Origin of the sequence: Nocardioides sp. dk884 (assembly GCF_009557055.1) — a bacterium.
In the GTDB taxonomy this organism is placed as follows: domain Bacteria; phylum Actinomycetota; class Actinomycetes; order Propionibacteriales; family Nocardioidaceae; genus Nocardioides.
On record NZ_CP045649.1, the window covers coordinates 2835651 to 2891660 of the forward strand.

Below are 56010 nucleotides of genomic sequence, written 5' to 3' on the forward strand. Positions count from 1 at the left end.
GCTGCCGACCGAAGTTGGGCGTGCGAGAAGGGATCAGCCTAGCGAGCGCGAGCGCGCCTCGTTGAGCGCGGCCCCGGGCTCCACGACCTCGTAGGCACCGGGCTCGTCCAGGGCACGGCCGAGCACCGGGACCGCCCGCAGCTTCACGTCGTACGACGACAGCGCCCGGCGATAGGCGCCGGGCCCCTCCCAGGTGGTGGTCAGCACCCACAGGGCGGGGTCGTCCACGTTGCGGCCGACGGCCCCGGACACGAAGCCGGGACGCTCGGCGAGCGCGGCGCGCGCGTCCTCGAGGGCGACGCGGAACGCGTCCTGCTCCGACGGCGCGATCCGGAAACGGTTGACGACCAGCACGCCTCGACCCTAGTGGGCGTGCGAGACGTGGGGACCGACACGTCACCCACCTTTTGACAACGATTCTCACCTGTTTGAGAATCGTTCTCATGAGTTCTGCGTCCCGTCGTCTCCGCACGCCCGCCCTCGCCGTGCTGGCCCTCGCCACGACGGTGACGCTGGCCGGGTGCAGCGCGCTCAGCGACGACGCGGGCGCGCAGGACGACGGCGACGGCAAGGTCAGCGTGGCCGCGGGCTTCTACCCCCTGCAGTACGTCGCGGAGCGGGTCGGCGGCGACCTGGTCGAGGTCGAGGCCGCCTCCGCACCCGGCAAGGACCCGCACGACGCCGAGCTCACCGTCCAGGAGACCGCGACGATCGCCTCCGCCGACCTGGTCGTGCTGCTGGAGGGCTTCCAGCCGGCCGTGGACGAGGCGACCGAGCAGAACGGCACCGGCGAGGTGCTGGACGCCGCCGACGTCGTCGAGCTGCTGCCCGCCGAGGAGGGCGACCACGACCACGGCTCCGACGAGGACGACCACGATCACGCGGACGACCACGCGGGTGACCATGCGGATGACCACGCCGGCCACGACCACGGCGACGACGACCCGCACTTCTGGCTGGATCCGCTGCGGATGGCCGAGCTCGGCGTCGCCATGGCCGACGCACTCAGCGAGGTCGACCCCGACCACGCCGACGAGTACGCCGCGAACGCCGCCCGGCTGAGCACCGACCTCGAGGAGCTCGACGAGGAGTTCCGCACGGGCCTGGCGCAGTGCGAGCTCGACACGGTCGTGGTCGCCCATGATGCCTTCGGCTACCTCGAGGACCGCTACGGGCTGCACTTCGACCCGGTCGCAGGGCTGACCCCCGACGCCGAGCCGACCCCCGCGGACCTGCAGGAGCTGCAGGAGCTGATCCGCGAGGAGGGCATCACCACGGTCTTCTCCGAGCGCCTCGCCTCGCAGCAGTTCACCGGCGCACTCGCCGACGACCTCGGGCTGAAGACCGCGGTGCTCGACCCACTCGAGGGGCTGAGCGACGAGACCGCCGACGAGGACTACCTCTCGCTGATGCGCGCCAACCTCGCCGCCCTGCAGGAGGCCAACTCATGCAGGTGAGACCGATCCACCTCACCGGCGGCTCGGTGGCCATCGCCGGACGCCCCATCCTGCGGGGCATCGACCTCGCGGTCTCCGCCGGCGAGTTCGTCGCGCTGATGGGCGCCAACGGCTCCGGCAAGTCGACCCTGGTGCGGGCCCTGACCGGGCTGCGTCCCCTCGGCCACGGCGAGCTGCGCCTGTTCGGCACCCCCTTCGCGCAGTTCCACGACTGGCAGCGCATCGGGTTCGTCCCGCAGCGCCCGGGCGCCGCCGCCGGCGTCCCGGCCTCGGTGTGGGAGGTCGTCGCCGCCGGCCGGCTCACCCGGCGTCGGCTGCTGCGCCCCATGTCGCGCGCGGACCGCGACGCGGTGCAGGAGGCCCTCGAGGTCGTCGGCCTCGCCGACCGGGCCCGCGACGGGGTCTCGACCCTGTCCGGCGGACAGCAGCAGCGGGTGCTGATCGCCCGTGCGCTGGCCGGGCAGCCGGACCTGTTCTTCCTCGACGAGCCGACCGCCGGCGTCGACCTGGCCAACCAGCGCGCCCTGGCCGCCTCCCTCGGCGAGCTCAAGGCGCGGGGCGCGACGGTCGTACTGGTGGCCCATGAGCTCGGCCCCCTGGCCCCGCTGGTGGATCGCTCGGTGGTCATGCGCGACGGCCGGATCGTCTACGACGGCCCGCCACTGGGTGACCACGCGGGCCCCGCCGACCTCGACCTCCTGCACGGGCACCACCACGCCCATGACCCTCACGACGCGCCCCCGCACCGTGACCACGCGCCCCACGTCGCGGCTCCCCTCGACGGCGGTACGACGAAGGACCACCCGTGATCGAGCTGCTCGGACTCCCCTTCATGCAGCGTGCCCTGCTGGCCGCGCTGTTCACCGGTCTCGCCGCGCCCGCGATCGGGACCTACCTCGTGCAGCGCCGCCTCTCCCTGATGGGCGACGGCATCGGTCACGTCGCGGTCACCGGCGTCGCGCTCGGCCTGCTCACCGGGACCTCCCCCACCTGGACGGCCGTCGTCGTCGCGGTGCTCGGCGCGGTGCTGATCGAGGTGATCCGCGAGCGCGGCCACACCAACGGCGACGTCGCCCTGGCCCTGCTCTTCTACGGCGGCCTCGCCGGCGGCGTGCTGATCGCCGGGCTCGGCGGGCTGAGCCAGTCCCGGCTCAACCAGTACCTCTTCGGCTCGATCACCACGATCTCGGCCGGCGACGTCGTGGTGACGATGGTGCTGGCGGCCGCGGTCGTGATCTTGTGCGTGGGCCTGTCCCCGCAGCTGTTCGCGGTGGCCCAGGACCAGGAGTTCGCGCGCGTGGCCGGCCTGCAGGTGCGCTTCTACAACGTGCTCGTCGCGGTGCTCGCCGCCGTCACCGTCACCGTCGCGATGCGCACCGTCGGGCTGCTGCTGGTCTCGGCGCTCATGGTGGTGCCGGTGGCCACCGCCCAGCAGGTGACCCGATCGTTCCGTACGACGCTCGCCGCGGCGATGGCGCTGGGCATGATCGCCTCGGTCGGCGGGCTGCTGCTCTCGGCCTGGGCGTCGTTCCACGCGACGGTCGCCCCCGGTCCCACGATCGTGCTGCTCGCGCTGGCCTGCTTCTTGATCACCTGGCCGGTCGGGGTCTGGCTGCGTCACCGAGCCCGGCTGCGCCGCCCGTTCCCCACCGAGGCGGAGCCCGACCACGAGGTCTGTGTGGAGGAGCACGCCGAGCACCGGCACGGTCCCGAGTGCGGCCACGTCGCGGTGCCCCACGGCGACCACGTCGACTACGTGCACGATGGCCACCGCCACGCCCCGCACGGCGAGCACTACGACGAGCACTGAGCGCGCCGTACGACGACCCCAGCGCGACCCAGCACGAGCAGCCCGACCCATCCCAGCAGACCGGAGGCACCGGCCATGACCCCTCTCGAGAGCAGCCCCCTGCGGCCCACCCGCCAGCGCATCGCGGTCGTCGAGGCGATGGCGTCGGTCGACGACTTCCGCTCGGCCAAGGAGATCCACGAGCTGCTCGGCAAGCGGGGCGACCCGGTCGGCCTGGCGACCGTCTACCGCACGCTCCAACGCCTGGCCGAGGCCGGCGAGCTCGACGTGCTGCGCACGGAGGACGGCGAGGCGCTCTACCGGCGCTGCTCCGACAGCCACCACCACCACCTGGTGTGCCGCGCGTGCGGGCTCACCGTGGAGGTCGAGGGCCCGGCGGTGGAGCGCTGGACCCACACGATCGCCGCCGAGCACGCCTTCTCCGACGTCAGCCACTCCCTGGAGATCTTCGGGACCTGCTCCTCCTGCGCGTGAGCGCCCCGGCGGGGTGGGTCAGCTCCCCGCGCCCACGTCGTTCGGCCGGGCGCCGCCGTACCTGCGATCGCGCTGGGCATAGGTCTCCACGGCCGCCCAGAGGTGGCGCCGGTCGACGTCGGGCCACAGCACGTCGGTGAACACGAACTCGCTGTAGGCGGCCTGCCAGAGCATGAAGTTGGACAGCCGCTGCTCCCCCGAGGTGCGCCAGACCAGGTCGGCGTCGGGCAGCTCGGGCACGTAGAGGTGACGGGCGAAGACCTTCTCGTCGACCTTGTCGGGGTTGAGCCGGCCGGCCGCGACCTCGCGCGCGATCGAGCGCGCCGCGTCGGCCACCTCGGCACGCCCGCCGTAGTTGACGCACATCGTCAAGGTGAGCACGTCGTTGCCGGCGGTCAGCTCCTCGGCGACCTGGAGCTCCTTGATCACCGACTTCCACAGCCGCGGGGCGCGCCCCGCCCAGCGCACCCGCACGCCGAGCTCGTGCATCTCGTCGCGTCGGCGGCGGATGACGTCGCGGTTGAAGCCCATCAGGAACCGCACCTCGTCGGGCGAGCGCGACCAGTTCTCGGTCGAGAAGGCGTAGGCGGAGATCGCCTTCACCCCCACCTCGATCGCGCCCTCGACGACGTCGAAGAGCGAGCTCTCGCCCTGCTCGTGGCCGCGGGTGCGCGGCAGGCCGCGCTCCTTGGCCCAGCGCCCGTTGCCGTCCATCACGATGGCGACGTGCTCGGGGACGAACTCCCGCGGGATCGCGGGAGGGGTGGCTCCGGAGGGGTGCGGGGTCGGTCGGCGGACGGCTCGCTTCACCCCCGGAGAGTACTAGCGAGGGTGCTCAGCGCTCGACGTAGGCCAGCGACCGGAGGCCACGCTCGAGATGCCAGGAGAGGTACGCCGCGACCAGCGAGCTGGCCTCCTTGAGGTGGCGCGGCTGCGCGGCCTCGACGACCGGCCAGTCCCCGGCGAGCAGTGCCCCGAGCACCTCGATGGTCTCCGGCGCCGGCGAGGCCGATCCCGGGAGCCGGCAGGTGCTGCACAGCACCCCGCCCATCGAGGGGTTGAACCAGCGGTGCGGGCCCTCCAGCCCGCAGCGCGAGCAGTGCTCGAAGGAGGGGGCGTAGCCCGCCACCGCGAGCGAGCGCAGCAGGTAGGAGTCCAGCACCTGCCCGGCGGCGCGCTGGCCCGAGGCCATCGCCCGCAGTCCGCCGACGAGCAGCAGGAACTGCTGCACCGAGGGCTGGCGCTCCTCCGCCGCGAGCCGCTCGGCGGTCTCCAGCATCGCGGTGCCGGCGGTGTAGCGGTCGTAGTCCAGTCCCAGGCCGGCGTGGAACGGCGTGAGGGTCTCGGCCTGGGTGATCGTGTCGAGGTTGCGGCCCTCGGCGAGCTGGAGGTCGACGTGGGTGAACGGCTCCAGACGCGAGCCGAACCGCGAGGTGGTGCGACGCACGCCCTTGGCGACAGCACGCACCCGCCCGTGGTGGCGGGTCAGCAGAGTGATGATGCGATCGGCCTCACCCAGCTTGTGGGTGCGCAGGACGATCGCCTCGTCGCGGTAGAGCGGCACCCCACCATTGTCTCCCAGCCACCCAGCCGGTCAGCCCCCGGCACGCCGCCGGGCCGGGCGCTGCCAGGCACGCAGGGCCAGCGCCACCGCCGCCTCGTCCAGCCGCCGCGGGGTCGCGCGCCACTCCCACGGGGTGCGCGCCAGCAGCAGTGTCGCGTCGGGCAGCTCCTCGGCCAGCAGCTCGGCGTCGGCCGCGCGGTGCAGCAGGTCGCCGCGATGGCCCACGACGAGGGCCGGGACGGTGATCGCGCGTCGCTGCGCGGCCGGCGGGGCGAGCGCGCCGAAGAGCAACCCGTGCATCATCGCCGCGACCGCGTCCGCGCGCTGGTCGAGCGCGTCGAGGCCGATGCCGGCCCAGAACGGCACGAGCCCGCGCGGCACCGGTCGGGTCAGGCGGCGCACGCCGGCGACGGCCCAGGGCAGGTGGCGCGCCACCACCAGCAGCTGACCGGCCGCGAGCAGCCCGACCTCCATCGAGCTGTGCAGGACCGGGGCCTCCAGCAGCAGGCCGCGCACCCGGTCGGGGGCGCGCGCGGCGACCTCGAGGGCGACGTTGGCGCCCAGCGAGGTGCCGCCGACGACGGCCTGATCGGCGCCGACGTGGTCGAGCAGCGCCAGCACCTGCGCGGCCCAGGCGCTCGGCGCGTGGACCTGCGGGTCCGCGGGCCGGTCGGAGCGCCCGTGGCCGAGCGGGTCGAGGGTGAGCACGTGCAGCCCCTGCACGGCGAGGGTGCGGGCGAGACGCTGGTGCATGCGCCGCGGGACCAGCGGCGCCGGGAGCAGCACCACCCAGGCCGGGCCCGCGCCGTACTCGGTGTATTCGAGGCGGTCGCGGTTGCCGGCGTGCTCGACGAAGAGCTGCCCGATGCGCTCCGAGACCATCATGGCGGCAATCTAGCCGTCGGCGCCCCGTCCGGGGCGCCGACGGGCTCGATCAGGCGGCGCGGTTGACGGCGCTGATGACGGCCTTCAGCGAGGCGGTGACGATGTTGGCGTCGACGCCGACGCCCCACAGCACCTTGTCACCCACGGCGCACTCCACGTACGCCGCGGCGAGGGCGTCGCCCCCGGCGGACAGCGCGTGCTCGGCGTAGTCGAGCACCCGGACGTCGCCGCGCTCGGCGTACGCCGGGTTGCCGGCGGCCTGCTCCTCGGCGACGAGCGCGTTGAGGGCCTCGACGAACGCCGCGATCGGGCCGTTGCCGGAGCCGGCGAGCGTGCGCAGCTCGCCGTCGACGTGCACGTTGACGGTGAGGGCGTCCTTCTCCCCGGCGGCCGAGGAGGTGTGCACCGAGTCCAGTGCCAGCGGGGTCACGCGGTCGAGGTACTCGGCGCGGAAGATGTCCCAGATCGCGTCCGGGGTCATCTCGCCGCCCTCGGCGTCGGCGCGGCCCTGCACGACGCGGCTGAACTCGATCTGCGCGCGACGCGGCAGGTCCAGCTTGTGCTCGGCCTTCAAGACGTAGGCGACGCCGCCCTTGCCGGACTGGCTGTTGACCCGGATGACCGCCTCGTAGGTGCGCCCGACGTCCTTGGGGTCGATCGGGAGGTACGGGGCCTCCCACTCGATGTCGCGCACGGAGATGCCGCGCTCGGCGGCGCGCCGCTCGAGGTCCTCCAGGCCCTTCTTGATCGCGTCCTGGTGGGAGCCGGAGAACGCCGTGTAGACCAGGTCGCCGGCGTACGGGTGGCGCGGGTGCACCGGCAGCTGGGTGCAGTACTCGACCGTGCGGCGCACCTCGTCGATGCCGCCCTCGATGGCGAAGTTGATCTGCGGGTCGATGCCCTGGCTGAACAGGTTCATGCCCAGCGTCACCAGGTCGACGTTGCCGGTGCGCTCGCCGTGGCCGAACAGGCAGCCCTCGACGCGGTCGGCGCCGGCCATCAGGCCCAGCTCGGTGGCGGCGACGGCGGTGCCCCGGTCGTTGTGCGGGTGCAGGCTGATCGCGCTGACCTCGCGGCGGGTCAGCCCGCGCGAGAAGTACTCGATCTGGTCGGCATAGGTGTTCGGCGTCGACATCTCGACGGTGGCCGGCAGGTTGAGGATGATCTCGCGGCCCGGCTCGGGCTGCCAGACGTCCGAGACCGCCTCGCAGACCTCGAGGGCGAAGTCGGTGTCGGACTGGGTGAAGATCTCCGGGGAGTACTGGTAGCCGAACTCCTCGAAGGCCGCGCCGAGGTGCTGCTCGGCGTACTTGATCACCAGCTCGGTGCCGTGGGTGGCGATCTGCTTGCACTCGGACGGGGTGACACCGAAGACGACGCGCTGGAACAGCGGCGCCGTGGCGTTGTACATGTGCACGGTGGCGCGGGGCGCGCCCACCAGGGACTGCACGGTGCGCTCGATCAGGTCCTCGCGGGCCTGGGTGAGCACCGAGATCCGCACGTCGCCGGGGATCCGGTCCTCCTCGACCAGCTGGCGCACGAAGTCGAAGTCGGTCTGGCTCGCGCTCGGGAACCCGACCTCGATCTCCTTGTAGCCCATCTTCACCAGCAGGTCGAACATGGTGAGCTTGCGGGCCGGCGTCATCGGGTCGATCAGCGCCTGGTTGCCGTCGCGCAGGTCGGTGGAGAGCCACCGCGGCGCGTGGGTGATCTTGCGCGTGGGCCAGGTGCGGTCCGGGACGTCGACGGGTACGAACGGGCGGTACCGGTCGACCGGCATCCCGCTGGGCGCCTGGAAGTTGGTGGTGTTGCTCAGGGCAACGGGCTGCTGCTCAGGGATGCTCATGTGAAGGTGTCCTCGCTGGGTGGTCAGTGACGCCGGGGCAGCACGCACTCCGCAACGAGGGGTCCGGCCTTCAGACCTCGCTGCGGCAGCGAAGAAGGAGCTGGCGCGTCATGACGGCCTCACTGTAGCGGAGTGCGGCGCCGTCGGCGTGAGGCATCCGTCACCTGGTGGTCCGGAGCCCGGGTTCGCGAGGTGACGGCAGTTTCACCCCTGGAGGTGATGCTCGTCGGGGCGTCCAGACGTTCCCGGCCGACTAGTTTTCCGGTATGCCCCCCGCTGAACCCGCCGGGCTCCCCCGGCCGGCGCTACGACTCGGCGTACTGGACGAGACCGAGCTCGTCGTCACCGGCCTCGACGGCATGCTCCGCCCCCACCGGGGACGCGTCGAGCTGTCAGTGCTGGAGGCCCCCGAGTCCACCGCCGGGCTCGACGTCGTGCTCTGCGACCCCTTTCGGGGCGGCGGGGACCCGCACGACCACGTCGCCCGGGTCGCCGCCCTCGGGCCGGCCCGCGTGCTCGTCTACACCTGGAACACCCGGGCCGCGAACACCCGCACGTTCGTGGCGGCCGGCGCCCACGCCGTCCTCGACAAGGCGGTGCCGGCCACCGAGCTCATCTCGGTGGTCGAGGCCGTGGGCCGCGGCGAGCCGGTGCTGTCCGCGCCCCCGACGGGGACGATCCCGCTGAGCCTGCGCGAGTCCGAGGTGCTGACGCTGCTGTGCCGCGGTCAGTCGAACCAGGAGATCGCCGATGCCCTCTATGTCTCGATCAACTCGGTGAAGACCTACGTGCGCCAGATCTACCGCAAGCTCGGCGTGACCCGGCGCACCCAGGCCGTGGCCTGGGCGAACCGGCACGGGCACCCCTGCTGAGCTCGGGCGCCGTGTCGGTGACGGGCGCGCGGGGTACCTGCGACAGGGTCACAGTCCCCTGCCGGAAGGTTCCTGGTGAAGGTCAACAGCAAGATCGGTGTCATCTGGGCGGCCGTCGTGTTCGTGGTGATCGGTCTGGTCCTCGTCCTCGTGGCCACCCTCAACGGTGGCGACGACAACGACCAGGAGAAGCAGCCGGCGAGCATCGGCGTCGTCGCGCCGGCGGTCGACGCGGGATCCGTGTGACGGACCTCTCGGTGCGACTGGCAGACTCCGGTTCCGACCCGGGCCGACGCGAGATGGCCCCCGGAACTGGAGCGCTGCCATGACCGATGACGTGAGCCTGGCCCCCACTGAGGAGGTCACGGACTTCGGCGAGCTGCGCATCCGCTTCGACGAGCGGGTGCTGCGGCCGCGAGCGTGGACCACCGAGCAGTCGGCGTGGGGCGCAGAGCTGCTCCAGCACGGGCCTGATGGGCCGGTGCTCGAGCTGTGCACGGGCGCCGGCCAGATCGGGCTGCTCACACTGGCGCGCGCGCCTCGCCCCCTGATCGCCGTCGACCTCAACCCGGTCGCGTGCGACTTCGCGCGACGCAACGCCGCCGACGCCGGACTGGGCGACCTGGTCGAGGTGCGCGAGGGGCCGGTCGATGGCGTCCTGCGCCCCGAGGAGCGCTTCGCGCTGGTGCAGGCAGACCCCCCGTGGGTACGCCGTACCGACACCGACCGCTACCCCGAGGACCCGGTGCTGGCGATCGACGGCGGGGACGACGGGCTCGCCCTGGCGCGCACCTGTGCCGCCACCGCAGCCGCGCACCTCCTCGACGGCGGGTCGCTGCTGCTCCAGCTCGGCACGTCCGAGCAGGCCGCCACCCTGGACGCAGCGCTCGAGCCCGACTCCGGGCTCGACCTGGTCGAGGTCCGTGAGTTCGAGCGCGGCGTGGTCGCCCACTTCCTGCGCACCCGCTGAGGGAACCGGCCGCGGCGCCGCCGGCGTCGCGGCCGGCTGACTGCACGTAACCGCGCAACTGCTGGGAAAAGCACCCGCGCCGGCCCCTGGCCGGTGCTTATCCGCGCAATTGCGCAGTTATGACCGGGCCAGGGGCTCAGGCCCCGCGGGTCACGGCCGCAGCTTGGGCGGCAGCACCTTGTGGGTGCCGTCGCACCACGGCTGGACCGAGGACTTGCCGCAGCGGCACACCGCCGAGACCGGACGGTGGGTGCGGTGCACCTCGCCGTCGGCGTCCTCGACGAGGTGGTCGCCGCGCAGCAGCAGCGGGCCGCCGGGGCAGAGCACGACGTCCGGGCGGCCGGGCTCCGTCGGCGCGCTCATGCCGCCGGCTCCCACAGGCCCAGCACGTGCGTGGCGAAACGGTCCTCGAGGTCGAGGCAGGTGAAGGCGCCGAAGAACACGTCGGGAGCCAGGGCGGGCTCCTGCTCGGCCAGCACCCCGCAGATCTCGCGGGCCGCCAGCTGCTCGTGCACGGCATCGGCCTCGACGTGCTCGGTGTAGTACGCCGCCAGCTCGGGCGCCAGCCCGAGACGGTCCAGGCCCTGCGCCATCTTGCGCGAGGGCAGCGAACTGGTCGCCTCGAAGGCGGCGAGGTGGCCCAGCGCGGCACCGCGCAGCCGTCGGCTCAGCCCGAACAGGCTCATCGCGTTGTTCTGCTCCAGCGCCTCCAGCGGCGCCTCGTCGACATAGGCGCCGTACTCCGAGCGCAGGCCGACGGCGTCCATGCCGCGCTCCCACAGCCGGTGGTGCAGGCGCTCGGGGTCGCCGTTGCCGTACTCGTCGAACTGCAGCTCCATCAGCGCGGCCTTCGGCTTCGCGCCCAGGCGCGGCACCACCCAGGCGGTGGGGTCGGCCTCCTTGAGGTGATACACCGAGCGCCACCGCAGCAGGTCGAGGACCTGATCGGCGTCCGCCGTGGTCTGCACCGCGCGCGCCAGCGACGGCCCGTCGTGGCCCTCGATGTAGTCGAACAGCTCGGTGCCGATCTCCGCGGCCGTACGACCGGCCATGACGTACGGCTCCCAGCGCTCGCGCAGGCGGCGCTCGAGGTCCGCGGCCAGCCGGTGCCGCACGGTCAGCAGCGCCGGGTGCCACTCCAGCTCGTCGTCCACGTCGTCGAAGCCGCGGTAGTGCAGCTCGAACAGCGCCCACAGCGCGATCGCGGCGTCCTCCGCGGACTCCGGGGCCTCCTCGACGACCCGCGGGTCGCCGGAACGCATCGTCTCGAACAGGGCGGCGCTCAGGGCGCCGCGAGCCTTCGGCGTCAGCACCGGCCGGCCTCGCCGGCGCGGGTGTCCGCGCACGTCAACGTCTTGTCCATCCTCTGGTGGTACCCGACCGGAGCGATCGGTACTCCGGGTGTTCGCCGGCGCCAAGAGGGGTACTCCGGGTGACCCCAGAACCGCCACGATCGAAGCGAGGACCGATGGATCCCAAGCAGACTGCGAAGGCCGCCAAGGACAAGATCGAGGAGGCTGCCGACGCCGTCGTGGACAAGGCCGCCGCCATGATGGGTCCGACCGTGCCCGGAGCGCCCGGCCCGGTGCCCGCCCCCATGGACGAGCCGACCACCCCGAAGGAGCCGCTGCCGCCCAAGCCCGACCAGGGCGCGCCCGCGACCGGTACGGCGACCGGCGCCCAGACCGGCGCGCCGCCCACCGCGCGTGCGCAGCAGTCGGCGTACCTGACCAACTCCACCGGCACCCGCCTGCGCGACACCGACCACTCGCTGAAGGCCGGCGAGCGCGGCCCGACGCTCCTGCAGGACCACCACCTGCGCGAGAAGGTCACGCACTTCGACCACGAGCGCATCCCCGAGCGCGTCGTGCACGCCCGCGGTGCCGGCGCCCACGGTGTCTTCGAGGGCTACGGATCGGCCGAGTCGGTAACGATGGCCGGACTCTTCGCCAAGGGCAAGGAGACCCCCGTCTTCGTGCGCTTCTCGACGGTCCTCGGCTCGCGCGGCTCCTCCGACACGGTGCGCGACACCCGCGGGTTCGCCACGAAGTTCTACACCGACGAGGGCAACTTCGACCTGGTCGCGAACAACATCCCGGTCTTCTTCATCCAGGACGGCATCAAGTTCCCCGACGTCATCCACGCCGCCAAGCCGCACCCCGACCGTGAGATCCCGCAGGCGCAGAGCGCCCACGACACCTTCTGGGACTTCGTGTCGCTGCACACCGAGGCCCAGCACCACACGATGTGGAACATGTCCGACCGGGGCATCCCGCGCTCCTACCGGATGATGGAGGGCTTCGGCGTCCACACGTTCCGTCTGGTCAATGCCGAGGGCAAGTCGTCCCTGGCGAAGTTCCACTGGAAGCCCAAGCTCGGTGTGCACTCCCTGACCTGGGAGGAGGCCCAGCTGATCAACGGCATCGACCCCGACTTCCACCGTCGTGACCTCTACGACGCCATCGAGGCAGGGGCGTTCCCCGAGTGGGAGCTCGGCATCCAGGTCTTCCCCGACGAGCCCGACCAGATGTTCGCCGGCATCGACCTGCTCGACCCGACCAAGATCGTGCCGGAGGAGCTCGCGCCGGTGCAGCCGATCGGCAAGCTGACGCTCAACGCGAACCCGACGAACTTCTTCGCCGAGGTCGAGCAGATCGCCTACCACGTCGGCCACCTGGTGCCCGGCATCGACGTCACCGACGACCCGCTGCTGCAGACGCGACTGTTCTCCTACGTCGACACCCAGCTGTCCCGGCTCGGCGGGCCGAACTACAACCAGATCCCGATCAACCGCCCGCACGTGCCGACCAACGACATGTTCCGCGACGGCTTCCACCAGCACGCCGTGCACAGCGGCGTGGCGCCGTACAAGCCGAACTCGCTGGACGGCGGCTGCCCGTTCGCGGCCGGCGCCGACCTGACCGACGAGCAGACGCGGGCCTTCGTCGAGGTTGCCGCCAAGGTCGCCGAGGCGACCAAGGTGCGCGACCTCCCGGCGTCCTTCGACGACCACTACAGCCAGACGCGCCAGTTCTGGCTGAGCATGACCCCGGTCGAGAAGGAGCACATCATCCGGGCCTACACCTTCGAGCTCGGCAAGTGCTACGAGCAGACGGTCAAGGAGCGCCAGCTGCAGTGCCTGGCCAACATCGACCCGGTGCTGTGCCAGGAGGTGGCCACCGGGCTGGGCCTGCCCGCGCCCGAGCCGACGATCCCCCTGGTGGACCTCGACCCGAGCCCGGCACTGTCGCAGATCAAGGGCCCCTTCCCGCCCGACGGCCGGATGGTCGGCATCGTGGTCGACCCCGACGGTGACCTCTCCGGCGTCGACGCGCTGCGGCGCACGATCCACGACGCCGGCATGGTGGCGCTGCTCATCGGCCCGCACGGCGGCACCATCGACGGAATGCCGGTGCAGCGGACGTTCGCGACCGGCCGCTCCGTGGAGCTCGACGTGCTGCTGCTCGCCGGCAGCCCCGTCCCGGCGCCCGACGCGCTCGCGAACCGCGACGCGAAGGCGGGTGCCCCGGGGGCCGCGGGCGTGGACCCCCGGGTCTCGCTGATGATCCAGGAGTGCTACCGCCACGCGAAGGTGATCGGCGCCTGGGGCGACGGCGTCACCGCCCTCACCGCCGCCGGCGTCTCCGACGACGACGCGGGCGTCATCAGCGGTGACTCTGCGGCCGCGGTCTTCGGCCTGGTCCAGGAGGAGATGGGCTTCCACCGCGTGTGGAACCGCTTCGCCACGACGGTGTGAGCCTGCACCGCCCCGCACGACCGTGCGCCTGAGCGCACGCACGACCGCTCGCTGAGCGGCAGCACACCCAGTGGTGCCCACGCAGAGATCTGCGTGGGCACCACTGGCGTCCACGCACCTTCGCGGTTCCGTGCCCCCTGGGGCTCATGGCGCATGACACCCGCCGCGTCCGGGCACCCCTCGCGCATGAGCACGACTGCGGATCCCGCTCGCCCCTCCCCCGACCACGACCCCGAAGACGGCGGCAAGGTCGACTCCCCCACCGACCTGCACAAGCGGTCCTGGATCTACGTCCTGCGCAAGGTGCAGCGCGAGTTCAGCAAGGACCAGTGCACCGACCTCGCCGCCGCACTGACCTACTACGCCGTCCTCGCGATGTTCCCGGCCGCGATCGCCCTCACCTCGATCCTCGGCCTCGTCGGCCAGGGCACCGAGGCGGTCGACGAGGTCCTGAAGATCCTGCGCGACCTCGGCGCCGACGGCGCGGTCGACACGATCGGCCCGACGCTGAAGGAGCTCAGCCGCTCCCAGGGCGCGGGCCTCGCCCTGGTCCTCGGTCTCGCCGGCGCCCTCTGGTCGGCGAGCGGGTACGTCGGCGCGTTCGGCCGGGCGATGAACCGCATGTATGAGATCGACGAGGGCCGCCCGATCTGGAAGCTGCGCCCGGTCATGCTTGTGGTGACCGCGGTCGTGGTGGTCCTGGCCGCCATCGTCCTGCTGGCCCTGGTGCTCACCGGCCCGGTCGCCGAGACCGTCGGCGACGCGGTCGGCCTCGGCTCGACAGCCGTGCTGGTCTGGCAGATCGCCAAGTGGCCCTTCGTCCTGGGCGCGGTCGTGGTGATCGTGGCCCTGCTGTACTACGCCACCCCCAACGTCAAGCAGCCGAAGTTCCGTTGGGTCAGCGTCGGGGCCGTGCTCGCGATCCTGACCTGGATCCTGCTGTCGGCGGCGTTCGGCTTCTACGTCGCGAACTTCTCCTCCTACAGCAAGACCTACGGCGCGCTGGCCGGCGTCATCGTGTTCCTTCTGTGGCTGTGGCTCACCAACATCGCCCTCCTCTTCGGCGCCGAGCTCGACGCTGAGCTCGAGCGGGGCCGCGAGCTCCAGTCCGGGATCGAGGCCGAGCGGACCATCCAGCTGCCGCCGCGCGACACCCGCAACATCGAGAAGAACCAGGAGAAGGAGGCCGCGGACATCGAGCGCGGCCGCGCCCTGCGCGAGCAGGCCCAGCGCAGCGAGCAGTCCGCGCCGGCCACCCACGCCGAGCACACCCCGGACTGACCGGTCGACCACCCGACCACCCGACCGTCCCGACGCAGGTCTCGACGAAGGAGAAGCACGTGGCCCTCACCTCGATCTGGCAGGACCGCAACCCGCGACCCGTGAGCGCGGCCACCGATCCGCCGGTGCTCGACGGCGAGCACGACGTGGTCGTGATCGGAGGGGGCCTCACCGGCGTGACGACCGCGCTGCTCCTCGCCCGGGCCGGGCGCTCGGTCCTGCTCGTGGAGGCCGAGCGGCTCGGCGCCGTCACCACCGGGCGCAGCACGGCGAAGGTGAGCCTGCTCCAGGGCACCCAGTACTCCCGCATCGCCCACCGCCACGCAGAGTCGGTGCTGCGCGACTATGCGGAGGCCAACCGTGAGGCCCAGGCCTGGCTGGTGCGTTTCTGCCAGGACCACGGCGTACCCGTGCAGACCCGTCCGGCGTACACCTACGCCCACGGCGCCCGCGGCGAGCAGTCGCTCCGCGCGGAGCTCCAGGCCACCCGGCGCGCCGGGCTGGAGACCGAGTGGGTCGAGGAGGTGCCGCTCCCCTACCGCACCCGCGGCGCCGTCCGGCTCGCCGACCAGGCACAGGTCGACCCGTGCGAGCTGCTCGACGCGCTGGCCGCGCAGGCCGTCGCCCACGGCGTCCGCATCGTCGAGGGCGTGCGGGTGCGTCGGGTCACCGGTGGCGCCCCGGTGCGGGTGGTCTCCGACCACGGCACCGCCTCCGCGGACCGCGTCGTGGTCGCCACCAACATGCCGATCCTGGACCGCGGCGCCTTCTTCGCCCGGATGCACCCGAGCCGGTCCTACGGCCTCGCGCTGCGCACCCCAGGTCCGGCGGTCGACGGCATGTACCTCTCGGCGGACTCCCCGTCACGCTCGCTGCGTGACGCCCCCGGCTCGGACGGCGGCGCCGTGCTGCTGGTCGGGGGCAACGGGCACAAGGTCGGCGGCCCGGTCTCCGAGCAGCGCCAGATCGACGGGTTGCGAGAGTGGACGGCGCAGTGGTTCCCCGAGGCTGAGGAGACCCATGCCTGGTCGGCGCAGGACTATGTCCCTCACCACGCCCTGCCGTTCGCCGGCCCGATCCTGCCGCGCAGCGAGGAGATCCTCGTCGCGGGCGGCTACTCGAAGTGGGGCATGACCAACGGCGTCGCCGCCGCACTGGCGCTCTCCGGTCGGATCCTGGGCGGCCACATGGTCTGGGCCGGCATCCTCGAGCCGTGGCGCTTCCGGGAGGTCACCGGCCTGCTGGACTCCGCGCGGATCAATGGCGAGGTCGGCCTCGAGATGGCCGGAGGCTGGCTGCGGCCGGCCCTGCACCCGGGAACCGGTACCGCGCCGTCGGAGGGCGAGGGCGTCGTTCGCCTGGACCGCCCGGGCGCACCGAGCGCGGTCTCGATGGTCGACGGCACCGAACGCCGGGTCTCCGCGGTGTGCAGCCACCTCAAGGGGATCGTCCGGTGGAACGATGCGGAGAAGAGCTGGGACTGCCCCCTGCACGGGTCGCGCTTCGGCCCGGACGGCGAGGTGCTCGAGGGACCGGCCACCTGCGGACTCGGGCGGCGCTGAGCGGAGCCTCACCCGGACGGAGGGTTCTGCGGCCGCGGAGTTTAATCAGACCTCCCCCGGGGCACAAGTACATCAGTCACACGCTCGCCCCCGCCGGACTCACGCAGCTCCGACGGGGGCGTCGTGTTCTCCGGACGCGTTCCGCCCCGGGCGCCGCCACTCAGTCGATCGAGCGCACGACACGCGCCGGGTTGCCGACAGCCACCACCCGAGCGGGCAGGTCACGGGTGACCACCGCCCCGGCACCGACGACCGTGTCCGCCCCGATGGTGACCCCCGGGCAGACCACGACCCCGCCGCCGAGCCAGACGTTGTCGCCGATCACGATCGGCAGGGCGGCCTCCCACTTCGCCCGGCGCAGATCCGGGTCGACCGGGTGCGTGGGCGTGAGCAGCTGCACGTTCGGCCCGATCATCACGTCCGCGCCGATGGTGATCGGGGCGACGTCGAGGGCCATCAGGCCGAAGTTCGCAAACGTGCGCGGCCCGACGGTGACCCGGGTGCCGTAGTCGACGTGCAGCGGCGGGCGCAGCTCGACCTCCTCGCCGATCGATCCGAGCAGCTGCTCCAGCAGCCGCCGGCGCAGCGGACGCTGCCGGCTCGTCGTCGCGTTGTACGCCGCCACCAGGTCATGCGCCCGGTCGGCCTCCTCGGCGAGCTCGGGGTCGTCGGCGATGTAGAGGTCGCCGGCGACCATCCGTTCCCGCATCGAGCGCGGGTCCTCGCCCCTCGGGAGGCCGGTGGGGTCCACCGCAGGTCCCGAGCGATCCGCGCTCACGTGGCGATGAACAGGATCTGCTCGCGGTCGTAGTCCATCCCCGGATGCGCCGCCGCGAGATGCTCCTGGGTGCGCGCGACGAGCTCGTCCTCGTCGGCGCCGGTCACCGTCGTGCCGCACGGGCAGGTCAGTCGTGTCTTCATGCGGGGACCCTACGGCGCGAGGTGCCCCGCTGTCTCGCGTGCCAGCTCCGCCCAAACGACCTTGCCGTCGTCGGAGCGGTCGATCCCCCACGAGGCGGACATGGCGGCGACCAGCAGCATGCCGCGGCCGCCCTCGCGGGTGGCGCTGTGCGGCTGGGGCTCCGGCGTGCCGCGCCCACCGTCGCCGACCTCGATGCGCACCGTGGTCGGGTTCAGCCGGAGGCGGACGCAGAAGGAGGACTGGGCGTGGTTGAGCGCATTGGTGGCCAGCTCGGAGACCACGAGGCAGGCCTCGTCGTGGAGGTGCTCGAGGTCCCAGGTGGCCAGCGTGCTGCGCACCAGCGACCGCGCCTCGCGCACGCTGGAGAGATCCTGGGGCAGGTCCACCTCCGCCGTCGCCGACGGCGAGGCCGGCGTGGGTCGAGCGGCGGCCACCAGGAGGTCGACGAGGTAGTCGACGTCCTCGTTCTTCACGACGTAGCCCGCGGTGTGCTGCTCATACCACGCGGCGTCGGCCGCGTGCGGGTCCGCACCCGAGAACACCACGACCTGCACGTCCGGCGCCGCCTCGCGGGCCTGGGTGAGCACCGCACGCCCCGCCAGGTCGGGGAGTCCGAGGTCGAGGACCACGACGTCGGGCTGCAGCCGGCGTACCAGGGCGACCGCCTCCTCGCCGCTGCCGGTCTCCGCGAGGACCTCGAAGCCACCGCGGAGCCGCAGCGCGAGACGCACCACCCGGCGCGTGTCGACGGCGTCGTCGACCAGAACGACCCGGATCGGTGTGTCCGGTCGGTCAGTGCTCATCGTGCCGCTCCCTCGGCCGACCCGGCAGTCACCGCGTCGTAGCGGGGCAGCTCGAGCACGAACGCGCCGTCCTCGCTGCGATAGCTCGCCTCGCCACCGTGCGCGCGGGCGAGCTCGCGCACGATGTGCAGACCCAGGCCGGTCCCCTTCGCCGAGCCAGTGGCGAACCGGCCGAACAGGCGCGGCACCATCTCGGGGTCCACGCCGTCACCGGCGTCGGTGACCGCGATCTCGACGGTCGCGAGGCGGGGGGTGACCTGCACCCGCACCGGTGCGCGGCCATGGCGCAGCGCATTGGTGACGAGGTTGTCCATGGCCTGCGTCAGCCTTCCCGGATCGGCGAGAACAACGGCGTCCTCGCCTTCGAGGACCACCTCGGCCTGAGGATCCCGCTTCGCGCGTCCCGCCGCAAGTCCCTTGAGATGACGCAGCACCTCCACCCGCTGCGGTCGCAGGTCGAGGGAGTGGGCCTGGGCGCGCGAGACCGTCAGCAGGTCGGTGAGCAGGCGGTCCAGCTGGGCGGCGCCGTCGACCATGCCCTGCAGCAGCGCGCCCCGCTCGTCGTCGAGCAGCTCGGCCCAGTGGCGCTGCAACATGTCCGCCGACATCCCCATGGTGCCGAGCGGGCCGCGCAGCTCGTGCGCGGTGACGGCGAGGAAACGGGCCTGCTCGTCGGCCACCTTCTTCAGCCGCTCGTTGGCCTCCGCGAGAGCGCGTGCCGAGCGCTCCTGGTTCTCCAAGAAGGCGTGCCGCTCGGTGACGTCCCGGGTCACCTTGGCGAAGCCGACCAGCCGGCCGGTCTCGTCGTGCACCGCGGTGATCGTGACCTGGGCCCAGAAGCGGCTGCCGTCCTTGCGCACCCGCCAGCCCTCCTCCTCGTAGCGCCCGTCCCGGACGGCGAGCTCCAGCTCGCGTTCGGGGTGCCCGGAGCGCTGGACCTCGGGCGGATAGAACACCCGGAAGTGCTGCCCGACGATCTCCTCGGCGGTGTAGCCCTTGGTGCGCGCGGCGCCAGCGTTCCAGCTGTCGATGTGGCCGTCGGGGTCCAGCATGAAGATCGCGTAGTCCTGCACCGTCTCGACCAGGAGGCGGAAGCGCTGCTCGCTGCTGCGCAGCGCCTCGTCCGCCTCGCGCTGGCGGGTCATGTCCTGCACCTGCACGAGCACGTAGAGCGGACGGTTCCGCGCGTCGCGCACCGGGGTGAGGGTGGCCTGCAGGCGCCGCGAGGGGGTGCAGGCGAGGCCGTGACCGAGCTCGACGACGTCCTCGCCACCCTCCACCACGCGACCCAGCGCGCGCTCGAGGCCGCGGTCGCCGAGGTCGGTCAGGTCGGCATAGGGCAGGCCCACGAGCACGGACGGGTCCCGGTCCAGGAGGTGGGAGAGGCTGGCGTTGGCGCGCACGATCCGCCCGGAGAGCGTGAGCGTGGCCATGCCGATCGCGGCGTCGTCGAAGACCTCCCGGAAGCGCTCGACGTGTTGTTCGAGGAGCGGCTCCACGTGCGGGTGCTCCGGACGCTCGACACCCGCTGCGCCCGCCGCACCGCGTCGCAGCACCGCCGTCAGCTCGGCGGGCAGCGTGTCGAGGCTCGAGCACTTCTGCAGGTACGCCGCGGCGCCCAGGTCGAGGGCGCGGTCGGCCAGGCCCTGTTCCTCGAAGCCGGAGAACATCACGACCACGGTGGCGGGCGAGGCGTCCCGGACCAACGGCAGCGCCTCGAGCCCGTCCATGCCCGGCATCGAGACGTCCATCAGCAGCAGGTCGGGAGCGTGCACCCGGACCAGCTCGACCGCCTCGGCGCCGCTGGCCCCCTCCCCGACGACCTCCAGCTGGTCGGAGACCCGCAGGCGGGCACGGACCAGCGCGCGCAGCTCCGCCGCGTCGTCGACGACCACGACCGTCGGTCGCGGGGGCGCGGCGGAGGGCGCAGTCAGCATGGCGTGAAAGGTACCCGCTGGCGGACCCGAGCCACCCTCCCCCGACGAGGGGAGATCCATCACGTTCGAAACCGGGTTGGTTGGAGTTTCAACTCGGTTCGGCGGGGATAGGAACTCTTCATGAGTACCGGAGCGATGCACCGACAGGCGCCGGACCACGTCCGGCGCGAACGAACCGCCACCCTCCTCGCCCAGGCCGCCGAGTGCGGCCCCGGGGAGCGTGAGGAGCTGCTGAACGAGGTCGTCGTTCTCAACATCCAGGTCGCCCACGCCGTGGCGCGACGCTTCCGCAACCGCGGGGTCCCCCTGGAGGACCTCGAGCAGGTCGCCTGCTGCGCGCTGGTGCGCGCCGCCGCGAAGTTCGACGTCTCCCAGGACCGCGACTTCCTCTCCTACGCGGTGCCCACCATGAGCGGTGAGCTGAAGCGCTACTTCCGCGACCACGGCTGGACCGTGCGGCCGCCGCGCCGCATCCAGGAGATCCACTCCAAGGTGATCGCCATGCACCGCTCGGGCATGGAGGACGGGCGTCCCGCCACCGCCGACGACATCGCCGCGGCGCTGGACATCCCCGTGACCGACGTGCGGGAGGCACTGGAGACCCAGGGCTGCTTCCAGCCGGCGTCGCTGGACTACACCCTGCACGAGGACGGCGACATGACCGTCGGCGACCTGCTCAGCAGCGACGACGAGAGCGAGCGCGAGGCCCTCGAGGCACGGGTGATGCTCCAGCCGGTCGTGCGCCGCCTGTCCGAGCGCGACCGCCGGATCCTGCACCTGCGCTTCGCCGAGGACTGCACCCAGGCCCAGATCGGCGAGGAGCTCGGCGTCACCCAGATGCAGGTCTCCCGCCTGCTCAGCCGCATCCTCGACGGCCTGCGCGAGGACCTCGCCGTCGACGAGCTGGCCCAGGGGCGCTGAGCGCCCTCCCGCCCCCTACCCCGCACCGCGCGCGCAGCGCCGGCCCTCTCCGGGCCGGCGCTGCGGTCGTCTCTGGACCTACCTCTGGGGCCTGTCTCGGGGGCCCGTCTGTGCGCGCCCGCGGCCTCCACGCCACTAGCCTCAGGGCATGCCGCGCCTGCTGGTCGTCCACCACGCCCCGACCCCGTCGGTCCGTCGCCTCGCGGACGCGGTGATCGCGGGCTCACGCGACGAGGCGATCACCGGGGTCGAGGTGATCGTGCGCCCGGCGCTCACGGCCAGCGCGCAGGACGTGCTCGACGCCGACGGCTACCTGCTCGGCACGCCCGCCAACTTCGGCTACATGTCGGGGGCGCTCAAGCACTTCTTCGACTCGACCTTCCACCGCGTCGGCGGGGCCCTCGGCGAGGACGGCTCGGCGGCCGAAGCGGGCCCGGGGCGCCGGCCCTACGGCCTGTGGGTGCACGGGCGCTACGACACGACCGGCGCGGTGCGGTCCGTGGAGACGATCGTGGGCGCCCTGCCGTGGGTCCGCTCGGCGCCTGTTCTCGAGGTGCTGGGCGAGATCACCGAGGAGCACCTCGAGGCGGCGTACGACCTCGGAGGCACGATCGCCGCCCTGCTCAGCCCGGCCTGAGGGCCGAGGAGAGGGCGGCGAGCGGTTCGGACAGGGGTCAGGCCACCACGAAGGGGCCGGACGGCGAGGAGTCGTCGCCGTCGAGAGAGGTGAGGTAGGGCAGGGCGCAGACGAGCAGCACCCGCTGGGCGATGGTGCCGGGCTCGGCAACGAGGGTCAGGGTGGTGCCGTTCTGCTCCGCCGAGCGCAGTGCGGTGACGAGCACACTCACCGCGACGCTCGGGAGGTAGTCCGCGTCGCTGAGATCGATGCGCAGGGGGGTCGTGTAGTCCTCGGTGTGCTCTCGGATCGCGTTGCGCAGTGCGATCACGGCGTACTCGTCCACCGAGCCGCTCACGGTCAGCACGCCGGGGGTCTTGGTTACCGAGAAGGGCCGTTCTTCCATGCCTTGACCCTAGGGGGTCCTGGGCGCGAAAGTCACCCGGGGGCCTCATCCTCTCGGGCGAAATTCAGCCGTTTCGCGCTGGATGGCCCACCACCTCTCAGCCCGCAGGATCTTCTCCTCTCTGCCGCTGGTCCGCGCCGGCGTCCGTGACGTAGGGCAGGCGCACCAGGTCCAGGACGTGCTGGGCCGGTGAGCCCATGGGCGCGACCAGTCGGACCCGCCCGCTGTCCCCGTCGTCGGCGGGCGCGAGCACCTCGAAGAGCGTCTGCACGCCTGCGCTGGCGAGCAGCGTCACGCCGGACAGGTCGATCCAGACCTCGCGGGTCCCACCGCGGGTGGCATGCGCGAGACGACGCCGGAACTCGTCGATGGAGCGCTGGTCCACGGCGCCGCGCAGCACGACGTGGTCCTCGGCGGCCTCCATGACCATCGGCTCGTGTCCCCGGTGCTGGCCGGGGGCAGCCGAGGAGGTCAGCAGGCCGGCTTCGGTGCTGGGCCAGTAGCGCAGCCACACGGTCGTGCCCTGCTCGTCATGGCTGACGTGCAGCTCGTCGGCGAAACCGCGGGCCATCGCCAGTCCGCGCCCGCGGCCGCCCTCGGCGCCGGGCACGCGCCACTGCCCGTGGTCCCGCACGCTGATCTCGATCGTGCCGCCGGGCTGCAGCACGCCGCGCACGATCACGAGTGCCTCGGCGCGACTCACGTCCGGCTGGTAGGCGTGCTCGACCGCGTTGCTGACCAACTCACCCACGGCGTGCTGGAGCGCGAGCTCGTCGAGCTGGCCCACCCGCACGGCGGCGAGCCACTCCGAGAGGCTGTGCCGCACCACCCGCAGCGTGTCGGGGAAGGCCGGCAGCACCAGCTCGAGGGGCTTCGGGACCTCGACCACCTGCGCCGCCAGCAGCGTGACGTCGTCCTCCATGCCGCCGCTGCGGGTGAGGTCCTCCGCCGTACGCCGGGCCACCCGCTCGGCCAGGGTCACCCCCTCCGTCGCCGGATCCTCGGTGACCACGCTGTGGACCAGCTGGGCGAGGTCCAAGGTGTTCTGGCTCGTGGAACGCCCCGGGCGCTCGACGAGCCCGTCGCTGTAGAGCAGGACCAGGTCGCCCTCGGCGAGTGGGTGCTCCTGGAGCACGAACGGCCAGCCGGCGCCGAGCGGCGCGGCGCCCGATCCCGGCAGGTAGGTGGTCTCCCCCGAGGCGGAGGCGACGAGCGGCGGCGGGTGACCGGCGGTGCAGTAGTGGAGCGTGCGGCGATCGGCGCTCACGACGGCCACGCAGAGAGTGGCCGAGCGCGCTGCGGCCACTCGGCGCGCCCGCCGGTCCAGCACCTCGAGCGCGGCGACGACATCGCCGTCGAGGCGGACCCGCTCCTCGAAGAGGGTGCGCAGCTCGCCCATCACCACGGCGGCCTGCACCCCGTGGCCGACCACGTCTCCGACGACCATGACGGTGCAGCCGTCGGGCAGGGCCAGCACGTCGAACCAGTCTCCGCCGGCGGAGGCGCCGTCCTCGGCCAGCAGGTAGCGCGCCGCGAGGGACAGGCCCGGCACGATCGGCAGCCCGTCAGGCAGCAACGCGTCCTGCAAGGTGACCAGGACGGCCGTGGCTGCCTCGGTGCGCCCCTGCGCCTCCTTGGAACGCGCTGCGGCGGCCGAGGCGGCGCGGCGATGGGCAGCCTCGGTGCGGTCGTCGCCCTGGGCGATGACGCCGCGGACACGCCCGTCCTCATCGAGCCAGGGGCTGAGCACACAACGGTAGAAGGCATCCGTCGTCGCGCCGGGCACACGCCACTCCTCGGCGACGAAGGGCACCCCGCTGGCGACGACCTCGCGGGCCCGCGCCACGATCGGCTCGCCCGCCGGTCCCGGGAACACGTCGGCGGCCGGCCGGCCACGCAGGTCGCCGAACGCCGCCCGGGAACCGGCGTTCATCGCGGTCACCACCAGGTCGGGGCCCTCCGCGACCGCCAACAACCCGGGGGCGTGCTCGAACGCCGCGAGTGCTGCCTCGGACGGACCGTCGTGTGCCACGTTGTTGACCTCTCCGTGGTGGTTCATGGGTGGACGTGCGTCTCGCCGGCCGTTGCTCCAGGAGCGGGCCGTCGCCGCGACCCGCGCCCCGACGGCGCACCCCGGTTGCCGGGCCGTCGTGGCTGTGTCGCTGCGAGCATGATCCCCCTCGGCCGTCAGGTCGTCGTACATCGCCTCCGTGATGGAGCCAACAGGTGCCTGGACACGGCGGTACCCGAGGGCCACCGTCGATAACCGGGGCGCTGGCGTCGCGGCCGCCCTGGTCACCCGACCGGGCGGTCGGTGTCCGAGCGGGCACCGACCGTCGCTGGGGGCTTGCGCCCTGTCCGGGCACGGGTAGCGTGGCGAGTGCGAGCACGGGCCGCAACCCGCTGAAGAAGCCGGCGGGGAGCCAGCGCACGACGGATGGAGCGCGCCATGTCACCTGAGCACGTCGAGATCACCGAGCCGGCCACGATCGCGCCCTCCCCGGTCGCGCTCCCCACCCAGGTCCGCGACGGCGACCGGGGCAAGACTCGCCAGCAACGCTCCGAGCTGACCCGCGACCTCCTCGACCGCGCGGCAGCTGCGACCGACCCGACCACGCGCGCGGCGCTGCTCGAGGAGGTCGTCCTGGTCAACCGCGGGGTCGCCGAGGCGGTGGCCGCGCGCTACCGCAATCGCGGGATCGCCCAGGACGACCTGGTCCAGGTCGCCTACGAGGGGCTCACCAAGGCGGTCAAACGCTTCGATCCGGAGCTGCGCAACGATCTGCTGACCTATGCGGTGCCGACGATCCGCGGCGAGGTGCAGCGCTACTTCCGCGACCAGGGCTGGACGGTGCGTCCGCCGCGGCGCATCCAGGAGCTGCAGTGGCGGGTCAACCGCTGCCTGGACAACCTGGGCCACGAGCTGGGCCGCGAGCCGAGCGACGAGGAGGTCATGAGCCGTCTCGACCTCGACGCCACGGAGTACCGCGAGGTCGTGGAAGCGTTCGGGTGCTTCCAGCCCACCTCGCTGGACAACCCGGTCAGCGTCGACGGCGCGACCACGCTGGGTGAGCTCATCGCCGATGAGGACCACGCTCGGCGCGCCAGCGAGGCCCGGGTGGTCCTCGCCCCGGTCGTGCGCCAGCTCTCCGAGCGCGACCGGCGGATCCTGTACCTGCGCTTCTTCGAGGACCGGACCCAAGAACAGATCGGCAACGAGCTGGGGGTGACCCAGATGCAGGTCTCCCGCCTGCTCTCACGGATCCTGCGTCGTCTGCGCGAACAGGTGGAGGACACGACGACGTGAGTCCCCTGGGGACGCTGCCGAGACCGCGGAGATGAGCGGCGTACGTCGCGGAGCTGTCGGCCGACCTGTTCAGCGCCCCCTGAGGGCTGAGCGTCCAGCGGGTGGTCGACCGTGCCGCCGCTGGGGGCAGCCGACGGCGACGACCGCGAGCAGCGGGCGAGCCGCTAGGATCGGGCGCCGACCCCCTCACGGGACAGACCGTGATGAACCGTCGCCGATCCTCCCGGGAGGACCACCTTGCTCCGCCGTGCCCGACACCTGTCCGGTCGCACCGTGACCCTCGCGGCCCTCCTCGCCGTACTGGCGTCCGGGTGCAGCGACGAGGAGGCGCAGGGCAAGGACCCGGACCCCGCTCAGGTGGACGGCGTCGAGATCCCCGCGATCAGCGCCTGCCGGATCCTCACTCCCGAGGACGTCGCCGAACCGAGCAATGCCACCCGCACCGTGGACTGCGCCGAGGGGGTGCACACCGCCCAGACGTTCGCGGCCGGTGCGCTCCCCGAGCGGCTGACCGAGGTCGACCGGGACGACGAGGCGCTCGGCGACTTCGCCTACCACACCTGCTCGACGGCGTTCATGTCCCACCTGGGCGCCGACGAGAGCCTGGTGATGCGCAGCATGCTCAGCTGGGCCTGGTTCCGCCCCTCCCAGGAGGCGTGGGACGAGGGTGCCCGCTGGTTCCGCTGCGACGTCGTCGGCGGCGGTGAGCAGTCGAGCGAGTACCTCACCCTTCCCGAGAAGACCCGCGGCCTGCTCGCCGGCACCCCGGCGGACCGCTGGATGGCCTGCGTCGAGGGTCCCACCGTCGAGGACGCACCACGGGTGCCGTGCTCGCAGCAGCACGACTGGCGCGCGGTGAGCGCGATCAAGGTCGGCGAGCCGGAGGACCCCTACCCGGGTGATCGGGTCGTCGAGGTCACCACCCGCGACTACTGCTCGCGCTGGGTCGCTGCCTGGCTGGAGTACCCGGTCAGCTACGACTACGCCTACACCTGGTTCCACGAGGCGGAGTGGGAGGCCGGCAACCGGAGGTCGGTGTGCTGGGCGCGCACCGAGCGGTGACCCGGCCGGGCACGGCCACGTGCCTCGTCTCGGCGCTGGTCGGGACCCTGCTGCTCGCCGGGTGCTCCGGCGGCTCCGAGGGCCCCGAGAGCTCACCCCCCGCGTCTGCGATCCCCACCGCCGTCCCGACCGCCCAGGCGGTCCCCGCGCCGAAGGTCGGCAGCTGCCACCGGCTCACCTATGCCGAGGCGATCGCCCCCACCGCGCCTGAGGGCTCGGTGCCGTGCGCGCAGCCGCACACCTCCGTCACGTACGCCGCCGGCTCGCTGGACGACGTGGTCCGCGGCCACCTCGTGGCCGTGGACTCCGCTCGCGTGCAGGAGCAGGTGGCCAGCACCTGCCCCCGGGCGCTCCAGGGGTTCCTCGGCGGGACCCCCGCCGACCTGCGGCTGAGCATGTTGCGCCCGATCTGGTTCACCCCCACCGTCGAGCAGTCCGACGAGGGGGCGCGCTGGTACCGCTGCGACGTCATCGCCGTCACGGCGGGTGATCGCCTGACTCCTCTGGGCCGCGACCTGCGCGGCGTCCTGGGCCGCGAGAGCGACCGCGAGCGCTACGCGATGTGCGGGACCGCCGCCCCGGACGCGGCGTCCTTCCGACGCGTGCAGTGCTCCGAGCCGCACGCGTGGCGCGCGATCGCGGTGGTCGACCTCCCCGACGGCGCCTACCCGGGCACCGAGACCGTGCGCGCGGCCGGCCAGGCGCCGTGCGAGGACGCCGGCCGCGAGGCGGCCGCCGACCCGCTGAGCTTCAGCTGGGGCTATGAGTGGCCGACCCGCGAGCAGTGGGCGGCGGGCCAGACCTACGGCCGCTGCTGGGCGCCGGACTGAGAGCTCCCGGCACGCGGCGTACCGGCGCCGCTCAGAAGCCGAGCTTGCGCAGCTGGCGCGGGTCGCGCTGCCAGTCCTTGGCGATCTTGACGTGGAGGTCGAGGTAGACCGGGGTGCCCAGCAGCGCCTCGATCTGGCGCCGGGAGTCGGTCCCGATCTTGCGCAGGCGGGCCCCCTTGTGACCGATGATGATCCCCTTCTGGGAGTCACGCTCGACGTAGACGTTGGCGTGGATGTCGAGCAGCGGACGGTCCTCGGGACGGTCCTCGCGCAGCCGCATCTCCTCGACGACCACGGCGATGGAGTGCGGCAGCTCGTCGCGGACGTCCTCGAGAGCGGCCTCGCGGATCAGCTCCGCGACCAGGATCTCCTCCGGGGCGTCGCTCAGGTCGCCGTCCGGGTAGAGCTGCGGGCCCTCGGGCAGCAGCTGGATGAGCAGGTCCGCCAGCAGGTCGACCTGGTTGCCGGCGCTCGCCGAGACCGGCACGACCTCGGCCCACTCCACCCCGACCTCGCGGCCGAGCGCGGCGATGTCCAGCAGGTGCTGGCCGATCTGCTCGGGGGTGGCCAGGTCGGTCTTGGTCGCGATCGCGACCTTCTTGGTGCGCTTGACCTTCGCCATCTCGTTGACGATGAACCGGTCGCCGGGACCGATCTTCTCGTTGGCGGGGAAGCAGGCCGCGACCACGTCGACCTCGGCCAGGGTGGTCTTCACCAGATCGTTGAGGCGCTCGCCCAGCAGCGTGCGCGGGCGGTGCAGGCCGGGGGTGTCGACCAGCACGAGCTGGGCGTGCGGGCGGTGCACGATGCCGCGCACGACCGTGCGGGTGGTCTGCGGCTTGGAGCTGGTGATCACGACCTTCGCCCCGACCAGGGCGTTGGTGAGCGTGGACTTGCCGGCATTGGGCCGGCCCACGAACGACGCGAATCCACTGCGGTGCGCCTGCTCGGTCATCGGGGGGCCTCCTGCTGGGCGTCCGTCGGGAGGTCCCGGTCGGCCGCGTCCTGCTGGGCGTCGTAGTCGGCCCAGATCTGCTGTTCGTTCTTGCCCGCCGCCCGGCCGGCCCGCCACACGGGCCCGGGGTCGACGGCGCGCGGTTGTCGGCGTGCCACGCCGCGCCAGTAGCCCATCACGTCGTACGCCGTGCTCGGCAGCTGCCGCTCACGCATCAGGTGCTTGCGGATCGCGCGCATCTGCGCGGACTCCCCCGCCATCCAGAAGTAGCCCTCGCCCGCGGGCCAGTCGATGCCCTCGACGACCTCGGCGAGCGCGCTCTGCCCGTCGCCGGGCTGCTCGAGCCAGGTCACCTCGGGGCCGGCGGGCAGATAGTCGGCGAGCTCGGCCGGAGCGCCGGCCGGCACCTCGGCCCAGATCCGGGTCGGGACCTCGACGCTCTCGGCGATGCGGGCCATCGCGGGCATCGCGGTCAGGTCGCCCACGAGCAACAGCCACTCCGCGCCCGCGGGCATCGCGAAGGAGCCCTTGGCCTCGGTGACGGTGACCTGCTCGCCGACCACCTCGCCGGGGCCGGTGCGGCGTGCCCACTCGGTGACCAGGCCGACGTCGTGGACCACGACGTCGAGGACGAGCTGGGCGCCGTCGAAGGAGCGCACGGTGTAGTAGCGGCTCTGGAACTGCCCGGGGATGATCAGGCCCACCCACTCGTCGGGGATGGCGGTGGAGGCGAAGCCGGCGAGACCGGGACCGCCGAGGACGAGCCGCACGAGGTGCTCCGAGAGCTGCTCGCGGGCGACGACCTCCGCGGTGTACTGCTGGGCTCGGGTGCTCACCCCCCGAGGTTACCGGTGCCGACTCTCAGAACGTGTGCCGGAGCGGGTACCCGCTGCCCCCCCGGTCGTCGGTGTGGGTCGCGAGCACGTGGTGCAGCTGGATCTCGTTGCGCTCGAAGGCCAGCCGGCTGCCGGCCATGTAGAGCCCCCAGACCCGGGCGGTCCCGACGCCGACCTCGGCGACGCACTCCTCCCAGTGCTCGACCAGGTTGGCGCACCAGGCCGCGAGGGTGCGCGCGTAGTGGGCCCGGAAGTTCTCGTGGTGCTGCACCTCCAACCCGGCGTCCTCGACCGCGGCGACGATGGTGCCGGAGCCCGCGAGCTCGCCGTCGGGGAAGACGTAGCGGTCGATGAAGGCCCCGGCCGTGGCCCGGCCGGAGTTGTCCTGGCGGGTGATGCAGTGGTTGAGCAGCCGCCCGCCCGGGCGCAGCCGGTCCCTGACCCAGCCGAAGTACGCCGGGTAGTTGCGCACCCCGATGTGCTCGGTGAGCCCGATCGAGGAGATCGCGTCGAAGTCGCGCTCGGTGACCAGCCGGTAGTCCAGGTGCCGCACCTCCGCGAGCCCCTCGAGGCCCTCCTCGCGGATCCGCTCCTGCGCCCACTCGGCCTGGGCTCTCGACAAGGTGACGCCGAGCGCGCGCACACCGTGCTCACGGGCCGCGTGGAGCACCATGCCGCCCCAGCCGCAGCCGAGGTCGAGCAACCGCTGGCCGGGGCGCAGGTCGAGCTTGCGGGCGACGAGGTCGTACTTGTTCTCCTGCGCCTGCTCGAGGGTGGCCGTCTGGTCCGGGTAGACCGCGCAGGTGTAGGTCATCGACGGCCCCAGGACATGGCGGTAGAAGACGTTGGAGACGTCGTAGTGGTGCTGGATCGCCTCCGCGTCGCGGCCCAGCGAGTGGCGCAGGCCCTCCACCGTGCGGCGCCAGCGCGGCAGGTGCTCCTGTGGGGGTGGGGCCGGCGGCACCAGCGGCACCACGCCGAGCCGGCGCAGCAGGTGCACCACCTCCGCCGGTGCGGGGGGACGCAGCTGCAGCCCGGTGCGCAGCCGGGCGAGTGCCGCGTAGGGGTCGCCGGGGTGGACGCCGTGCAGCGCGAGGTCGCCCGCCACGTAGGCGCGCGCCATCCCGAGATCGCCGGGCGCGGTGAGCAGGTAGCGCAGGCCGCGCTCGGTCAGCAGCTCCAGGCGGATGTCCGCGTCGGCCGGGCCCGCGCCGCTGCCGTCGTAGGCCTCGAAGCGCACGGGCAGGTCACCGCGCACGAGCGTGCTGAGCGCGTCCCCGATGGAGATCGTCGGTCGGGAGAGAAGCGTCATCTCTTCTGCACCGCCTTGTCGTAGAGGTCCGTGAGCCGGTGATCGGGGTCGTGGCGGTCCTTGACGGAGGCCAGCTGGGGCCCGGCGTAGAGCCGGTCGAAGGTCTCGCGGTCGTAGTAGGAGTCGGAGTAGAGCGACTTGTGACCGCCGAGCTCGTGGACGCGGGCCTCGATGGCCCGGTTCAGCGGCGCGTCCACGGCGTCGGGACCGACCGGGACCGTGCCCCAGAACCCGACGTTGACGTAGGGCAGGCCGGGCACGAGCGGGTAGGTGGGCCAGGCGCTGTGCGCCACCAGCGGGCACAGCCACACCGGGCGCATCCCGACCTCGCGGTCGAACCAGTCGAGGAACTCCGCGAGCCGGTCGAGCGGCACCTCGACGTCTTGGACCACACGCTCGCGCAGCGGCCGGCCCGCGCGCCGGTCGAGACGGTCGACGACCCCGAAACGGTGGTCCAGACCCACCAACCGGTGGTAGACCTCCGAGCGGCGCCAGCGCCGTGGCCACAGCCGGCGTACGACGGGGTGCTGCACGCCGAAGGCACCCGAGCACCAGAACCAGTCGGTGTCCCAGCGCCACAGGTAGTCGTGGATGGTCAGCAGGTCGGTGCGGCGCTCACGGATGCTGCGGTAGTAGATCTGCGAGCCGGTGTAGTCGCTGGTCTCCCCCGGCTCCGCACGCCAGGTGGCGAGGGTGAGGTAGAGCTCGCTCGGGCTGAAGGCGACGCCGTCGAGGCCGTCGACGCGGATGCCGTCGTGCTCACGCGTGGCGATGATCGACTCGACGCTCTTCGCGAGCGACCCGGCGTCCTCGAAGCGCACGTGGCGCAGGTCGACGAAGGGCCCGACCGGCTCCAGCGCGATCCGCAGCCGGGTGGCATAGCCCAGCGACCCGTAGCTGTTGGGGAAGGTGTCGAAGAGCTCCTCCCCCGGCCGGGTCGTGACCACCACGCCGGAGCCGGTGAAGACGTCCATCTCCAGCACCGACTCGTGCGGCAGGCCGTTGCGGAAGCTCGTGGACTCGATGCCCAGCCCGCTCACGGCGCCACCGAGGGTGATCGTGCGCAGCTGCGGGACCACCAGCGGCGCCAGCCCGTGCGGCAGCGTCGTCTCGACGAGGTGCTCGTAGGTGCACATCCCCTGCACCTCGGCGGTGCGGGTCTGCGGGTCGACCGCGAGCACCCCGGTCAGCCCGGACACGTCGAGCCCCGGCGCCTGGGCGACGGCCCGGGGACGGAAGAGGTTGGACGTCGTCTTGGCCAGGCGCACCGGTTGACCCGCCGGCACGGCGGCGTAGGAGCGCCGCAGGCGCCCGACGGCCTGCTCGTGCTGCTGCCACGCGCTCGCACGCACCATCCACCGCACGGTAGCGGCCCGGGGACGACCCGTCGACACCCTCAGCGACCCAACCGCGCGCGAGCACGGGCCCGTGGGGTCCGCCACCACGGCGCATGAGGGCCCGACGGGTCGGAGACCGGACCCAGATGTTCCGTGCCCCCTCCCTCCCCCCGGCGCCGCAGCTGAGCACCATCTCGCCGTGGCGCAGATGGCTCGCCGAGCGGCCACGCGCCGTGCTCGCGGTCAAGACGGCACTCGCCGCCGCCCTGGCCTGGCTCGCGGTCCGGGAGATCGGCGGGTTCCTCGCCGAGTACCCGTGGTACGCCCCGCTCGGCGCGGTCGTGGCGGTCACCAACACCGTGGCCGACTCCGCGCGGGACGCCGCCCGGGCGGTGTGTGCGGTCCTGCTGGGAGCGGGTCTGGCGTTCGGGGTGCGCCTGCTCGACCTGCCCTCCCCGGTGGGGCTGGCCGTCGTCGTCGGTGTCGGCACCGTGCTGGGCGGGCTGCGGTTCCTGCACGACCTGGGCAGCTGGGTGCCGGTCTCGGGGCTGTTCGTGCTGCTGGTCGGTGGCAGCGACCCGGTGCACTACCCCGCGGCGTACCTCGGTCTCACGGCGTTCGGCGCGCTGGTCGGCGTCGCCGTGAACCTCGCCTTCCCACCCTTGCCGGTCCTGCGCACGAGCAGCGCCGAGAGCCGCCTGCGCGCGCTCCTGGCCGAGCAGCTCGACGCGCTCGCCGACGGGCTGATGAGCGAGCAGGTGCTCAGCACCGAGGAGTGGCGCGCGCGGCACCACGACCTCCTCCCCCGCATCCGCGAGCTCGAGGGCGTGCTGGCCGAGCTCAACGACGCGCGCCGCGCCAACTGGCGCGTGGCCCGCTGGCGCGAGGTGACCGACCGCCAGCACGAGCAGGCCCGCGCGCTGCACCAGCTCTCCCTGCTCGTGGAGGACGTCAGCTCGCTCATCGTGCACCGCGCCCACCTGCTGCGCATCGACGCCGACGACGGCGGCTCGCTGATGGCCCACGCCGGCGAGACGCTGGAGGCGATGGCCGACCTGCTGCGCGCGCTGGAGGGCCCCACGGCCCACGAGGAGGACCTGGTCCGGGCCGACGAGGCGGTGCAGCGCCTGGCCACCGCTATCCGGGAGAACAACGCCGGGTCACGCCAGGACGGCTTCGTGGCCGCCTCGATCGTGACCTCGGTACGCCGGGCGCTCGCCTCGCTGACCCCGGAGGAGCTGGCCGACCGGATCCCGTCCCACTGGTGAGCGAGCGCTCCCGCAGGACTCAGGCGGGCTCGGCAGCCAGCGGCGTGGCGGCGGTCTCCTGCACCTGGCCACGCGCGTCCGCGCGGTGCACGGGCAGGCCCGCGCCGGCGAAGTCGCCGAGCGCCGCGAGGTCGCCCGCCGCGATCTGCGGGGCGTCGCTCAGCACGACCGCGGCCTCCAGGCCGCGCGAGCCGGAGGCGACCGCCATCGCGATGCACACGCCGACGGCCGACACCTTCAGCGAGGGCAGGTCGACGGTGGCGGCGGCGTAGGTGCGCCCGTCGCTGTCACGCACCGCCGCACCCTCGGCCGCGCCGGTGCGCGCACGGGTCGCCCGGGCCAGGGTCAGGAGCTTCTTGTCCTCGGTGGTCAGCTCACTCACGCGTCGCCTCCTGCTTGTCGTGCGGGGTGTGGTCCCTGTGGTCGGGCCGGTTGTCGGACCTGGTGTCGTGCCTGTACTCGCGCCGGCCGTCGTAGGCGGAGTCGCCGTCGCGGGCGGTCTGGTCGACGACGCTGATGCGGACGGTGCCGATCTTGTTGCGCCGCCCCGCCGTGTCCTCGGCCTGGAAGCGCAGCCCGTGCGCCTCGACCTGCGAGCCGGGGATCGGGACGAGCCCGAGGTGCTTGGCCATCAGGCCGCCGACGGAGTCGACGTCCTCCTCCTCGACGTCGAAGCCGACGAGCTCGTCGAGGTCGTCGACCGGGTAGCGCGAGGACACCCGGAACGAGCCGTCCTCGAGGTGCTCGACCTCGACCTCCTCCTCGTCGTACTCGTCGGTGATCTCCCCGACGATCTCCTCGAGGATGTCCTCGATCGTGACCAGGCCGGCGGTACCGCCGTACTCGTCGACCACGATCGCGACGTGCTGGCGGTTGGCCTGCATCTCGGAGAGCAGTGCGTCGACCGGCTTGGACTCCGGCACGAAGTGGGCCGGGCGCATCACCGTCTCGATGCGCTGGGTCAGCTCGACGTCGGGCGCCTCGAAGTCGCGGCGCACGACGTCCTTGAGATAGGCGAAGCCGACCACGTCGTCGAGGTTGTCATCGACGACCGGGACGCGGGAGAACCCGCTGCGCAGGAACAGCGAGAGCGCCTGGCGCAGGTTCTTGTGGCGCTCGAGGTAGACCACGTCGTTGCGCGGCACCATCACCTCGCGCGCGGTGGTGTCGCCGAGCTCGAAGACGGAGTGGATCATCCGGCGCTCGCCGGACTCGATCAGGGCCGAGGCCTCCGCCAGGTCGACGAGCTCGCGCAGCTCGGTCTCCGTGGAGAACGGGCCCTCGCTGAAGCCCTTGCCCGGGGTGAGCGCGTTGCCGATGAGGATCAGCAGCTTGGGCAGCGGGCCGAGCACCCGGGTGACCAGGCTGAGCGGACCGGAGGAGAACAGCGCCACGGTGTCGGGGTGCTGGCGACCCATCGTGCGGGGCGCGACGCCGATCACCACGAACGAGACGACCAGCATGATCGCGATCGCGGTGAGCGTGCTGACCCAGAACGCCGCGTCGAGCGCCTCCTCGACCTGCAGCGCGACCAGCACGGTGGCGGCGATCTCGCACAGCAGGCGCAGGAAGAGCGCGGTGTTGAGTGCGGGGGCCGGGTCGTCGAGCAGCACGCGCAGGCTGCGGGCGCCGGGTCGGCGCTCGTCCTCGAGCTCCTCGGCGCGGGCATGGGAGAACCCGGCGATGGCCGCCTCGGCCGCCGAGAAGAGGCCCGCGAGGACCACGAGTGCCGCTGCTGTCACCAGCAGCCAGATATCGCCGGAGCTCACCGCCGGGTCACCTGGCCCGCCACGCCGCGAGGAGCTCGTCTTGGAGACCGAACATCTCCTTGTGCTCCTCGGGCTCGTAGTGGTCGTAGCCGAGCAGGTGCAAGATCCCGTGGACGGTCAGCAGCTCGATCTCGGCCACGGTGCCGTGCCCGGCCGCCTCGCCCTGCTTGACAGCGATGTCGGGGCACAGCACGAGGTCGCCGAGGACCCCCTCCTCGGGCTCCTCGTCGACCAGGCCGGGGCGCAGCTCGTCCATCGGGAAGGCGAGCACGTCGGTCGGGCCCTCCTTCTCCATCCAGGTCTCGTTGAGCTCGGCGATGGTGGCCTCGTCGACGGCCTTGATGCACAGCTCGGCCAACGGGTGGACGCGCATGCGGTCCATCACGAACCGGCTGAGCTGGGCCAGGTGCTGCACGTCGAGTCCGTGCCCGGACTCGTCGAGGACCTCGATGCTCACGAACGACCCTTCTGATGTGCCTGGTGGGAGGAGTGGGGGGCGGTGACGGGTCCGCGCGCGTCGAACTCGTCGTAGGCCGCGACGATCTTGCCGACCAGGCGGTGGCGGACGACGTCGTGGCTGGTGAGGCGGTTGAAGGAGATGTCCTCGACGCCGTCGAGGATCTCCTGGATCACCCGCAGACCGGACTTGGTGCCCGAGGGCAGGTCGACCTGGGTGACGTCGCCGGTGACCACGATCTTGGAGCCGAAGCCGAGCCGGGTGAGGAACATCTTCATCTGCTCCGGGGAGGTGTTCTGCGCCTCGTCGAGGATGATGAAGGAGTCGTTGAGCGTGCGCCCGCGCATGTAGGCCAGCGGCGCGACCTCGATGGTCCCGGCAGCGAGCAGCTTGGGGATCGTGTCGGGGTCGATCATGTCGTGCAGGGCGTCGTAGAGCGGGCGCAGGTAGGGGTCGATCTTCTCGCTCAGCGTGCCGGGCAGGAAGCCGAGCCGCTCACCCGCCTCGACGGCGGGGCGGGTCAGGATGATCCGGTTCACGGCCTTGCCCTGGAGGGCCTGCACGGCCTTGGCCATCGCCAGGTAGGTCTTGCCGGTGCCGGCGGGGCCGATGCCGAAGGTGACCGTGTGCTTGTCGATGGAGTCGACGTAGCGCTTCTGGTTCAGCGTCTTGGGACGGATCGATCGGCCTCGGTTGGACAAGATGTTGAGGCTCAGCACGTCGGCGGGACGCTCGGTGGTCTCGGCACGCAGCATCGTGATCACCCGCTCGACGGTCTCCGAGGAGACGCCCTGGCCGGTGCGCAGGATCGTCACCAGCTCCTCGAGGAGGCGCTCGGCGAGCGCGATCTCCCCGGGCTCGCCGCGCATCGTGATCCGGTTGCCGCGGACGTGGAACTCGGCGTCGAAGCCACCCTCGATGATGCCGAGGTGCTCATCACCGGGGCCGAGCAGCGTGACCATGTCGATGCTGTTGGGCACGACCACCGTGTGACGCGTCGTCGGCCGGCTCGGCTCGTCGCCGGCGGACGTGGGGCTCGTGCGAGAGCTGTGCGGGGAGTCAGTCATGGATGCCCGGCGGGGCTGCCTTTCTTCACGGTGCTGGAGCGCCCTCCATGCTACGGGAGCGCCCCGACATCTTCGACCGGGTTGTCGCGCCCCCTGCCGCCGGTCCCCGGCGTACCGTGGTGGCATGACGGGGCGCGAGGACTGGCCCGAGGAGCCGGACCGCCCCGAGGGGCCCCCGGACCGCGACCTGCGCCCCGAGGACGGCGAGGACCTCGCCTACCTCGACGAGCACGACGACGACACCCCGCCGGCCTGGTTCCCCGGGCAGCACCTGCCCGAGGACGCCCGCCGCATGGGCCTGGACCACCGGGTGCCCGACGGCGCGCTGTTGGACTTCGCCGGGCGCCTCGACTCCACCAAGCGCCTGCACCGCGTCACCGCCTGGGTGATGCTCGCCGTGTTCGGCACCCCGGTGCTGCTCCACGTGCTGCGGCTGCTGCGCGAGCTGACCTGACGGGTCCGATCAGCCGGGCGGCCAGGTGAGCGGGCGACCCCCGAGCACGTGCAGGTGGGTGTGGAAGACCGTCTGCCCGGCCCCGGCTCCGGTGTTGAACACCAGGCGGTAGTCGTCGGGGTGGCCCGCGTCGGCGGCCACCTGCGCGGCGGCGCTCACCAGCGCGGCGACCAGCGCCGGGTCAGCGGCCGCGAGCGCGGCGGCGTCCGCGTGGTGCGCACGGGGCACGACCAGCACGTGGGTCGGGGCCTGCGGGTGGATGTCACGGAAGGCGAGCGTGTGCTCGGTCTCGTGGACGATGTCGGCGGGGACGTCACCGGCAACGATCTTGCAGAAGAGGCAGTCCGGGGTGCTCACCCCTCGATCCTGCCGCCTCCCACCGAGCGGCTGTCAACCGGTGCCGCCAACCCCAGGGCCCCGACGCGCGTCCCATCCGCACAGCGCCCGGGCTCGGGCGCGGCGACACGCGGCAGGTCCGGGGAGGCTCCGCCCCACCGGAGCGACCAGGGAGGATGAGACCATGAACGCGATCCGCTGGACCCGCACTCTCTCCTTCACCGCCACGGCCGCCGTGACGCTCGCCGTGCTCGCCGGCTGCGGCGAGGACGAGCCCACCGCGACCGACCCGGTGTCGGTCGAGAGCTCCAGCGGCGGCACGCCGTCACCGTCGCCCAGCGCGTCCACCGACCCCTCGGCGAGCCCGACGACGACCCCGACGGAGAGCACCGGCAAGCAGGCCACCGTCCCGGCGTACTTCGTCGGCGAGACCCCCCAGGGCGCACGGCTCTACCGCGAGTTCCGCCAGGTGAGCGCCGACGACGCGCTCGCGGCCGCGGCCCGGCTGGTGACCACCGGTGACGCACTCGACCCCGACTACCGCACGCTGTTCCCGGCCGGGGAGTTCGCGAGCGTCGAGTACGCCGACGGCCGGTTCGTGGCCACGCTCGCCGACGAGAGCTGGCGCGACGCGCCGTCCGGGATGTCGAAGCAGGACGCGGAGCTCGCCGTGCAGCAGCTGGTGCACACCCTGCAGGGCGTGCAGCAGGAACGCGCCCCCCTCGAGGTGGTCCTCGACGGCTCCCCCACCACCCTGCTCGGCGTCGACACCGCCGGCGGGGTCACCAACGCCGACCAGCTCAGCACCCTCGCACTGGTCAACGTCACCTCGCCGACGGAGGGCGCCCGCACCGGCGGCACCATCACCGCCAGCGGCGTGGCCTCCTCCTTCGAGGCGACGGTCCCGTGGGAGGTACGCCGCGGCGACGAGGTCGTGCTCGACGGGTTCGCGACCGCGGAGGGCTGGATGGACCGGCTCTACCCGTGGGAGGTCGAGGTCGACCTGTCGGGCCTGGAGCCGGGTGAGTACACCTTCGTCGCGCGCACCGACGACCCGTCCGGCGGCGCCGAGGGCAACGGGCCCACCGAGGACACCAAGACCATCAACGTGGGCTAGGTCCTATAACAGCCGAGCCGCAGGAGGGCACGGCGCCACGCCGTTCGCGCCGCGTGATAGATGAGTCGCCGTCCATTTTCCGGAGGTGACTCATGCATCCAACCCTTCTCCGGCGACTGGCGGTCGTGCTCACCACGCTCCTGCTGGGCGCCACCACATTTCTCGTGCCCTCGCCCGCCGGGGCCGCACCGGCATCCGGCGGGCAGGCCCGCGACGGCCTCGGCTCGATCTTCACCGAGCTCCAGATCCTCCCCATGACCGGCGACCTGGGCGTGATCGGCGTCCAGGCGCACCAGGCGCCGGCGAGCTTCGACCCGCTCACCGGCTACCCGGAGACGCTCCCGCCGGGGTCGAAGCCCAAGAAGACCTCCTACCTGGGACCGATCCCGACCAAGGACCCGAACGGCAACACCGCCCTCACCTACTGCATCGACCTGGTCGTCAGCACCGACAGCGGGGTCAACTACGAGCGCGGCGAGTGGACCGAGGCCAACGTGCCGAACATCGGCTACATCGCCTACCTCCTGAAGAACTACTACCCCGCCGCGCCGCGGCCGGCGGACGTACCCGACAACGTCAAGGCCGCCGCCGTGCAGGCCGCGATCTGGTACTTCACCGACCGGCTGGTGATCGACGCGGAGGCCGAGCCCGAGTTCTTCGCGCTGACGTCGGCCATCGTCGCCGACGCGCTCGCCCACGGTCCCGCGACCGAGCCCGCGGCGCCGAACCTCTCGATCTCCCCTGACACGGCAGGGGCGCCCGAGACCGGGGACCCGGCCGGACCCTTCACCGTCACCGCCGACGGACCCGCGACGCTGCGGGTCGACGGCGTCGAGGTGTTCAGCGACGCGGCCGGCACCCAGCAGCTGGCCGACGGCGACACCGTGCAGGCCGGCGCACAGCTGTGGGTCCGCTCGGTCAGCCCGGACACGCCCCAGGGATTCTCGCTTCAGCGCCAGGTGACGGTCCCCGTGAACACCGTGTACCTCTACGACGGCAGCAACCCCGGCCGGAAGGACGCGCAGAAGATCATCCTCGCCCAGGACGCGACCCTCGAGGCGGTGGCGAGCGTGCGCATCACGCCGTACGCCGCGGGCGGGATCGAGGTCACCAAGACCATCAGCGGCACCGGGGCCGGGCTCCAGGACCGCGTGGTCGTCGAGGTCTCCTGCACCCCGCAGGGGGGCGGCGACCCGGTCGTGCGCACGGCCACGATCCCGGCCGGCACCGGCGCGGGCACTCAGATCCTGTCGTTCACCGGCCTGCCGGACGGCGCGCAGTGCACGATCACCGAGACCGAGAACGGCGACAACGAGTTCGTCAACCTCACCGCCTCCTCCCTGGCGCCCGACACCGTCACGATCGTGGCCGGCACGGCCGTCGTGGTCGAGGCCAGCAACGAGTACGAGCGCGCCTACGGGCAGCTGCAGGTCACCAAGCGGATCACCGGACCCGCCGCCGGCGCTCAGGACGAGGTCGTGATCGCCGTCGACTGCGACGACCCGCAGGGCGCGTCCCCCGAGGGCGCCTTCGACCGGGAGTACACGATCCCGGCCGGCGCCCCGGCGGGCTCCTACCCGCAGGAGGTCGTCGCTGAGATCCCTGCCGGCACCGTCTGCACGGTGACCGAGACCACCGACGGGGCCACCGACACCGTCGTCGCCGCACCGGTGCGCATCACGCCGGGCACCGCCACGATCACCGACGGGGAGACCGCGGCCGTCACGGTCACCAACACCTACCGCGAGCGGGAGGTCGTCCCGGACCCGGAGCCGACCCCGGACCCTGGCCAGGACCAGGACCCGGACCCGGACCCGGACCCGGGTCAGCGCGATGACCAGGACCAGGAGGAGGCGCGGGTCGAGGAGGACGAGGAGGCCGACGTGGCCTCCGGCGACCTGCCCCACACCGGCGGGCAGGGCGGCCTGGTCGCGCTGCGCCTCGGGCTGGCACTGCTGCTCAGCGGCGCCGGGCTGCTGGCGGCGCGCCGCCTCGCCGGCCTCCGCACCAGGAAGTCCTGACCCCGGCCGAGGGCGCCCGCACCGCTGGCACCATCACCGCCAGCGGTGTGGCGTCCACCCCGGAGGCCACGTGCCGTGGGAGGTCGAGGTCGACCCCTCCGACCTGGAGCCGGGTGAGTACACCTTCGTCGCGCGCACCGACGACCCGTCAGGGGCGCCGAGGGCAACGGGCCGACGGAGGACACCAAGACCATCACCGTGGGCTAGGTCGCATATCAGCGCGATCTGAGGAGGGCAAGGCGACACACCGGTGGGGCCGCGTGATAAATGATTCGCCGTCCATTTTCCGGAGGTGACTCATGCATCCGACCCTTCTCCGGCGACTGGCGGTCGTGCTCACCACGCTCCTGCTGGGCGCCACCACATTTCTCGTACCCTCACCCGCCGGGGCGACACCGGCTGGCGGGCAGGTACGCAGCCTCGGCTCGATCTTCACCGAGCTCCAGACGGTCTCCATCACCGGCCAGCCAGGACTTCGCAACGTCGACAGCTTCGTCGCGCCGTCCAGCTTCGACCCGCTCACCGGCTACCCGGAGACAACCCCGGAGGGATCCACGCCCCACCAGGACTCCTACCTGGGGCTGATCCTGGCGAAGGACGGCCACGGCGAGAACGCTCTCACCTACTGCATCGACATGTTCACCGGCACGGGGGCCGGGATCAACTACAAGCGCGGTGACTGGAGCGAGGCCAACGTGCCGAACATCGGCTACCTCGGCTACATCCTGGAGAACTACTTCCCCACCGCGCCGCGTCCGGCGGGCGTCTCCGACGACCTCAAGGCCGCCGCCACGCAGGCCGCGATCTGGTACTTCACCGACCGGATGGTGCTCGACCCCGCCGCCGAGCCCGAGCTGCACGCGCTGACGTCGGCCATCGTCGCCGACGCACTCGCCAACGGTCCCGCGACCGAGCCCGCGGCGCCGAACCTCTCGATCTCCCCCGACACGGCCGAGGCGCCCGTGACCGGGGAGCTGGTCGGGCCCTTCACCGTCACCGCCGACGGACCCGCGACGCTGCTGGTCGACGGCGTCGAGGTGTTCAGCGACGCCGCTGGCACCCAGCAGCTGGTCGACGGCGACACCGTGCAGGCCGGCGCACAGCTGTGGGTCCGCACGGTCAGCCGGGACACGCCCCAGGGATTCGCCCTCCAACGCCAGGTGAGGGTCCCCGAAAGCACCGTTTACCTCTACGACGGCAGCACCCCCGGATGGTCCGACGCGCAGAAGCTGATCCTCGCCCAGGAGAAGACCCTCGAGGCAGTGGCGAGCGTGCGCATCACGCCGTACGCCGAGGGCGGGATCGACGTCATCAAGACCATCGGCGGCACCGGGGCCGGGCTCCAGGACCGCGTGGTCGTCGAGGTCACCTGCACCCCGCAGGGTGGCGGCGACCCGGTCGTGCGCACGGCCACGATCCCGGCTGGGACCGGTGCGGGCCGCCAGACCCTGTCGTTCACCGGCCTGCCGGCCGGGGCGCAGTGCACGATCACCGAGACCGAGAACGGCGACAACGCCCTCGTGAACCTCACCGCCTCCTCCCTGGAGCCCGACACCGTCACGATCGCCGAGGGTGCGATCGTCGAGGTCGTGGCCACCAACGAGTACGAGCGCGCCTACGGGCAGCTGCAGGTCACCAAGCGGATCACCGGGCCCGCCGCCGGCGCGCAGGGCGAGGTCGTGATCGCCGTCGACTGCGACGACCCCGAGGACGCCTTCGACAGGGAGTACACGATCCCGGCCGGCGCCCCGGCGGGCTCCCACCCGCAGGCAGTCGTCACCGACATCCCCGCCGGCACCGTCTGCACGGTCACCGAGACAGCCAACGGGGCCACCGACACCGTCATCGCCGGACCGGTACGCATCGAGCCCGCCACCGCCACGATCACCGACGGGGAGACCGCGGCGGTCACCGTCACCAACACCTACCGCGAGCGGGAGGCGGGTCCGGAGCCGACCCCGACCCCGGACCCGGAGCCGACCCCGGACCCTGGCCAGGACCAGGACCCGGACCAGGGTCAGCGCGATGACCAGGACCAGGACGAGGCCCGGGTCGAGGAGGACGACGAGGCCGTGGTGGCCTCCGGCGACCTGCCCCACACCGGCGGCCAGGGTGCCCTGGTCGCGCTGCGCCTCGGGCTCGCACTGCTGCTCAGCGGTGCCGGACTGCTCGCGCTGCGCCGCCTCCCCGGCCTCCGCACCCCGCGGTCGTGACCCCGGGGGCACCCACGTCGCGCGCCTGAGCGCGACGCGTCCGCTCGATCGCCGTCACCCGCGCCCGCACCTGCGGGCGCGGGTGACGGCTTGCCCGCTCGAGCCGGTCGACGACCGGCGGGGCGGTGGGCCGCCGGGGTCAGGACCAGCGCGGGGTGCGCGACAGCAGCGCGGCCGTCGCGGCGACACCGGCTGTGGAGGTGCGCAGCACCTCGGCACCCAGGCGCACCGAGGCGGCCCCAGCCGCGACGAACGCGGCGACCTCCTCGTCGGTGAGCCCGCCCTCGGGGCCGACCACGATCACGAGCGGGCCCTCGGCTGGCAGGTTGAGGGAGGCGAGCGGCACCGATGCCTCCTCGTGCAGCACGACCGCCAGCGGGGCGTCGGCGACCAGGGCGAGCACGTCGTTGGTGGAGGCCAGCTCGTCGACGACCGGGAACCAGCTGCGCCGCGACTGCTTGGCGGCCTCCCGGGCCGTGGCCCGCCAGCGGGCCAGGGACTTCGCGGCGCGCTCGCCCTTCCAGACCGCGACCGAGCGCGACGCGGCCCACGGGACCACCCGCGCCACGCCGACCTCGGTGAGCATCTCGACCGCGAGCTCGCCGCGGTCGCCCTTGGGGAGCGCCTGCACGACCACGATCGCGGGCGCAGGCTCGGGGATCCGGCGCACGTCGAGCACCGTGGCGCTCAGCAGCCGCTTGCCGGTGGCGGCGATCTCGGCCGTGACCGATGTGCCGGCTCCGTCGGTGAGCACCAGCCGCTCCCCCACGCGCATGCGGCGTACGGCGACGGCGTGGTGGGCCTCGTCGCCCTCCAGGGTCAGCGACGTGCCGGGTGCGGCGTCGACCAGGGAGTCGGCGGAGTCGACCAGGTGGACCGGGAGCGACATCGGCTCAGTGGTTGAACGCGTCGCGCAGCCGGCCGAAGACCGACTTGGAGCCGGGACGGACCTGCCCGCCCGGGTTCTCCTCGCCCCGCAGGGCGGCGAACTCACGCAGCAGCTCCTCCTGGCGGGCGTCCAGACGGGTCGGGGTCTCGACGGCCACCGCGACCACCAGGTCGCCGCGCCCGCCGCGCAGGCCGGGCACACCGCGCCCACGCAGCACCTGCTGGCTGCCCGACTGGGTGCCCGGACGCACCTCGAGCTCGAACTCGGTCTCCTTGCCCTCGCGGTCCTCCTCGTCGAGGTCGGCCTCGAGGGTGGGCAGCGTGAGCGTGGTGCCGAGCGCCGCGGCGCTCATCGGGACCGTGACCGTGCAGTGCAGGTCGTTGCCCTGGCGCACGAAGGTCTCGTGCGGAGCCACCCGGATCTCGACGTACAGGTCGCCGGCGGGGCCGCCACCGGGGCCGACCTCGCCCTGCTCGGCCAGCTGCACGCGCACACCGTCGTCGACGCCCGCGGGGATCTTGACGGTGAGGCTGCGGCGCGAGCGCACGCGGCCCTCGCCGGAGCACTCCCGGCACGGGTCGGGGATGATCGAGCCGAGACCACGGCACGCCGCGCAGGGGCGCAGCGTGCGGATCTCGCCGAGGAAGGACCGCTGCACGTGGGCGACCTCGCCCTGGCCGTGGCAGGTCTCGCAGGTGACCGGCTGGCTGCCGGGGGCGGCACCGTCGCCGTGGCAGGTCTCGCACAGCACCGCGGTGTCGACCTTGAGCTCGCGGGTGACGCCGAACGCCGCCTCGGCAAGCTCGACCTCGAGACGGATCAGGGCGTCCTGGCCGCGCTGGACGCGCGAGCGCGGGCCACGTCCGCCGCCGGCGCCCGGCTGACCGCCGAAGAAGGCGTCCATGATGTCGGTGAAGGAGAACCCGGCGCCCTGGCCGAAGCCGCCGGCACCGGCGCCGGCGAACGGGTCGCCGCCGCGGTCGTACGCCGCGCGCTTCTGCGGGTCGGAGAGCACCTCGTAGGCGTGGCTGACGACCTTGAACTGCTCCTGCGTCTCCGGGTCGGGGTTGACGTCCGGGTGCAGCTTGCGCGCGAGCCTCCGGTAGGCCTTCTTGATGGTGTCGGCGTCCGCGTCGCGGGCGACACCGAGAAGCTCGTACAGGTCCTGGCTCAACGTCTGCTCTCTCTGCTGGGGCGGTGCGGGGCGAGGGCTGCCGGGAGGCAGCCCGGAGTGGGTGGAGGCGTCCGGCGGTGGGGCCGGTCAGCCCTCCTCGAGGATGCGCGACACGTAGCGGGCGACGGCGCGCACCGCTGACATCGTGCCGGGGTAGTCCATGCGGGTCGGTCCGACGATGCCGAGCGTGGCCACGGCGCTGTCGCGCGGGCCGTAGCCGGTGGCCACGACGCTCGTCGAGGAGAACTGCTCGTAGGGGCCCTCCGCGCCGATGCGCACGGTCAGCGCCCCGCCGGAGGTCGCCTCGCCGAGGAGCTTGAGGAGTACGACGTGCTCCTCGAGCGCCTCCAGGAGCGGGCGGACCGCGGAGTCGAAGGAGTCGCCGTAGCGCGCGAGGTTGGCCGCGCCACCCACGGCGATCCGCTCCGAGGAACGGTGGTCGACCATCGCCTCGACGAGCGCGTCGACCACGGCCGCGGTGTGCACCGCCTCGGGCGCCGGGTGCTCGGGGACGATGTCGCCCAGCGCCGTCGCGGCCGCGGAGATCACCTCGCCGGTGGCGGCCCGGTTGACCCGGGCGCGCAGGTCGGCGAGCGCCTGGTCGTCGATCTCGGAGTCGAGCTCGACGAGGCGCTGCTCGACCCGGCCGGTGCTCAGGATCAGCACCGCCAGGAGCCGGGTCGGGGTCAGCGACACCAGCTCGATGTGGCGCACGGTCGAGCGCGAGAGCGTGGGGTACTGCACGACGGCGACCTGGCGGGTCAGCTGGGAGAGCAGGCGCACGGAGCGCTGCACCACGTCGTCGAGGTCCACGGCCCCGTCGAGGAACGAGGAGATCGCGCGACGCTCCGCGCTGCTCATCGGGCGCACCGTGGTGAGCCGGTCGACGAAGAGCCGGTAGCCCTTGTCGGTGGGGACCCGGCCGGCACTGGTGTGCGGCTGGGTGATCAGGCCCTCGTCCTCGAGGGCCGCCATGTCGTTGCGCACCGTGGCGGGCGAGACGCCCAGCCCGTGCCGCTCGACCAGGGCCTTGGAGCCCACCGGCTCCTCTGTCGCGACGTAGTCCTCCACGATCGCGCGGAGCACGGCGAGCCTGCGGTCCTCCTGCATGTCTCGCCTCCCTGATCCATCGAACTTGTCGGTCTCGGGTCCAGCACACAGGGCGCTGGCACTCCACATCCTGGAGTGCCAATCCTACTAGGCGTCCCGCCCACTCGGTGGAATCCACGCTCGCGCGGCGCAGGCAGGAAGGTTAGGCTGGCCTTACTTACGTAGGAGGAGCCGTGACCGCAGACCCCACCACCCGCCCGCTGCTCGATCCCGAGCAGGATGCCGCCCACGCGCGCAGCGTGCTGGCCTGCCCCGCCGCCGTCACCCTAGCCATCCAGGGGACCATCGAGGGAGCGGTCGATGGCCGCACCGACTCCGTGGTCGACACGACCGCCACCGGCCTCGGCGTGGACGACCGTCACGGCACCCCCACCTTCCACTGCCCCGCCGGCTCCGGGCTCGCCGACGCCGCCGCCCGCGGCGCCCGCGCCACGATCACCGTGAGCAGCGGGCTCGGCGCCCCCGGCTCCGTCGAGCGCAACACCCAGCTGCTGGTCTCCGGTCGTCTCGCGGTGTGCGGGACCACCAGCTGCCGCTGCTGCGCGGAGTCCCGCGAGACGGTCGTCCTGACCCCCGAGACCGTCCTGCTCGCCCCGCCCGGGGCCCCGGCCGTCGAGGTCGCCCTGCCGCTGTTCCGCTCCCCCGACCACGAGCTCAACACCGGCTACCTCCAGCGCATCGCCCGGCACGTCGCCGAGGAGCACCAGGACCGGCTGCGCCGCACCGTCGCCACGGCCACCGCCACCCCGCTCGAGGAGGTGCTCGGCGTCGGGCTCTCCGCGCTGACCCGCGAGGGCGTCGACGTCGGCTGGGTCGACCTGCAGGGCGCCCACCGCTCCACGCTCACCTTCCCCCGGCCGGCGCGCAGCGCCGCCGAGCTGAGCGCGATGCTGCGCCGCGAGCTCGACGCCGGCCCCTGCTGAGCGGGACGCCGTAGGCTCACCCGGGTGAGCTTCAGGGAGGTCGCCGACCGGGTGTGGGTCGCACGCCACGAGTGGTTCGACGTCAACGTCACGCTCGTCGGCGGCGCGGACGGGCTGCTCGTGGTGGACACCCACGCCTCCGACGCAGCGGCGCGCGCCGTGATCGACGACGTGCGCCGCCTGGGCCGCGGGGAGGTCGTCGGGGTGGTCAACACCCACGAGCACTTCGACCACACCTTCGGCAACGGCGCCTTCCGCCGCACCTACGGGCCGGTCCCGATCCACGCCCACGAGGTGGCCGCCGCCGCGACCCCCGAGGCCGGAGCGCGCGCCCAGCGGGAGTACGCCGCCGACCCCGACGACCCGCACCGCGACGAGGTCCTCGCGACCGAGGTCGTGCCCGCCGACCACCCGTTCTCCTCTGCCCGCGCGCTCGACCTGGGCGACCGCCTCGTCGAGCTGGTCCACCCCGGTCGCGGCCATACCGCCGGCGACCTGGTGGTGCGGGTGCCCGATGCCGACGTCCTGCTCGCCGGAGACCTGGTCGAGGAGTCGGCCCCGCCGTCGTACGGGCCGGACAGCCACCCGATGGAGTGGCCGCTGAGCCTGGACCTCGTGCTCTCGCTCACCACCCCAGCGACCGTGGTCGTGCCCGGGCACGGCGCCCCGGTGGACCGCGCCTTCGTGGAGGAGCAGCGCGGGCTGCTCGGCGTGGTGGCCGAGACCGTCCGTGACCTCGCCGGGCGCGGCGTACCGCTCGAGGCGGCGCTGGCCGAGGCGGAGTGGCCGTGGCCGCGCGAGCACCTGGTGCACGCCGTCCGACGTGGCTATGAGCACCTGCCGCGCGCGCAGCGCCGGTTGCCTCTCGTCTGAGCGGGTACTCCGGGGCATGAGCGAGGAGACCCCGCGACCCGACCCGGCCCCGTCCCACGAGCACGTCCACGTCGACATCCCGGACGACGAGCTGCCCGAGGACCTGCGGCCCACCGACGACAACCCGTTGGCCAAGGGCCTCCCGCCCGGCGAGGGCGTGCCCGACCTGCTCGAGGCGGGCAAGCACGCCACCGAGGACGACGAGGACGACCAGGCCGCCGAGCGCCAGGCGTAGCGCAGGTCACACCGACACCCTCGCGCGGCGCGTCTCGCCCGGACTGTCGGTGGGCCGACCTAGCGTGGTGCGGGTGACCGATCGTTACGGCTCCGACGTCCTCTCCGGTGACTGGCGTGCGCCCAAGCGCGGGCGCGCCGTCGAGACCTCCGCCGACCCCGGCCTCGTCGTCGAGGAGGTCACCACCGACTGGGTGGGCGAGATCGTCGCGGTGGACCGCGACCTGCACACCGTCACCCTCGAGGACCGGCGTCACAAGCGCCGCACGTTCCCGCTGGGCGCCGGCTTCCTGCTGGAGGGCAAGCCGGTCATCCTCACCGCCCCGGTGCGCCGGGTCGCGCCCGCGAAGCCGACCCGCACCGCGTCCGGCTCGGTGGCCGTCCACGACGCCAAGGCGCGCGTCGCGCGCGCCAGCCGCATCTTCGTGGAGGGCCGCCACGACGCCGAGCTGGTCGAGAAGGTCTGGGGCGACGACCTGCGCATCGAGGGCGTGGTCGTGGAGTTCCTCGGCGGCGTCGACGACCTCGCCGACCACCTGGTCGACTTCAAGCCCGGTCCGCAGCGGCGCGTCGGCGTGCTGGTCGACCACCTGGTCCCGGGCTCGAAGGAGTCCCGCATCGCCCAGGGCATCGCCCGCTCCGCGGTGGGCAAGCACGTCTTGATCGTCGGCCACCCGTTCATCGACGTGTGGCAGGCGGTCAAGCCCGACCGGCTGGGGCTGGCGCAGTGGCCCACGATCCCGCGCTCGATCGAGTGGAAGAAGGGCGTGTGCCAGCACCTCGGCTGGCCGCACCGCAACCAGACCGACATCGCGCGGGCCTGGCAGCACATCCTGGGCAAGGTCTCGTCCTACAACGACCTCGAGCCCGCACTGCTCGGGCGGGTCGAGGAGCTCATCGACTTCGTGACCGCCGAGTGAGCTCCCCGACCGTCGCTCAGCTGCGCAGCATGTAGCCCTCAGCGTCCTTGCTGTCGGTGGCCAGGATGATGATGCCGTCGATGAAGGGCCACAGCGCGCCGATGCCGCAGGTCACGATCGTCACCACCAGCTGGGCGATGCCGATGCCGGTGTAGCCGGCGTAGAGCCGGCCGATGCCCAGCGGGAGCAGCAGCTGCAGCAGGCCGGCGACGAGCTTGGACTTCTCCGAGTACGGGATGCCGGTCGTCGGGTGCACGCCGTACGGCGCACCGGGCACCGCGCCCGGGACTCCGCCGTAGGGCGGGTAGGCCTGGCCGTAGCCGGGAGGCTGCTGGCCGTACGGCGGAGGCGGCTGCTGGGCGTACGGCTCCTGGCCGTAGGGCTGCTGGCCGTACGGCGAGGACTGGTCGTCGTCCTCGGGGCGGGGGTACTCGGGTCCCTGGGTCATGGCGTGCAGCCTAGGGGTCGCGGGGCGGTCGCGGGGGCCGGTCCCCGCGAACGGCGACCGGGACCAGGGAGATCTCAGGGTCGGGACGGCTCGCGGGTCAGGGCAGCAGGTCGCGGACCACCGCGTCGGCCAGCAGACGCCCCTGCCGGGTCAGCACCAGCCGCTCGGTGCCGGCCTCGAGCAGCCCGCGGTCCCGCAAGTCGGGCACCGCCTGGCGTCCGACCGGATCGAGCACGGCCGGGTCGAGGCCCTCGCGCAGCCGCAGCTCGAGCAGGACCCGCTCGACGTGCCGGTCCTCGGCGGCGAGCACCTCGCGGGCGTGGGCGGGGCTGCGGTCAGCGGCCAGCCGGTCGGCGTACGCAGCGGGGTGCTTGACGTTCCACCAGCGCACCCCGCCGATGTGGGAGTGCGCGCCCGGTCCGACGCCCCACCAGTCCGCGCCGGTCCAGTAGAGCTCGTTGTGCCGACAGCGCGCGGAGTCGTCCCCGGGCACGCCGCGGGCCCAGTTGGAGACCTCGTACCACCCGAGTCCGGCGGCGGTGAGCCGCTCGTCGGCCAGGACGTACTTGTCGGCCAGGTCGTCCTCGTCGGGCATCGCCAGCTCGCCGCGGCGCACCCGGCGGGCCAGCGCGGTGCCGTCCTCGACGATGAGGGAGTACGCCGAGACGTGGTCGGGCTCGCAGGCCAGGGCGGCCTCCAGCGAGGTCTCCCAGTCGGCGAGCGACTCCCCCGGCGTGCCGTAGATCAGGTCCAGGCTGACCTGCTCGAACCCCGCGGCGCGGGCCCACTCCACCGCCGCCGGCACCCGGCGCGGGTCGTGGGTGCGGTCCAGCACGGCGAGGACCTCGGGGACGGCCGACTGCATGCCGAAGGAGATCCGGGTGAAGCCGGCCGCGCGCAGCGCGTCGAGGTCGCGCAGGCTCACCGAGTCGGGGTTGGCCTCGGTGGTGACCTCGGCACCCGGGGCGAGCCCGAACTCGGTGTCGATGGCGGCCAGGATGCTGCCCAGGTCGGCGGGGCTCAGCAGGGTGGGCGTGCCGCCGCCGAGGAAGACCGTCTGCACCGGCACGTGACGCTCACCGAGCACCGCGCGGGCGCGTCGTACCTCCGCGACGGCGGCCTGGGCGTAGGTCGCCCGCGAGGCGCCGGGCGCGGTCCCGACCGGCCCCAGCTCGGCGGCGGTGTAGGTGTTGAAGTCGCAGTAGCCGCAGCGCACCGTGCAGAACGGGACGTGCACGTAGAACCCGAAGGGACGCTCCCCCACTCCGGCGAGCGCGGAGGCGGGAAGGGATCCGTCCAGCGGGACGGGGTCCCCGTCGGGGAGCGCGGAGGGCATGCCCCGATTGTCCCACCGCAGGCTCCGAGCGGCACGTTGAGGACACTCGGTCCCCCGGCTCACTGGAAGTCGCGGGAGCGGTGCCGGGCGCGCAGGGCGGCGCCGGCCTGGGGGTAGAGCTCCTCGAGCGGGCCGAGCCGGTCGGCGACGAGGTTGGTGACCCCGTCGGAGCGCTCGAGCATGCCGCGGATCACCATGCCGGCGGCCGACATCGCGGTGCGGCGGTGACGGCGCCACAGCCCGGCGCTGCAGATCACGTTGAGCATGCCGGTCTCGTCCTCGAGGTTGAGGAACGTGGTGCCGCCCGCGGTCCCCGGGCGCTGGCGGTGCACGACCAGCCCGGCGACGGTGACCCGGCGACCCGGCTCGGCGGTGCGCAGGTCGGCCACCGAGAGCAGCCCGGCGCGGCGCAGGTGCTCGCGCAGGTGGGTGAACGGGTGCCCGCCGGGGGTGATCCCGGTGGCCCACAGGTCGGCCATCGTGGTCTCGACCGCGTCCATCTCGGGCAGCATCGGCGCCGGCGCCGCCACCCGCAGCCCCTCGAGCTGGTCGGGGGACTCGGTCCACCCGGCGTTCCACAGCGCCTGGCGCCGGCTCAGCCCGCTGTCGTCGAAGACCCCGGCGGTGGCCAGCGCCTCGAGCTGGCGGGTGTCGAGCCGGGCGCGGCGCGAGAGGTCGGCCTGGTCGGTGAAGGGGTGCTCGGCGCGCGCCGCGACGATCCGCTCCGCGACGTCGGCGCCGATCCCGCGCACCGAGTCCAGCCCCAGCCGCACGGCGTACGCCGTGTCGCGGCGGTGCCCGGGGGTCGGGTCGGGCGTCCCCGGCACCCAGTCGGTGCGCCGCTGGTCGCGCAGGCAGCCGTCGGGCCCGACCGCTCCGGGGGCGGCGCCGGGCCGCAGCTCGAGGTCGGCGCGCGCCGCGGAGCGCATCAGGTCGGGGCGCAGCACCTCGACCCCGTGGCGCCGCGCGTCGCCGGTGAGCGACTGCGGGGAGTAGAAGCCCATCGGCTGGGCGCGCAGCAGCGCGGCGAGGAAGGCCGCCGGGTAGTGCAGCTTGAACCACGAGCTGGCGTAGACGAGCTTGGCGAAGGAGAGCGCGTGGCTCTCGGCGAAGCCGAAGTTGGCGAAGGAGAGAATCTTGACGTAGATCGCCTCGGCGTCCTCGCCGGTGATGCCCTTGGCGGCCATCCCGGCGAAGAGCTTCTCCTTGATCGACTCGATCCGCTCCACGCCGCGCTTGGAGCCCATCGCCCGGCGCAGCAGGTCGGCCTCATCAGGGGTGCAGTCGCCGAGCGTGCGGGCCATGTCCATCAGCTGCTCCTGGAACAGCGGCACCCCCTTGGTGCGCTCCAGCACCGGCACCAGCGAGGCGTGCGGGTAGTCGACCGGCTCGCGGCCGGTGGCCCGGCGGATGTAGGGGTGCACCGCCCCGCCCTGGATCGGGCCCGGGCGGATCAGCGCGATCTCGATGGCCAGGTCGTAGAACTCCCGCGGTCGCAGCCGCGGCAGGGTGCCGATCTGCGCGCGGCTCTCCACCTGGAAGACCCCGACAGAGTCGCCGCGGCACAGCATGTCGTAGACCGCCGGCTCCTCCTTGGGGATCGTCGCGAGCTCCCAGCGCTCCCCCAGGTGGTCGCCGACGATGCGCATCATGTGATCCAGCGCGCCGAGCATGCCGAGCCCGAGCAGGTCGAACTTGACCAGGCCCATGTATTCGCAGGAGTCCTTGTCCCACTGCAGCACCGTGCGCTTGTCCATCCGGGCCCGCTCGATCGGGCAGACCTCGCCGATCGGCCGCTCGGTGAGCACCATCCCGCCGGAATGGATGCCGAGGTGGCGCGGCGCCCCCAGCAGCTGCTCGGCCAGCGCCACCACCGCGGCCGGGATCTCGTGCTCGCCGTCCTCCCCCTGGCCGCTCCGGTCGCCGTCGCGGGGCGGGACCTCGATCCGGCTCCAGCTGGTGATCTGCTTGGACCAGGCGTCCTGCTGGCCCGGCGAGTGCCCGAGCGCCTTGGCGGCGTCACGGACCGCCATCTTGGGGCGGTAGCCGATGACGTTGGCGACCTGGGCGGCGTTGCGCCGGCCGTAGGTCTCATAGACCCACTGGATCACCTCCTCGCGCCGGTCGGAGTCGAAGTCGACGTCGATGTCGGGCTCCTCGTCGCGGTGCTCGGAGATGAAGCGCTCGAAGGGCAGCCGGTAGTAGACCGGGTCGATCGCGGTGATCCCGAGCGCGAAGCAGACAGCGGAGGCGGCCGCCGAGCCCCTGCCCTGGCACAGGATCCCCTGGGAACGGGCGAACGCGACGATGTCGTGGACGATGACGAAGTAGCCGGCGAAGTCCTTGCGCTCGATCACCGCCAGCTCGTGGTCGACCTTGAGCCGGGCGTCGTGCTCCAGCGGGGTCCCGGCGTAGCGCTCCGCGAACCCGCGCTCGGTGAGCTCGCGCAGCCAGCTGATCGGGGTGTGCCCCGGCGGGATGTTCTGCTTCGGCAGCCGCGGGCTGGCCTTCTGCAGGTCGAAGGCGAGCTCGTCGGCCAGCTGCACCGAGCGCTGCACCACACCGGGGTGCCGCGCGTAGCGGCGTGCCATCTCCTCACCGGTGCGCAGGCAGGCCGTCCCGGCCGGCGGCAGCCAGCCGGCGAGCTCGGTGAGGCTGCGCCGGGCCCGGATCGCGGCCATCGCGCCGGCCAGGTGGTGGCCCTCCGGGCGGGCGTGGTGGACGTTGTTGGTGGCCACGCACGGCAGCCCCCGCTCGCGCGCGATCGCGGCCAGCAGGTCGTCGTGGGCGCTGTCGAGCGGCAGCCCGTGGTCGGTCAGCTCGACCACGACGTGCTCGCGGCCGAACAGGTCGACGAGACGGTCCAGCCGCGCCGCCGCCGTCCGCGGGTCCGGAGTCGGCCCCGCCAGTGCCTGGCGCACCGCCCCCTTGCGGCACCCGGTCAGCACCAGCCAGTGGCCGCGGCCGCGCTCGGCGAGCTCCTCGAGGTCGTAGTCGGGGCGGCCCTTCTCGTCGCCGCGCAGCTGGGCCTCGGTGATCGCGCCGGCCAGCCGGTGATAGCCCTCCACCCCCCGGGCGAGCACCAGCAGGTGGGTGCCCTCCGGGTCGGCCACGCCCAGCTGGGGCCGGGTCAGCCCGAGGGAGAGCTCGGCGCCGTGGACCGTGCGCAGGTCGCGGCCGTCGCCGCGCGCGTGCAGCTGGGCGGCCTCGGCGAACAGCGGGGCGCCGTAGAACCCGTCGTGGTCGGTGATCGCCAGCCCGTGCAGCCCGAGCCGCAGCGCCTCGCGCACCAGCTGGTCGGGGGTGCTGGCGCCGTCGAGGAAGCTGTAGCTGCTGTGGCAGTGCAGCTCGGCGTACGGCGTGGCGACGACGTCGGGGCGCGGCACGTCGGCGGCGCTCGCGCTCTGGCGGCGCCGCGACACCGGGGCGTCGTCCTGCCCGGCGCGCGCCCGCCCGGAGAGCCGGCGCTCGAGCTCGCCCCACGGCATCTGCGGGTTGTTCCAGCCCATCAGTCCCACCTCCGCGACATCGTGGCCATCAGTCGTACGCCGCCTCGGTGCACCAGGTGTCCCCGGCGCTGTCGTAGGTGAGCAGCCATGCCCGGCCATCGACGCCCACCAGCTGGAAGCGGGCGATGCGGCGCGGCGCGACACCCGGGGGCGTCTCCCACCACAGCTCCTCCACCGGCCACGGACCGGTCCAGGCGGCGACCTGCTGCCAGCCGTCGGCGGGCCCGGGACGGAACTGCGCCGGCGCGCCGCTGGTCGCGCCCCGCTCGTCGACGACCACGACGGTGCCGTCGGCAGCGAGCACCCGGGCCTCCCAGGGGGTGCTGAGCACCCGGGCCGGGGCCGGCGGCGGGATGCTGCCCGGCCAGGGCAGCTCGCGGGGGCGCAGGTCGGTCGGGCGTTCCCCCCACGGCACCAGGCTCTGCCGCTCGGCCGGCGAGCGTCCGCCCTGGAGCACCGGGGCCACCACCGCCTCGTGGCCGAGCATGCCCTGCACCCGGGCGATGCCGCGCTCGACCCGCTCGTCGGTGCCGCCCCACAGCCCGTCGGCATGCACCGAGTCGGGCACCGCGGTCTCCGGCACCAGCCGGACCAGCTCCACCGGTGCGCGCACCGCGCCGCCGCGGAACCCGCCCTGCAGCTGCCAGTGCAAGCGGTCGACGAGGTCGGAGGCGCTGAACCAGCGCGGGTGCAGCCAGGTGCGCGAGGAGACGACCGTCCCCTCGCACTCCACCTCCACCCGCACCTCGGTGCAGGCCAGGTTGCGCGCGGCGAGGGAGGCGACGAACTCCTCGGCGGTGCGTCGGGCGCTGAAGCAGACGGTCTCGGCGGAGTCCAGCGGCGGCTCGAAGCCGATCTCGCGGACCAGGTCGGGAGGCGGGGTGCGCGGGGCGAGCAGGGTGTGGTCGGCACCGAGCACCACCTGCTGCACCCAGGCGGTGCGGGCACCGAACCGGGCGCGCACGTCGGCCGGCGGCAGTCCCGCCAGCGCGCCGAGGGTGCGCAGGCCGAGGCGACGCAGCAGCCCGACCGCGTCGGGGTCCTCGAGCACCTCGACCGGCAGGTCGCCCAGGAACGCCGCGGACTCCCCCACCGGCACCACGGTGCTCTCCTGGGGGCGGGCGTGGCGGGCGGCCTGCTCGGCGGTGAAGAGCTCGTCGGCCACCCCGGCGCGACAGTCCCACACCCCCAGCGCCACCAGCCGCTCGGCGAAGACGGCGGCCGCCTCCGCCTCCCCGCCGTAGTAGCGCCCCGGCGAGCGCAGCGCGACCAGTCCCGGGCGCAGCGGCGCGACCCCGGGCTGGAGCTCCTCCAGCGCGGCCAGCACGTCCTCGAAGGAGCGGGCGTCGCGGTCGGGGTTCGCGCCCAGCACCACCAGCTCGGGGCAGCGCGACTGCGCGTCGCGCCGGCGCATCCCGCGGCGTACGCCGAAGCCCCGCGCGGCGCCGTTGCAGGCGTGCACGGTGTTGGCGACGAAGACCGCGGCCGGCAGGTGGGCGGGCTGGCCCTCCTCCGCCAGCGCGGCCACCACCGGCCAGTCGGGGCACCACAGCACCAGCACGCGGGTGCGGGGGCGGGTCGTCGTCGCGCCCATCAGCCGGCCTCCCGCACCGCAGCCACCTCGGGGGCCGGCGCCAGAGCCGGCTCGCCGCGTCGTACGACGCCGTCCGGCGCGGGGAACCACAGCGGGGTGCGCTTGGCGGGCGCGGCCCCGCGCTGCACCGTGACCACCAGACGGCGCGAGCGCAGGTGGCCGGTGCCCGCGCCGACGCCTGACCAGCGGGGCTGCTCGACCGAGAGCCGGGCCTCGCTGCGCGGCCACCGACCGCACGCCACCAGCACCGAGCCGCGGGTGCGCAGCCGCGCCGACAGGGTGGAGGCGGCGTGCTCGGATACCCGGGCGGGCGGGCGGAGGACCACGACCTGCACGACGTCGACCAGCGCGGCGGTGACCTCCAGCCACAAGGTGCCGGGGTCGGGGACCAGGATCGTGCGCTCGAGCACCACCCCGAGCTCGGCGGCCGCCTCGACCCCGAGGTCGGGCATCCCGAGGACCGCGCTCCAGCCGCCGGCGGCCGACGGGCCGGCCATCAGCGCGAGCGCCAGCAGAGTGCTGTCGACCTCGTAGGTCCCGCCGGCGCGCAGCTGGAGCACCCCGGCCAGGGCCGGG

At 73.2% G+C, this 56010-nt stretch carries 54 protein-coding genes (1 of these 54 cut by a window edge); 24 read left to right on the forward strand and 30 right to left on the reverse strand.

Going from position 1 to position 56010, the window contains the following annotated elements; translation table 11 throughout:
• Positions 1–33 precede the first annotated feature (33 nt).
• Positions 34–354 (reverse strand): antibiotic biosynthesis monooxygenase family protein, encoded by a 321-nt coding sequence (locus GFH29_RS13655; protein WP_153324379.1) that lies wholly within the window; start codon positions 352–354, stop codon positions 34–36.
• A gap of 89 nt (positions 355–443) precedes the next feature.
• Here GFH29_RS13655 and GFH29_RS13660 point away from each other — a divergent pair, with 89 nt between their 5' ends.
• The 4 genes from GFH29_RS13660 to GFH29_RS13675 all read left to right on the forward strand — a co-directional run bounded on the left by GFH29_RS13660 (position 444) and on the right by GFH29_RS13675 (position 3741).
• Positions 444–1457, forward strand: coding sequence for a metal ABC transporter substrate-binding protein (locus GFH29_RS13660; RefSeq protein ID WP_153324380.1), 1014 nt, complete (start codon positions 444–446; stop codon positions 1455–1457).
• Positions 1448–2266, forward strand: a complete 819-nt coding sequence (locus GFH29_RS13665; RefSeq protein ID WP_153324381.1) for a metal ABC transporter ATP-binding protein — start codon at positions 1448–1450, stop codon at positions 2264–2266. Before GFH29_RS13660 ends, GFH29_RS13665 begins: the two co-directional genes overlap by 10 nt.
• On the forward strand, positions 2266–3267 hold the full coding sequence (locus GFH29_RS13670; protein ID WP_228387902.1) for a metal ABC transporter permease: 1002 nt from the start codon (positions 2266–2268) through the stop codon (positions 3265–3267). The genes GFH29_RS13665 and GFH29_RS13670 overlap by 1 nt, the downstream gene beginning before the upstream one ends.
• A 75-nt stretch (positions 3268–3342) precedes the next feature.
• Entirely contained in the window at positions 3343–3741 is a 399-nt protein-coding gene (locus GFH29_RS13675; RefSeq protein WP_153324382.1) for a Fur family transcriptional regulator, read from the forward strand.
• A gap of 18 nt (positions 3742–3759) precedes the next feature.
• Here the strand turns inward: GFH29_RS13675 and GFH29_RS13680 are convergent, their stop codons facing one another.
• The 4 genes from GFH29_RS13680 to leuA are packed head-to-tail and all read right to left on the reverse strand — an operon-like array spanning position 3760 to position 8036.
• Positions 3760–4551 (reverse strand): isoprenyl transferase, encoded by a 792-nt coding sequence (locus tag GFH29_RS13680; RefSeq protein WP_153324383.1) that lies wholly within the window; start codon positions 4549–4551, stop codon positions 3760–3762.
• 25 nt (positions 4552–4576) lie between these two features.
• The gene (recO, locus tag GFH29_RS13685; RefSeq protein WP_153324384.1) at positions 4577–5305 is read right to left on the reverse strand and encodes a DNA repair protein RecO; all 729 of its coding nucleotides are present in this window, start codon (positions 5303–5305) and stop codon (positions 4577–4579) included.
• A gap of 30 nt (positions 5306–5335) precedes the next feature.
• Positions 5336–6190 carry an alpha/beta fold hydrolase gene (locus GFH29_RS13690; RefSeq protein WP_228387487.1) on the reverse strand — a complete coding sequence of 285 codons (855 nt, stop codon included), beginning with the start codon at positions 6188–6190 and terminating at the stop codon, positions 5336–5338.
• Positions 6191–6239: 49 nt separating this feature from the next.
• Positions 6240–8036: a 2-isopropylmalate synthase gene (leuA, locus tag GFH29_RS13695; protein ID WP_153324385.1), complete on the reverse strand. Its 1797-nt coding sequence runs from the start codon at positions 8034–8036 to the stop codon at positions 6240–6242.
• A gap of 266 nt (positions 8037–8302) precedes the next feature.
• Between leuA and GFH29_RS13700 the strand changes: the two genes are divergently transcribed.
• The 3 genes from GFH29_RS13700 to GFH29_RS13710 all read left to right on the forward strand — a co-directional run bounded on the left by GFH29_RS13700 (position 8303) and on the right by GFH29_RS13710 (position 9878).
• Complete coding sequence (locus tag GFH29_RS13700) at positions 8303–8908, forward strand: response regulator transcription factor (RefSeq protein ID WP_153324386.1); 606 nt, start codon at positions 8303–8305, stop codon at positions 8906–8908.
• Positions 8909–8983: 75 nt separating this feature from the next.
• Positions 8984–9154: a hypothetical protein gene (locus tag GFH29_RS13705; protein ID WP_153324387.1), complete on the forward strand. Its 171-nt coding sequence runs from the start codon at positions 8984–8986 to the stop codon at positions 9152–9154.
• A 79-nt stretch (positions 9155–9233) separates the two neighbouring features.
• On the forward strand, positions 9234–9878 hold the full coding sequence (locus GFH29_RS13710; RefSeq protein ID WP_153324388.1) for a methyltransferase: 645 nt from the start codon (positions 9234–9236) through the stop codon (positions 9876–9878).
• 150 nt (positions 9879–10028) lie between these two features.
• Here the strand turns inward: GFH29_RS13710 and GFH29_RS13715 are convergent, their stop codons facing one another.
• Positions 10029–10241, reverse strand: a complete 213-nt coding sequence (locus GFH29_RS13715) for a CDGSH iron-sulfur domain-containing protein (protein WP_153324389.1) — start codon at positions 10239–10241, stop codon at positions 10029–10031.
• A complete protein-coding gene (locus tag GFH29_RS13720) occupies positions 10238–11191 on the reverse strand; it encodes an iron-containing redox enzyme family protein (RefSeq protein WP_228387488.1) in 954 nt (317 codons plus the stop codon). The genes GFH29_RS13715 and GFH29_RS13720 overlap by 4 nt, the downstream gene beginning before the upstream one ends.
• A gap of 155 nt (positions 11192–11346) precedes the next feature.
• Here GFH29_RS13720 and GFH29_RS13725 point away from each other — a divergent pair, with 155 nt between their 5' ends.
• The 3 genes from GFH29_RS13725 to GFH29_RS13735 all read left to right on the forward strand — a co-directional run bounded on the left by GFH29_RS13725 (position 11347) and on the right by GFH29_RS13735 (position 16478).
• A complete protein-coding gene (locus tag GFH29_RS13725; RefSeq protein ID WP_153324390.1) occupies positions 11347–13635 on the forward strand; it encodes a catalase in 2289 nt (762 codons plus the stop codon).
• A gap of 186 nt (positions 13636–13821) precedes the next feature.
• Positions 13822–14916, forward strand: coding sequence for a YihY/virulence factor BrkB family protein (locus GFH29_RS13730; RefSeq protein ID WP_153324391.1), 1095 nt, complete (start codon positions 13822–13824; stop codon positions 14914–14916).
• Between the two features lie 59 nt (positions 14917–14975).
• Positions 14976–16478 (forward strand): FAD-dependent oxidoreductase, encoded by a 1503-nt coding sequence (locus GFH29_RS13735; protein ID WP_153324392.1) that lies wholly within the window; start codon positions 14976–14978, stop codon positions 16476–16478.
• Positions 16479–16638: 160 nt separating this feature from the next.
• Here GFH29_RS13735 and GFH29_RS13740 read toward each other — a convergent pair whose 3' ends face one another.
• From GFH29_RS13740 to GFH29_RS13755, 4 genes are all read right to left on the reverse strand, one after another.
• The gene (locus GFH29_RS13740) at positions 16639–17187 is read right to left on the reverse strand and encodes a sugar O-acetyltransferase (RefSeq protein ID WP_153324393.1); all 549 of its coding nucleotides are present in this window, start codon (positions 17185–17187) and stop codon (positions 16639–16641) included.
• Between the two features lie 65 nt (positions 17188–17252).
• Entirely contained in the window at positions 17253–17399 is a 147-nt protein-coding gene (locus GFH29_RS13745) for a DUF1059 domain-containing protein (protein WP_153324394.1), read from the reverse strand.
• 9 nt (positions 17400–17408) lie between these two features.
• Positions 17409–18203 (reverse strand): response regulator, encoded by a 795-nt coding sequence (locus GFH29_RS13750; RefSeq protein WP_153324395.1) that lies wholly within the window; start codon positions 18201–18203, stop codon positions 17409–17411.
• Positions 18200–20140, reverse strand: coding sequence for a PAS domain S-box protein (locus GFH29_RS13755; protein ID WP_153324396.1), 1941 nt, complete (start codon positions 20138–20140; stop codon positions 18200–18202). The genes GFH29_RS13750 and GFH29_RS13755 overlap by 4 nt, the downstream gene beginning before the upstream one ends.
• Before the next feature lie 120 nt (positions 20141–20260).
• On the opposite strand from GFH29_RS13755, the gene GFH29_RS13760 reads away from it, so the two are divergent.
• Together GFH29_RS13760 and GFH29_RS13765 are read left to right on the forward strand one after the other, a co-directional pair.
• The gene (locus tag GFH29_RS13760) at positions 20261–21061 is read left to right on the forward strand and encodes a sigma-70 family RNA polymerase sigma factor (protein ID WP_153324397.1); all 801 of its coding nucleotides are present in this window, start codon (positions 20261–20263) and stop codon (positions 21059–21061) included.
• Positions 21062–21209: 148 nt separating this feature from the next.
• On the forward strand, positions 21210–21698 hold the full coding sequence (locus GFH29_RS13765; protein ID WP_153324398.1) for a flavodoxin family protein: 489 nt from the start codon (positions 21210–21212) through the stop codon (positions 21696–21698).
• Positions 21699–21735: 37 nt separating this feature from the next.
• On the opposite strand, the gene GFH29_RS13770 is transcribed toward GFH29_RS13765, so the two are convergent.
• A complete protein-coding gene (locus GFH29_RS13770; RefSeq protein ID WP_153324399.1) occupies positions 21736–22083 on the reverse strand; it encodes an STAS domain-containing protein in 348 nt (115 codons plus the stop codon).
• A 97-nt stretch (positions 22084–22180) separates the two neighbouring features.
• Positions 22181–24142 (reverse strand): SpoIIE family protein phosphatase, encoded by a 1962-nt coding sequence (locus GFH29_RS13775; RefSeq protein WP_194288947.1) that lies wholly within the window; start codon positions 24140–24142, stop codon positions 22181–22183.
• A 390-nt stretch (positions 24143–24532) separates the two neighbouring features.
• On the opposite strand from GFH29_RS13775, the gene GFH29_RS13780 reads away from it, so the two are divergent.
• From GFH29_RS13780 to GFH29_RS13790, 3 genes are all read left to right on the forward strand, one after another.
• Positions 24533–25390: a sigma-70 family RNA polymerase sigma factor gene (locus GFH29_RS13780; RefSeq protein WP_153324401.1), complete on the forward strand. Its 858-nt coding sequence runs from the start codon at positions 24533–24535 to the stop codon at positions 25388–25390.
• A gap of 273 nt (positions 25391–25663) precedes the next feature.
• Complete coding sequence (locus GFH29_RS13785) at positions 25664–26452, forward strand: septum formation family protein (RefSeq protein WP_228387489.1); 789 nt, start codon at positions 25664–25666, stop codon at positions 26450–26452.
• Positions 26401–27282 carry a septum formation family protein gene (locus GFH29_RS13790; protein ID WP_153324402.1) on the forward strand — a complete coding sequence of 294 codons (882 nt, stop codon included), beginning with the start codon at positions 26401–26403 and terminating at the stop codon, positions 27280–27282. Before GFH29_RS13785 ends, GFH29_RS13790 begins: the two co-directional genes overlap by 52 nt.
• Before the next feature lie 31 nt (positions 27283–27313).
• On the opposite strand, the gene era is transcribed toward GFH29_RS13790, so the two are convergent.
• Genes era through GFH29_RS13810 form a run of 4 tightly spaced genes read right to left on the reverse strand, consistent with a single transcriptional unit; the run spans position 27314 to position 31740 of the window.
• Positions 27314–28237, reverse strand: coding sequence for a GTPase Era (era, locus tag GFH29_RS13795; protein WP_153324403.1), 924 nt, complete (start codon positions 28235–28237; stop codon positions 27314–27316).
• Positions 28234–29073 (reverse strand): siderophore-interacting protein, encoded by an 840-nt coding sequence (locus GFH29_RS13800; protein WP_153324404.1) that lies wholly within the window; start codon positions 29071–29073, stop codon positions 28234–28236. The genes era and GFH29_RS13800 overlap by 4 nt, the downstream gene beginning before the upstream one ends.
• A gap of 25 nt (positions 29074–29098) precedes the next feature.
• Positions 29099–30385 carry an SAM-dependent methyltransferase gene (locus tag GFH29_RS13805; protein ID WP_153324405.1) on the reverse strand — a complete coding sequence of 429 codons (1287 nt, stop codon included), beginning with the start codon at positions 30383–30385 and terminating at the stop codon, positions 29099–29101.
• On the reverse strand, positions 30382–31740 hold the full coding sequence (locus GFH29_RS13810; protein WP_153324406.1) for an FAD-binding oxidoreductase: 1359 nt from the start codon (positions 31738–31740) through the stop codon (positions 30382–30384). Before GFH29_RS13810 ends, GFH29_RS13805 begins: the two co-directional genes overlap by 4 nt.
• 128 nt (positions 31741–31868) lie before the next feature.
• Here GFH29_RS13810 and GFH29_RS13815 point away from each other — a divergent pair, with 128 nt between their 5' ends.
• The gene (locus tag GFH29_RS13815; RefSeq protein ID WP_194288948.1) at positions 31869–32990 is read left to right on the forward strand and encodes a hypothetical protein; all 1122 of its coding nucleotides are present in this window, start codon (positions 31869–31871) and stop codon (positions 32988–32990) included.
• A gap of 19 nt (positions 32991–33009) precedes the next feature.
• Here the strand turns inward: GFH29_RS13815 and GFH29_RS13820 are convergent, their stop codons facing one another.
• From GFH29_RS13820 to GFH29_RS13835, 4 genes are read right to left on the reverse strand one after another with little or no spacing between them, the layout of a single operon-like run.
• The gene (locus tag GFH29_RS13820; RefSeq protein WP_153324408.1) at positions 33010–33372 is read right to left on the reverse strand and encodes a cytidine deaminase; all 363 of its coding nucleotides are present in this window, start codon (positions 33370–33372) and stop codon (positions 33010–33012) included.
• The gene (locus GFH29_RS13825) at positions 33365–34759 is read right to left on the reverse strand and encodes a hemolysin family protein (RefSeq protein ID WP_153324409.1); all 1395 of its coding nucleotides are present in this window, start codon (positions 34757–34759) and stop codon (positions 33365–33367) included. Before GFH29_RS13825 ends, GFH29_RS13820 begins: the two co-directional genes overlap by 8 nt.
• A 7-nt stretch (positions 34760–34766) precedes the next feature.
• A complete protein-coding gene (gene ybeY / locus GFH29_RS13830; protein ID WP_153324410.1) occupies positions 34767–35216 on the reverse strand; it encodes an rRNA maturation RNase YbeY in 450 nt (149 codons plus the stop codon).
• Complete coding sequence (locus tag GFH29_RS13835; RefSeq protein ID WP_153324411.1) at positions 35213–36283, reverse strand: PhoH family protein; 1071 nt, start codon at positions 36281–36283, stop codon at positions 35213–35215. The genes ybeY and GFH29_RS13835 overlap by 4 nt, the downstream gene beginning before the upstream one ends.
• 124 nt (positions 36284–36407) lie before the next feature.
• Between GFH29_RS13835 and GFH29_RS13840 the strand changes: the two genes are divergently transcribed.
• Complete coding sequence (locus GFH29_RS13840) at positions 36408–36737, forward strand: hypothetical protein (protein WP_153324412.1); 330 nt, start codon at positions 36408–36410, stop codon at positions 36735–36737.
• A gap of 9 nt (positions 36738–36746) precedes the next feature.
• Here GFH29_RS13840 and GFH29_RS13845 read toward each other — a convergent pair whose 3' ends face one another.
• Positions 36747–37094 carry an HIT domain-containing protein gene (locus GFH29_RS13845; protein WP_153324413.1) on the reverse strand — a complete coding sequence of 116 codons (348 nt, stop codon included), beginning with the start codon at positions 37092–37094 and terminating at the stop codon, positions 36747–36749.
• Positions 37095–37257: 163 nt separating this feature from the next.
• Between GFH29_RS13845 and GFH29_RS13850 the strand changes: the two genes are divergently transcribed.
• From GFH29_RS13850 to GFH29_RS13860, 3 genes are all read left to right on the forward strand, one after another.
• Positions 37258–38190, forward strand: coding sequence for a Gmad2 immunoglobulin-like domain-containing protein (locus GFH29_RS13850; protein WP_153324414.1), 933 nt, complete (start codon positions 37258–37260; stop codon positions 38188–38190).
• A gap of 92 nt (positions 38191–38282) precedes the next feature.
• Complete coding sequence (locus GFH29_RS20475; protein WP_194288949.1) at positions 38283–40211, forward strand: thioester domain-containing protein; 1929 nt, start codon at positions 38283–38285, stop codon at positions 40209–40211.
• A 299-nt stretch (positions 40212–40510) separates the two neighbouring features.
• Positions 40511–42424 carry a thioester domain-containing protein gene (locus GFH29_RS13860; protein ID WP_153324415.1) on the forward strand — a complete coding sequence of 638 codons (1914 nt, stop codon included), beginning with the start codon at positions 40511–40513 and terminating at the stop codon, positions 42422–42424.
• Positions 42425–42563: 139 nt separating this feature from the next.
• Here the strand turns inward: GFH29_RS13860 and GFH29_RS13865 are convergent, their stop codons facing one another.
• The 3 genes from GFH29_RS13865 to hrcA all read right to left on the reverse strand — a co-directional run bounded on the left by GFH29_RS13865 (position 42564) and on the right by hrcA (position 45597).
• Positions 42564–43313, reverse strand: a complete 750-nt coding sequence (locus GFH29_RS13865; protein ID WP_153324416.1) for a 16S rRNA (uracil(1498)-N(3))-methyltransferase — start codon at positions 43311–43313, stop codon at positions 42564–42566.
• A gap of 4 nt (positions 43314–43317) precedes the next feature.
• Positions 43318–44487 (reverse strand): molecular chaperone DnaJ, encoded by a 1170-nt coding sequence (gene dnaJ, locus GFH29_RS13870; RefSeq protein WP_153324417.1) that lies wholly within the window; start codon positions 44485–44487, stop codon positions 43318–43320.
• Between the two features lie 87 nt (positions 44488–44574).
• Complete coding sequence (gene hrcA / locus GFH29_RS13875) at positions 44575–45597, reverse strand: heat-inducible transcriptional repressor HrcA (RefSeq protein ID WP_153324418.1); 1023 nt, start codon at positions 45595–45597, stop codon at positions 44575–44577.
• 173 nt (positions 45598–45770) lie between these two features.
• Between hrcA and GFH29_RS13880 the strand changes: the two genes are divergently transcribed.
• From GFH29_RS13880 to GFH29_RS13895, 4 genes are all read left to right on the forward strand, one after another.
• The gene (locus GFH29_RS13880; RefSeq protein ID WP_153324419.1) at positions 45771–46520 is read left to right on the forward strand and encodes a hypothetical protein; all 750 of its coding nucleotides are present in this window, start codon (positions 45771–45773) and stop codon (positions 46518–46520) included.
• A 24-nt stretch (positions 46521–46544) separates the two neighbouring features.
• On the forward strand, positions 46545–47393 hold the full coding sequence (locus tag GFH29_RS13885) for an MBL fold metallo-hydrolase (RefSeq protein ID WP_153324420.1): 849 nt from the start codon (positions 46545–46547) through the stop codon (positions 47391–47393).
• Between the two features lie 16 nt (positions 47394–47409).
• The gene (locus tag GFH29_RS13890; protein ID WP_153324421.1) at positions 47410–47628 is read left to right on the forward strand and encodes a hypothetical protein; all 219 of its coding nucleotides are present in this window, start codon (positions 47410–47412) and stop codon (positions 47626–47628) included.
• A 73-nt stretch (positions 47629–47701) separates the two neighbouring features.
• Positions 47702–48547, forward strand: a complete 846-nt coding sequence (locus tag GFH29_RS13895; RefSeq protein WP_153324422.1) for a DUF3097 domain-containing protein — start codon at positions 47702–47704, stop codon at positions 48545–48547.
• A 16-nt stretch (positions 48548–48563) separates the two neighbouring features.
• Here the strand turns inward: GFH29_RS13895 and GFH29_RS13900 are convergent, their stop codons facing one another.
• The 5 genes from GFH29_RS13900 to GFH29_RS13920 form a co-directional block, all read right to left on the reverse strand.
• Positions 48564–48995: a TM2 domain-containing protein gene (locus tag GFH29_RS13900; protein ID WP_153324423.1), complete on the reverse strand. Its 432-nt coding sequence runs from the start codon at positions 48993–48995 to the stop codon at positions 48564–48566.
• A gap of 97 nt (positions 48996–49092) precedes the next feature.
• A complete protein-coding gene (gene hemW / locus GFH29_RS13905; RefSeq protein WP_153324424.1) occupies positions 49093–50331 on the reverse strand; it encodes a radical SAM family heme chaperone HemW in 1239 nt (412 codons plus the stop codon).
• A gap of 59 nt (positions 50332–50390) precedes the next feature.
• Positions 50391–53840 (reverse strand): error-prone DNA polymerase, encoded by a 3450-nt coding sequence (locus tag GFH29_RS13910; RefSeq protein ID WP_153324425.1) that lies wholly within the window; start codon positions 53838–53840, stop codon positions 50391–50393.
• Positions 53841–53868: 28 nt separating this feature from the next.
• On the reverse strand, positions 53869–55434 hold the full coding sequence (locus GFH29_RS13915; RefSeq protein WP_153324426.1) for a DNA polymerase Y family protein: 1566 nt from the start codon (positions 55432–55434) through the stop codon (positions 53869–53871).
• Positions 55434–56010, reverse strand: the 3' portion of a protein-coding gene (locus GFH29_RS13920; protein WP_228387490.1) for a hypothetical protein. It continues 110 nt past the right edge of the window; only the last 577 of its 687 coding nucleotides appear in the window; its start codon lies beyond the right edge, outside the window; its stop codon occupies positions 55434–55436. Before GFH29_RS13920 ends, GFH29_RS13915 begins: the two co-directional genes overlap by 1 nt.

What these genes read in the sequence shown, in the direction of transcription:
- GFH29_RS13660 (WP_153324380.1), top strand. Translation starts at nt 444, where the DNA reads ATGAGTTCTGCGTCCCGTCGTCTCCGCACGCCCGCCCTCGCCGTGCTG.
- GFH29_RS13665 (WP_153324381.1), top strand. Translation starts at nt 1,448, where the DNA reads ATGCAGGTGAGACCGATCCACCTCACCGGCGGCTCGGTGGCCATCGCC.
- GFH29_RS13675 (WP_153324382.1), top strand. Translation starts at nt 3,343, where the DNA reads ATGACCCCTCTCGAGAGCAGCCCCCTGCGGCCCACCCGCCAGCGCATC.
- GFH29_RS13690 (WP_228387487.1), bottom strand. Translation starts at nt 6,190, where the DNA reads ATGATGGTCTCGGAGCGCATCGGGCAGCTCTTCGTCGAGCACGCCGGC.
- leuA (WP_153324385.1), bottom strand. Translation starts at nt 8,036, where the DNA reads ATGAGCATCCCTGAGCAGCAGCCCGTTGCCCTGAGCAACACCACCAAC.
- GFH29_RS13700 (WP_153324386.1), top strand. Translation starts at nt 8,303, where the DNA reads ATGCCCCCCGCTGAACCCGCCGGGCTCCCCCGGCCGGCGCTACGACTC.
- GFH29_RS13710 (WP_153324388.1), top strand. Translation starts at nt 9,234, where the DNA reads ATGACCGATGACGTGAGCCTGGCCCCCACTGAGGAGGTCACGGACTTC.
- GFH29_RS13715 (WP_153324389.1), bottom strand. Translation starts at nt 10,241, where the DNA reads ATGAGCGCGCCGACGGAGCCCGGCCGCCCGGACGTCGTGCTCTGCCCC.
- GFH29_RS13725 (WP_153324390.1), top strand. Translation starts at nt 11,347, where the DNA reads ATGGATCCCAAGCAGACTGCGAAGGCCGCCAAGGACAAGATCGAGGAG.
- GFH29_RS13730 (WP_153324391.1), top strand. Translation starts at nt 13,822, where the DNA reads ATGAGCACGACTGCGGATCCCGCTCGCCCCTCCCCCGACCACGACCCC.
- GFH29_RS13740 (WP_153324393.1), bottom strand. Translation starts at nt 17,187, where the DNA reads ATGCGGGAACGGATGGTCGCCGGCGACCTCTACATCGCCGACGACCCC.
- GFH29_RS13745 (WP_153324394.1), bottom strand. Translation starts at nt 17,399, where the DNA reads ATGAAGACACGACTGACCTGCCCGTGCGGCACGACGGTGACCGGCGCC.
- GFH29_RS13750 (WP_153324395.1), bottom strand. Translation starts at nt 18,203, where the DNA reads ATGAGCACTGACCGACCGGACACACCGATCCGGGTCGTTCTGGTCGAC.
- GFH29_RS13755 (WP_153324396.1), bottom strand. Translation starts at nt 20,140, where the DNA reads ATGCTGACTGCGCCCTCCGCCGCGCCCCCGCGACCGACGGTCGTGGTC.
- GFH29_RS13760 (WP_153324397.1), top strand. Translation starts at nt 20,261, where the DNA reads ATGAGTACCGGAGCGATGCACCGACAGGCGCCGGACCACGTCCGGCGC.
- GFH29_RS13765 (WP_153324398.1), top strand. Translation starts at nt 21,210, where the DNA reads ATGCCGCGCCTGCTGGTCGTCCACCACGCCCCGACCCCGTCGGTCCGT.
- GFH29_RS13770 (WP_153324399.1), bottom strand. Translation starts at nt 22,083, where the DNA reads ATGGAAGAACGGCCCTTCTCGGTAACCAAGACCCCCGGCGTGCTGACC.
- GFH29_RS13775 (WP_194288947.1), bottom strand. Translation starts at nt 24,142, where the DNA reads ATGAACCACCACGGAGAGGTCAACAACGTGGCACACGACGGTCCGTCC.
- GFH29_RS13780 (WP_153324401.1), top strand. Translation starts at nt 24,533, where the DNA reads ATGTCACCTGAGCACGTCGAGATCACCGAGCCGGCCACGATCGCGCCC.
- era (WP_153324403.1), bottom strand. Translation starts at nt 28,237, where the DNA reads ATGACCGAGCAGGCGCACCGCAGTGGATTCGCGTCGTTCGTGGGCCGG.
- GFH29_RS13805 (WP_153324405.1), bottom strand. Translation starts at nt 30,385, where the DNA reads ATGACGCTTCTCTCCCGACCGACGATCTCCATCGGGGACGCGCTCAGC.
- GFH29_RS13810 (WP_153324406.1), bottom strand. Translation starts at nt 31,740, where the DNA reads ATGGTGCGTGCGAGCGCGTGGCAGCAGCACGAGCAGGCCGTCGGGCGC.
- GFH29_RS13815 (WP_194288948.1), top strand. Translation starts at nt 31,869, where the DNA reads ATGTTCCGTGCCCCCTCCCTCCCCCCGGCGCCGCAGCTGAGCACCATC.
- GFH29_RS13835 (WP_153324411.1), bottom strand. Translation starts at nt 36,283, where the DNA reads ATGACTGACTCCCCGCACAGCTCTCGCACGAGCCCCACGTCCGCCGGC.
- GFH29_RS13840 (WP_153324412.1), top strand. Translation starts at nt 36,408, where the DNA reads ATGACGGGGCGCGAGGACTGGCCCGAGGAGCCGGACCGCCCCGAGGGG.
- GFH29_RS13850 (WP_153324414.1), top strand. Translation starts at nt 37,258, where the DNA reads ATGAACGCGATCCGCTGGACCCGCACTCTCTCCTTCACCGCCACGGCC.
- GFH29_RS20475 (WP_194288949.1), top strand. Translation starts at nt 38,283, where the DNA reads ATGCATCCAACCCTTCTCCGGCGACTGGCGGTCGTGCTCACCACGCTC.
- GFH29_RS13860 (WP_153324415.1), top strand. Translation starts at nt 40,511, where the DNA reads ATGCATCCGACCCTTCTCCGGCGACTGGCGGTCGTGCTCACCACGCTC.
- GFH29_RS13865 (WP_153324416.1), bottom strand. Translation starts at nt 43,313, where the DNA reads ATGTCGCTCCCGGTCCACCTGGTCGACTCCGCCGACTCCCTGGTCGAC.
- hrcA (WP_153324418.1), bottom strand. Translation starts at nt 45,597, where the DNA reads ATGCAGGAGGACCGCAGGCTCGCCGTGCTCCGCGCGATCGTGGAGGAC.
- GFH29_RS13890 (WP_153324421.1), top strand. Translation starts at nt 47,410, where the DNA reads ATGAGCGAGGAGACCCCGCGACCCGACCCGGCCCCGTCCCACGAGCAC.
- GFH29_RS13900 (WP_153324423.1), bottom strand. Translation starts at nt 48,995, where the DNA reads ATGACCCAGGGACCCGAGTACCCCCGCCCCGAGGACGACGACCAGTCC.
- hemW (WP_153324424.1), bottom strand. Translation starts at nt 50,331, where the DNA reads ATGCCCTCCGCGCTCCCCGACGGGGACCCCGTCCCGCTGGACGGATCC.
- GFH29_RS13910 (WP_153324425.1), bottom strand. Translation starts at nt 53,840, where the DNA reads ATGGGCTGGAACAACCCGCAGATGCCGTGGGGCGAGCTCGAGCGCCGG.
- GFH29_RS13915 (WP_153324426.1), bottom strand. Translation starts at nt 55,434, where the DNA reads ATGGGCGCGACGACGACCCGCCCCCGCACCCGCGTGCTGGTGCTGTGG.